The 56,440-nt window shown below is 74.3% G+C and carries 49 protein-coding genes and 1 pseudogene (2 of these 50 only partly in view); 29 read left to right on the top strand and 21 right to left on the bottom strand.

The window, feature by feature from the left end:
* The 6 genes from trpC to lgt form a co-directional block, all read left to right on the top strand.
* Positions 1-375 carry the end of an indole-3-glycerol phosphate synthase TrpC gene (gene trpC / locus E2B92_RS06270; RefSeq protein ID WP_126888674.1) on the top strand. It extends 435 nt beyond the left edge of the window, so only the last 375 of its 810 coding nucleotides appear in the window; its start codon lies off the left edge, out of view; it ends in the stop codon at positions 373-375.
* A 201-nt stretch (positions 376-576) separates the two neighbouring features.
* Positions 577-774: a tryptophan biosynthesis modulator TrpM gene (gene trpM, locus E2B92_RS32900; RefSeq protein WP_185923748.1), complete on the top strand. Its 198-nt coding sequence runs from the start codon at positions 577-579 to the stop codon at positions 772-774.
* 225 nt (positions 775-999) lie between these two features.
* Positions 1,000-2,313 (top strand): tryptophan synthase subunit beta, encoded by a 1,314-nt coding sequence (gene trpB, locus E2B92_RS06260; protein ID WP_126888672.1) that lies wholly within the window; start codon positions 1,000-1,002, stop codon positions 2,311-2,313.
* On the top strand, positions 2,310-3,134 hold the full coding sequence (gene trpA, locus E2B92_RS06255; protein WP_126888671.1) for a tryptophan synthase subunit alpha: 825 nt from the start codon (positions 2,310-2,312) through the stop codon (positions 3,132-3,134). Before trpB ends, trpA begins: the two co-directional genes overlap by 4 nt.
* Before the next feature lie 63 nt (positions 3,135-3,197).
* On the top strand, positions 3,198-4,049 hold the full coding sequence (locus E2B92_RS06250; RefSeq protein WP_126888670.1) for a DsbA family protein: 852 nt from the start codon (positions 3,198-3,200) through the stop codon (positions 4,047-4,049).
* 87 nt (positions 4,050-4,136) lie between these two features.
* Entirely contained in the window at positions 4,137-5,120 is a 984-nt protein-coding gene (gene lgt / locus E2B92_RS06245) for a prolipoprotein diacylglyceryl transferase (RefSeq protein ID WP_235023711.1), read from the top strand.
* Between the two features lie 58 nt (positions 5,121-5,178).
* Here the strand turns inward: lgt and E2B92_RS06235 are convergent, their stop codons facing one another.
* The 7 genes and pseudogenes from E2B92_RS06235 to E2B92_RS06205 all read right to left on the bottom strand — a co-directional run bounded on the left by E2B92_RS06235 (position 5,179) and on the right by E2B92_RS06205 (position 13,155).
* Positions 5,179-6,000, bottom strand: a complete 822-nt coding sequence (locus tag E2B92_RS06235; protein ID WP_126888669.1) for an HpcH/HpaI aldolase/citrate lyase family protein — start codon at positions 5,998-6,000, stop codon at positions 5,179-5,181.
* Positions 5,997-7,190 carry a CaiB/BaiF CoA transferase family protein gene (locus E2B92_RS06230; RefSeq protein ID WP_126888668.1) on the bottom strand — a complete coding sequence of 398 codons (1,194 nt, stop codon included), beginning with the start codon at positions 7,188-7,190 and terminating at the stop codon, positions 5,997-5,999. Before E2B92_RS06230 ends, E2B92_RS06235 begins: the two co-directional genes overlap by 4 nt.
* Positions 7,187-8,071: a ribokinase gene (gene rbsK / locus E2B92_RS06225; RefSeq protein ID WP_126888667.1), complete on the bottom strand. Its 885-nt coding sequence runs from the start codon at positions 8,069-8,071 to the stop codon at positions 7,187-7,189. Before rbsK ends, E2B92_RS06230 begins: the two co-directional genes overlap by 4 nt.
* Positions 8,068-9,517 (bottom strand): annotated as a pseudogene (locus E2B92_RS06220) (ADP-ribosylglycohydrolase family protein). Before E2B92_RS06220 ends, rbsK begins: the two are co-directional and overlap by 4 nt.
* Positions 9,514-10,680 carry an ADP-ribosylglycohydrolase family protein gene (locus E2B92_RS06215; protein WP_126889560.1) on the bottom strand — a complete coding sequence of 389 codons (1,167 nt, stop codon included), beginning with the start codon at positions 10,678-10,680 and terminating at the stop codon, positions 9,514-9,516. The pseudogene E2B92_RS06220 and the gene E2B92_RS06215 overlap by 4 nt, the downstream one beginning before the upstream one ends.
* Positions 10,616-12,124, bottom strand: a complete 1,509-nt coding sequence (locus E2B92_RS06210) for an ADP-ribosylglycohydrolase family protein (protein ID WP_235023710.1) — start codon at positions 12,122-12,124, stop codon at positions 10,616-10,618. The genes E2B92_RS06215 and E2B92_RS06210 overlap by 65 nt, the downstream gene beginning before the upstream one ends.
* On the bottom strand, positions 12,124-13,155 hold the full coding sequence (locus E2B92_RS06205) for an ADP-ribosylglycohydrolase family protein (RefSeq protein WP_126888075.1): 1,032 nt from the start codon (positions 13,153-13,155) through the stop codon (positions 12,124-12,126). Before E2B92_RS06205 ends, E2B92_RS06210 begins: the two co-directional genes overlap by 1 nt.
* Before the next feature lie 423 nt (positions 13,156-13,578).
* Here E2B92_RS06205 and E2B92_RS06200 point away from each other — a divergent pair, with 423 nt between their 5' ends.
* From E2B92_RS06200 to E2B92_RS06175, 6 genes are all read left to right on the top strand, one after another.
* The gene (locus E2B92_RS06200; RefSeq protein WP_126888074.1) at positions 13,579-14,307 is read left to right on the top strand and encodes a VIT1/CCC1 transporter family protein; all 729 of its coding nucleotides are present in this window, start codon (positions 13,579-13,581) and stop codon (positions 14,305-14,307) included.
* 536 nt (positions 14,308-14,843) lie between these two features.
* Positions 14,844-19,406 carry a glutamate synthase large subunit gene (gene gltB, locus E2B92_RS06195; RefSeq protein ID WP_126888073.1) on the top strand — a complete coding sequence of 1,521 codons (4,563 nt, stop codon included), beginning with the start codon at positions 14,844-14,846 and terminating at the stop codon, positions 19,404-19,406.
* Positions 19,399-20,859 (top strand): glutamate synthase subunit beta, encoded by a 1,461-nt coding sequence (locus E2B92_RS06190; RefSeq protein WP_126888072.1) that lies wholly within the window; start codon positions 19,399-19,401, stop codon positions 20,857-20,859. Before gltB ends, E2B92_RS06190 begins: the two co-directional genes overlap by 8 nt.
* A 509-nt stretch (positions 20,860-21,368) precedes the next feature.
* The gene (locus E2B92_RS06185) at positions 21,369-22,334 is read left to right on the top strand and encodes a hypothetical protein (RefSeq protein WP_126888071.1); all 966 of its coding nucleotides are present in this window, start codon (positions 21,369-21,371) and stop codon (positions 22,332-22,334) included.
* A gap of 10 nt (positions 22,335-22,344) precedes the next feature.
* A complete protein-coding gene (locus tag E2B92_RS06180; RefSeq protein WP_126888070.1) occupies positions 22,345-22,989 on the top strand; it encodes a hypothetical protein in 645 nt (214 codons plus the stop codon).
* Positions 22,970-23,821 (top strand): inositol monophosphatase family protein, encoded by an 852-nt coding sequence (locus tag E2B92_RS06175; protein ID WP_126888069.1) that lies wholly within the window; start codon positions 22,970-22,972, stop codon positions 23,819-23,821. Before E2B92_RS06180 ends, E2B92_RS06175 begins: the two co-directional genes overlap by 20 nt.
* 3 nt (positions 23,822-23,824) lie before the next feature.
* Here E2B92_RS06175 and E2B92_RS06170 read toward each other — a convergent pair whose 3' ends face one another.
* Positions 23,825-25,039, bottom strand: a complete 1,215-nt coding sequence (locus tag E2B92_RS06170) for an SLC13 family permease (RefSeq protein WP_126888068.1) — start codon at positions 25,037-25,039, stop codon at positions 23,825-23,827.
* 47 nt (positions 25,040-25,086) lie between these two features.
* Here E2B92_RS06170 and E2B92_RS06165 point away from each other — a divergent pair, with 47 nt between their 5' ends.
* From E2B92_RS06165 to E2B92_RS06155, 3 genes are all read left to right on the top strand, one after another.
* A complete protein-coding gene (locus E2B92_RS06165; RefSeq protein WP_133087420.1) occupies positions 25,087-30,915 on the top strand; it encodes a TIR domain-containing protein in 5,829 nt (1,942 codons plus the stop codon).
* Positions 30,916-30,935: 20 nt separating this feature from the next.
* On the top strand, positions 30,936-31,652 hold the full coding sequence (locus E2B92_RS06160) for a vWA domain-containing protein (RefSeq protein ID WP_126887195.1): 717 nt from the start codon (positions 30,936-30,938) through the stop codon (positions 31,650-31,652).
* Positions 31,653-31,757: 105 nt separating this feature from the next.
* On the top strand, positions 31,758-32,198 hold the full coding sequence (locus E2B92_RS06155; protein ID WP_126887194.1) for a hypothetical protein: 441 nt from the start codon (positions 31,758-31,760) through the stop codon (positions 32,196-32,198).
* A 33-nt stretch (positions 32,199-32,231) separates the two neighbouring features.
* Here E2B92_RS06155 and E2B92_RS06150 read toward each other — a convergent pair whose 3' ends face one another.
* Positions 32,232-33,791, bottom strand: coding sequence for a serine/threonine-protein kinase (locus E2B92_RS06150; protein ID WP_126887193.1), 1,560 nt, complete (start codon positions 33,789-33,791; stop codon positions 32,232-32,234).
* Between the two features lie 19 nt (positions 33,792-33,810).
* Positions 33,811-34,572, bottom strand: coding sequence for a serine/threonine protein kinase (locus E2B92_RS06145; protein WP_399432025.1), 762 nt, complete (start codon positions 34,570-34,572; stop codon positions 33,811-33,813).
* A 147-nt stretch (positions 34,573-34,719) separates the two neighbouring features.
* Between E2B92_RS06145 and E2B92_RS06140 the strand changes: the two genes are divergently transcribed.
* The gene (locus E2B92_RS06140) at positions 34,720-35,622 is read left to right on the top strand and encodes a hypothetical protein (RefSeq protein WP_126887192.1); all 903 of its coding nucleotides are present in this window, start codon (positions 34,720-34,722) and stop codon (positions 35,620-35,622) included.
* 79 nt (positions 35,623-35,701) lie between these two features.
* The gene (locus tag E2B92_RS06135; protein WP_126887191.1) at positions 35,702-36,181 is read left to right on the top strand and encodes a hypothetical protein; all 480 of its coding nucleotides are present in this window, start codon (positions 35,702-35,704) and stop codon (positions 36,179-36,181) included.
* Between the two features lie 65 nt (positions 36,182-36,246).
* On the opposite strand, the gene E2B92_RS06130 is transcribed toward E2B92_RS06135, so the two are convergent.
* Both E2B92_RS06130 and E2B92_RS06125 read right to left on the bottom strand, forming a co-directional pair.
* Positions 36,247-37,212: an acyl-CoA dehydrogenase family protein gene (locus tag E2B92_RS06130; RefSeq protein ID WP_126887190.1), complete on the bottom strand. Its 966-nt coding sequence runs from the start codon at positions 37,210-37,212 to the stop codon at positions 36,247-36,249.
* On the bottom strand, positions 37,212-38,324 hold the full coding sequence (locus E2B92_RS06125) for an acyl-CoA dehydrogenase family protein (RefSeq protein WP_126887189.1): 1,113 nt from the start codon (positions 38,322-38,324) through the stop codon (positions 37,212-37,214). The genes E2B92_RS06130 and E2B92_RS06125 overlap by 1 nt, the downstream gene beginning before the upstream one ends.
* Before the next feature lie 45 nt (positions 38,325-38,369).
* On the opposite strand from E2B92_RS06125, the gene E2B92_RS06120 reads away from it, so the two are divergent.
* The 5 genes from E2B92_RS06120 to E2B92_RS06100 all read left to right on the top strand — a co-directional run bounded on the left by E2B92_RS06120 (position 38,370) and on the right by E2B92_RS06100 (position 43,077).
* Entirely contained in the window at positions 38,370-39,152 is a 783-nt protein-coding gene (locus tag E2B92_RS06120; RefSeq protein WP_126887188.1) for an SDR family oxidoreductase, read from the top strand.
* A gap of 15 nt (positions 39,153-39,167) precedes the next feature.
* The gene (locus E2B92_RS06115) at positions 39,168-39,800 is read left to right on the top strand and encodes a TetR/AcrR family transcriptional regulator (RefSeq protein ID WP_312846076.1); all 633 of its coding nucleotides are present in this window, start codon (positions 39,168-39,170) and stop codon (positions 39,798-39,800) included.
* Between the two features lie 10 nt (positions 39,801-39,810).
* Positions 39,811-40,968 (top strand): acetyl-CoA C-acetyltransferase, encoded by a 1,158-nt coding sequence (locus E2B92_RS06110; RefSeq protein ID WP_126887187.1) that lies wholly within the window; start codon positions 39,811-39,813, stop codon positions 40,966-40,968.
* A gap of 176 nt (positions 40,969-41,144) precedes the next feature.
* A complete protein-coding gene (locus E2B92_RS06105) occupies positions 41,145-41,348 on the top strand; it encodes a cold-shock protein (protein WP_005318814.1) in 204 nt (67 codons plus the stop codon).
* Positions 41,349-41,463: 115 nt separating this feature from the next.
* A complete protein-coding gene (locus E2B92_RS06100) occupies positions 41,464-43,077 on the top strand; it encodes a DEAD/DEAH box helicase (RefSeq protein WP_126887186.1) in 1,614 nt (537 codons plus the stop codon).
* Positions 43,078-43,090: 13 nt separating this feature from the next.
* On the opposite strand, the gene E2B92_RS06095 is transcribed toward E2B92_RS06100, so the two are convergent.
* Genes E2B92_RS06095 through E2B92_RS06075 form a run of 5 tightly spaced genes read right to left on the bottom strand, consistent with a single transcriptional unit; the run spans position 43,091 to position 47,349 of the window.
* Entirely contained in the window at positions 43,091-43,966 is an 876-nt protein-coding gene (locus E2B92_RS06095; RefSeq protein WP_126887185.1) for a tyrosine-protein phosphatase, read from the bottom strand.
* Positions 43,963-45,024 carry an NAD(P)H-dependent flavin oxidoreductase gene (locus E2B92_RS06090; RefSeq protein WP_126887184.1) on the bottom strand — a complete coding sequence of 354 codons (1,062 nt, stop codon included), beginning with the start codon at positions 45,022-45,024 and terminating at the stop codon, positions 43,963-43,965. The genes E2B92_RS06095 and E2B92_RS06090 overlap by 4 nt, the downstream gene beginning before the upstream one ends.
* Complete coding sequence (locus E2B92_RS06085) at positions 45,021-45,749, bottom strand: CoA-transferase subunit beta (RefSeq protein ID WP_126887183.1); 729 nt, start codon at positions 45,747-45,749, stop codon at positions 45,021-45,023. Before E2B92_RS06085 ends, E2B92_RS06090 begins: the two co-directional genes overlap by 4 nt.
* Positions 45,746-46,597 (bottom strand): CoA transferase subunit A, encoded by an 852-nt coding sequence (locus E2B92_RS06080; protein WP_126887182.1) that lies wholly within the window; start codon positions 46,595-46,597, stop codon positions 45,746-45,748. Before E2B92_RS06080 ends, E2B92_RS06085 begins: the two co-directional genes overlap by 4 nt.
* The gene (locus tag E2B92_RS06075) at positions 46,594-47,349 is read right to left on the bottom strand and encodes an enoyl-CoA hydratase family protein (protein WP_133087419.1); all 756 of its coding nucleotides are present in this window, start codon (positions 47,347-47,349) and stop codon (positions 46,594-46,596) included. The genes E2B92_RS06080 and E2B92_RS06075 overlap by 4 nt, the downstream gene beginning before the upstream one ends.
* A 66-nt stretch (positions 47,350-47,415) precedes the next feature.
* Here E2B92_RS06075 and E2B92_RS06070 point away from each other — a divergent pair, with 66 nt between their 5' ends.
* Together E2B92_RS06070 and E2B92_RS06065 are read left to right on the top strand one after the other, a co-directional pair.
* Positions 47,416-48,279 (top strand): SDR family oxidoreductase, encoded by an 864-nt coding sequence (locus tag E2B92_RS06070; protein ID WP_133087418.1) that lies wholly within the window; start codon positions 47,416-47,418, stop codon positions 48,277-48,279.
* The gene (locus E2B92_RS06065; protein ID WP_126889528.1) at positions 48,276-49,196 is read left to right on the top strand and encodes an SDR family oxidoreductase; all 921 of its coding nucleotides are present in this window, start codon (positions 48,276-48,278) and stop codon (positions 49,194-49,196) included. Before E2B92_RS06070 ends, E2B92_RS06065 begins: the two co-directional genes overlap by 4 nt.
* On the opposite strand, the gene E2B92_RS06060 is transcribed toward E2B92_RS06065, so the two are convergent.
* On the bottom strand, positions 49,193-50,458 hold the full coding sequence (locus E2B92_RS06060) for an alpha/beta hydrolase (protein ID WP_133087417.1): 1,266 nt from the start codon (positions 50,456-50,458) through the stop codon (positions 49,193-49,195). The genes E2B92_RS06065 and E2B92_RS06060 overlap by 4 nt on opposite strands.
* Before the next feature lie 120 nt (positions 50,459-50,578).
* Between E2B92_RS06060 and E2B92_RS06055 the strand changes: the two genes are divergently transcribed.
* From E2B92_RS06055 to E2B92_RS06045, 3 genes are all read left to right on the top strand, one after another.
* A complete protein-coding gene (locus E2B92_RS06055; protein ID WP_126889233.1) occupies positions 50,579-51,571 on the top strand; it encodes a helix-turn-helix domain-containing protein in 993 nt (330 codons plus the stop codon).
* Between the two features lie 170 nt (positions 51,572-51,741).
* Positions 51,742-52,128 (top strand): ribonuclease domain-containing protein, encoded by a 387-nt coding sequence (locus E2B92_RS06050; RefSeq protein WP_126889232.1) that lies wholly within the window; start codon positions 51,742-51,744, stop codon positions 52,126-52,128.
* The gene (locus tag E2B92_RS06045) at positions 52,122-52,403 is read left to right on the top strand and encodes a barstar family protein (protein ID WP_126889234.1); all 282 of its coding nucleotides are present in this window, start codon (positions 52,122-52,124) and stop codon (positions 52,401-52,403) included. The genes E2B92_RS06050 and E2B92_RS06045 overlap by 7 nt, the downstream gene beginning before the upstream one ends.
* A gap of 35 nt (positions 52,404-52,438) precedes the next feature.
* On the opposite strand, the gene E2B92_RS06040 is transcribed toward E2B92_RS06045, so the two are convergent.
* Positions 52,439-53,911: an ankyrin repeat domain-containing protein gene (locus E2B92_RS06040; RefSeq protein WP_126889231.1), complete on the bottom strand. Its 1,473-nt coding sequence runs from the start codon at positions 53,909-53,911 to the stop codon at positions 52,439-52,441.
* 113 nt (positions 53,912-54,024) lie between these two features.
* On the opposite strand from E2B92_RS06040, the gene E2B92_RS33310 reads away from it, so the two are divergent.
* Positions 54,025-54,126, top strand: coding sequence for a YfbM family protein (locus E2B92_RS33310; RefSeq protein ID WP_221889203.1), 102 nt, complete (start codon positions 54,025-54,027; stop codon positions 54,124-54,126).
* Between the two features lie 29 nt (positions 54,127-54,155).
* Here E2B92_RS33310 and E2B92_RS06035 read toward each other — a convergent pair whose 3' ends face one another.
* Complete coding sequence (locus E2B92_RS06035; RefSeq protein WP_126889230.1) at positions 54,156-55,076, bottom strand: hypothetical protein; 921 nt, start codon at positions 55,074-55,076, stop codon at positions 54,156-54,158.
* A gap of 232 nt (positions 55,077-55,308) precedes the next feature.
* On the opposite strand from E2B92_RS06035, the gene E2B92_RS06030 reads away from it, so the two are divergent.
* Positions 55,309-56,082, top strand: a complete 774-nt coding sequence (locus tag E2B92_RS06030; protein WP_126889229.1) for a serine protease — start codon at positions 55,309-55,311, stop codon at positions 56,080-56,082.
* Positions 56,083-56,127: 45 nt separating this feature from the next.
* On the opposite strand, the gene E2B92_RS06025 is transcribed toward E2B92_RS06030, so the two are convergent.
* Positions 56,128-56,440, bottom strand: partial view of a glycoside hydrolase family 35 protein gene (locus tag E2B92_RS06025; protein WP_133087416.1) — the final stretch only. The gene runs 1,442 nt beyond the window's last position; 313 of the gene's 1,755 nt are visible here — the last part of the coding sequence; its start codon lies beyond the right edge, outside the window; its stop codon occupies positions 56,128-56,130.

Below are 56,440 nucleotides of genomic sequence, written 5' to 3'. Positions count from 1 at the left end.
CCCGCCCTGGAGTCGCTGATCGAGCGGGCCGAGTCCATCGGCCTCACCCCGCTGGTCGAGGTGCACGACGAGGAAGAGGTCGAGCGGGCCGTCGACGCGGGCGCCCGCGTCATCGGCGTCAACGCGCGCAACCTCAAGACCCTCAAGGTGGACCGCTCCACCTTCGAGCGGGTCGGCCCCGAGATCCCCTCCGGCATCGTGAAGATCGCCGAGTCCGGCATCCGCGGCCCGCACGACCTGATCGCCTACGCCAACGCGGGCGCCGACGCGGTACTCGTCGGCGAGTCCCTGGTCACCGGCCGCGACCCCAAGTCGGCGGTGGCCGACCTGGTCGCCGCCGGCGCCCACCCGGCCCTCCGGCACGGACGGGGCTGAGCCCTACCCATGACCGCCGCCCGCACCGTCGCCGCCACGACGCCGCACCGGACGCCCCCGCGCCCGGCGCGGACGTCCGGCGTGGACGTGTGCACGGGCGCCGGCCCGGCGGACGGCTTCACGCGCGCGTACCAGGGCCCCGGTGCCGCCCTCGGCATCCCGGCCCCGAACCGGCCCGGCACGGGCTCCACGCGCGCGTACCTGGCCGCTCCGGCCACGGACACCCTGGCGTCCCGCGACCCGTACGCCCGGCTGGCCCGGGGCTGCCGCCCGCGCGGCTGCCGCGCCCCGGCGCGCCGCGTGCACGGGCGCCGCGTCCGCTACGTCATCGGCGACGAACCCGGCCAGGTCAACGGCATGCGATGGCGCGCGCGCACCGCGCGCCTCCGCCACCGCTGACCACCAGCCTCCCGTCCCGCTCCCCGCGGACCACGTCACGGACCGCTCCCCGCGGCCCGCACCGTGCGGTACCGCACCCCTGCGGACCGCACCTCGCGGCCCCGCGACACGCGGGCGGGACGACGGGCCGGCAGCGGTCGTCCGGTGGCGCCGGCGCACACCGTGACCACCGTCAAGCCGAGACATTCCGGGGGCGGACGCCGCCCCCGTAGAGGAGCATGTCGCATGCCCAGCGAGTTCTTCATTCCCGACCCCGAGGGCCAGGTCCCGACCACCGAGGGCTACTTCGGTGCCTACGGCGGCAAGTTCATCCCCGAGGCGCTCGTCGCCGCGGTCGACGAGGTGGCCGTCGAGTACGAGAAGGCCAAGAACGACCCCGCGTTCGCGGCCGAGCTCGACGACCTGCTGGTCAACTACACCGGCCGCCCGAGTTCCCTCACCGAGGTGCCCCGGTTCGCCCGGCACGCGGGCGGTGCCCGTGTCTTCCTCAAGCGCGAGGACCTCAACCACACCGGCTCGCACAAGATCAACAATGTGCTGGGCCAGGCCCTGCTGACCAAGCGGATGGGCAAGACCCGGGTCATCGCCGAGACCGGCGCCGGACAGCACGGCGTCGCCACCGCCACCGCCTGCGCCCTGTTCGGCCTCGAATGCACCATCTACATGGGCGAGATCGACACTCAGCGCCAGGCCCTGAACGTGGCCCGGATGCGGATGCTCGGCGCCGAGGTCATCCCGGTCAAGTCCGGCAGCCGCACCCTCAAGGACGCCATCAACGAGGCGTTCCGCGACTGGGTGGCCAACGTCGACCGCACGCACTACCTCTTCGGCACCGTCGCCGGACCCCACCCCTTCCCGGCCATGGTCCGCGACTTCCACCGCGTCATCGGGGTCGAGGCCCGCCGCCAGATCCTGGAGCGGGCCGGCCGCCTGCCCGACGCGGTCGTCGCGTGCGTCGGCGGCGGCTCCAACGCCATCGGCCTCTTCCACGCGTTCATCCCCGACACCGGCGTCCGTCTGGTCGGCTGCGAGCCCGCCGGGCACGGCGTCGAGACCGGCGAGCACGCGGCCACGCTCACCGTCGGCGAGCCCGGCATCCTGCACGGCTCCCGCTCCTACGTCCTCCAGGACGACGAGGGCCAGATCACCGAGCCGTACTCGATCTCCGCCGGCCTCGACTACCCGGGCATCGGCCCGGAGCACGCGTACCTCAAGGACAGCGGCCGCGGCGAGTACCGCGCGGTCACCGACGACGCGGCCATGCAGGCCCTGCGCCTGCTGTCGCGCACCGAGGGCATCATCCCGGCCATCGAGTCGGCGCACGCGCTGGCCGGCGCCCTGGAGCTCGGCCAGGAGCTCGGCGAGGACGGCCTCGTCGTGGTCAACCTGTCCGGGCGCGGCGACAAGGACATGGACACCGCCGCACGGTACTTCGGCCTGTACGACACCGACGCCGCCCCGGTCGAGGCCGACGCCTCCGCCGACGACGGCGCCGCCGAGATCCAGACGGACACCGAGATCCAGGGGGGCACCAAGTGAGCGGAAACATCCACCTCCTGTCCGACACCCTGGAGCGGACCAGGGCCGAGGGCCGGGCCGCGCTGATCGCGTACCTCCCGGCCGGCTTCCCGACCGTCGACGGCGGGATCGAGGCCGTCAAGGCCGCCTTCGACGGCGGCGCCGACATCGTCGAGGTCGGCCTGCCGCACAGCGACCCGGTGCTGGACGGCCCGGTCATCCAGACCGCCGACGACATCGCGCTGCGCGGCGGCGTCAAGATCGCCGACGTGATGCGCACGGTCCGCGAGGCGCACCGGGCCACCGGCAAGCCGGTCCTGGTCATGACGTACTGGAACCCCATCGACCGGTACGGCGTCGAGCGCTTCACCGCCGAGCTGGCGGAGGCCGGCGGCGCCGGGTGCATCCTGCCCGACCTGCCGGTCCAGGAGTCCGCCGTATGGCGGGAGCACGCCGAGAAGCACGGTCTGGCGACCGTCTTCGTCGTCGCGCCCAGCAGCAAGGACGAGCGGCTGGCCACCATCACGCGCGCGGGGAGCGGCTTCGTGTACGCCGCGTCCCTGATGGGCGTCACCGGCACCCGTGAGTCGGTCGGCGAACAGGCCGCCGACCTGGTGCGGCGCACCCGCGCCACCTCCGAGCTGCCCGTCTGCGTCGGCCTCGGCGTCTCCAACGCCGAGCAGGCCGCCGAGGTCGCCTCCTTCGCCGACGGGGTCATCGTCGGCTCCGCCTTCGTCAAGCGGATGCTCGACGCCGACGACCACGCGGCCGGCGTCGCCGCCGTACGGGAACTGGCGGGCGAACTGGCACGCGGAGTGCGTCGCTCCGCAAAGGTTTCTTAGCTCGTACGGGTGGATCTGGACCGGGGAGGCGCGCGGGCGCCTCCCCGGTTCGTTGCTGTGGGCGTGAGCGACAAGAACAGTGCAGGGAAGCGGAGCGCCCGAGAACGGCTCCAGGAGGAACGCGAGCGGCAGAAGGCCCGCGACAAGCGCAGGCGCACGCTGATCGTCGCGGCCGCCGTCGTCGGCGTGCTCGGGCTGGCCACGGTCGTCGGCCTCATCGCCGCCAACACCGGCGACAAGAGCGACAGCTCCGGTTCCGGGCCCGTCGCCGCCCCGACCGGTGCCACCGGCGAGGACGAACTCGCCATCCCGGCCGGTGCCACCGACGCCCCGTCGACGCTCACCATCTGGGAAGACTTCCGCTGCCCGGCCTGCGCCCAGTTCGAGAACGCCGTCCGGGACACGATCCACGAGCTGACCGACTCCGGACAGATCAAGGTCGAGTACCACCTCGCCACGATCATCGACGGCAACATGGGCGGCAGCGGCTCGCTCAACGCGGCGAACGCCGCGGCGTGCGCCCAGGACGCCGGCAAGTTCGTGGCGTACCACGACGTCCTCTACCAGAACCAGCCGCCGGAGCCGGACGACGCCTTCGCCAAGGACGCCAAGCTCTTCGAGCTGGCCGCGAAGGTGCCCGGCCTGGACACTTCCGCCTTCCGCTCCTGCGTCTCGGAGGGCACGCACGACGGCTGGGTGAACAAGTCCAACGAGGCCTTCCGCTCCGGCGACTTCCGGGGCACGCCCACCGTGCTGCTCAACGGAGAGTCGATCTTCCCGACCAAGGGCAAGGAGCAGATCTCCATCGAGAACCTGAAGAAGTGGGTCGCCGAGGCGAACAAGGGCAAGAAGCCGGGCTCGGCCTTCCCCTCCCCGCCCGCCTCCCCGGCTCCCGCGAGCCCCACCGGGAGCTGAGCCGGCACGGTTGCCCCGCGCTGTTATGCACTCTTTGCCGGGCGGGTTGCCCCGTCTCCCGCCCGGCAGGGTAGCGTCGGTCCTGCCATGGACCTTGCCTACATTCCCAGCCCGTCGACCGGTGTGTTCTACCTCGGACCGGTCCCGCTGCGCGGCTATGCCTTCTGCATCATCATCGGTGTCTTCGTCGCCGTCTGGTACGGCAACAAGCGCTGGCTCGCCCGGGGCGGCAAAGCCGGCACCGTGGCCGACATCGCCGTCTGGGCGGTGCCCTTCGGCCTCGTCGGTGGCCGGCTCTACCACGTCGTCACCGACTACCAGTTGTACTTCGGCGAGGGTGAGAACTGGGTCGACGCCCTCAAGATCTGGGAGGGCGGCCTCGGCATCTGGGGCGCGATCGCGCTCGGCGCGGTCGGCGCCTGGATCGGCTGCCGCCGCCGGGGCATCCCGCTTCCCGCGTACGCGGACGCCATCGCGCCCGGCATCGCCTTCGCCCAGGCGATCGGCCGCTGGGGCAACTGGTTCAACCAGGAGCTGTACGGCAGGCCGACCGACCTGCCGTGGGCGCTGAGGATCAGCGAGGGCGCCAACCGCGAGGCCGGGCTCTACCACCCGACCTTCCTGTACGAGTCGCTCTGGTGCGTCGGTGTGGCCCTCCTGGTCATCTGGGCGGACCGGCGCTTCACGCTGGGCCACGGCCGGGCGTTCGCCCTGTACGTCGCCGCGTACTGCGCGGGGCGCGGCTGGATCGAGTACATGCGCGTCGACGAGGCGCACCACATCCTGGGCCTCCGGCTGAACGTGTGGACCGCGATCCTGGTCTTCCTGCTGGCCGTGGTGTACATGGTCGTCTCGTCGCGGCTGCGCCCGGGGCGTGAGGAGATCGTGGAGCCGGCGGTGCTCGCGGACGCGGCCAAGGCGGACGCGGCCAAGGCGGCCGGGCGGAAGGCGGACGCGGGGACGACGGACGCGGGGACGACGGACCTGCGGAAGGCGGACGCGCGCACGACCGACGCGGCGGACGCGGGCCGGGCGGCCGGCGCGAAACCGGAGTCGGCCGAGAAGAGCTGATCCGTTCATGGTGCGAGGCGGCCGCCGGGACCAAGGGGTCCCGGCGGCCGCCTCGCTTTCATCCGCGGTGTGCCCGGAGGAGGGACAGGGTGCGGCGGGCGGCCGCGACGACCGCCGCGTCGACGAACCGGCCGTCCGGCAGGGCCAGCGCCCCGGGGTCGCCGGCGGCCGCCTTGACGATCTCCTCCGCCGCCGCGGCCTCCTCGGCGGTCGGCAGGTACACCCGCTCGATGACCGGCAACTGGCGGGGGTGGATCGCCGCACGGCCCAGGAACCCCAGCGCACGGCCGTGGGCGCAGGTGGCGGCGAGGCCCTCGAGGTCGCGGATGTCGGGATGGACGGACTGCGCGGGCGGGGGGAGATCCGCGGCGCGGGCGGCCACCACGACCCGGCCGCGGGAGAAGTCGAGGCCGCTGTCGTCCCGTACGCCCAGGTCGGCGCGGAGGTCCGCCTCGCCGATGGCGATGCCGCGGACGGCCGGGTGGGCGGTGGCGATGGCGTGGGCCTGCTCGATGGCCAGGGCGGATTCCAGCAGCGCGTGCAGCGGGACGCCGGGGGCGAGGGCCGCGATCCGGCGGATGTCAGTGCCGTGTGTCACCTTGGGAACACGCAGAGCAGCGAGGCCGGGCAGGGGGGCCAGGGCTGTGATGGCCGTGGTGTCGTGCGCGCTGGGGAGGCGGACGTGGATCGGTACGGGGTGGGGCGAGGAGAGCAGGTCGGTGGTGGCGTCGAGGGCGTACGCCTTGCGGTCCGGGGGCACCGCGTCCTCCAGGTCGACGATCACCACGTCGGCGCCGGACGCGAGGGCCTTGGCGACGACCTCGGGGCGGTCGCCGGGGGCGTACAGCAGGGTGAGCGGGATGGAGGGATCGGAGGTCACAGCGCGCCCTCGGACCTCAGGGCGGTGATCTCGGCGCCGGTCAGCCCCAGCTCGCCGAGGACGGCGTCGGTGTCGGCGCCGTGGGGGCGTCCCGTCCAGCGGATGGCACCGGGCGTCTCGGAGAGGCGGAACAGGACGTTCTGCATACGGACGGCTCCGAGCTCGGGGTCCGGCACCTCGGTGACGGTGTCCAGTGCCTGGTACTGGGGGTCGGCCATGACGTCCCGGATGTCGTAGATCGGGGCGATCGCGGCTTCGGCCTTCTCGAACGCCGCCATGGCCTCGTCCCGGGTGTGCCGGGCGATCCAGCCGCCGACCGCCTCGTCGAGGACGTCCGCGTGCTGGGCGCGGGTGGTGCCCTCGGCGAACCAGGGCTCGGAGATCAGGTCGGGGCGGCCGACCAGGCGCATCACGCGTTCCGCGATGGACTGCGCGGAGGTCGACACGGCCACCCACGCGCCGTCGGCGGTGCGGTAGGTGTTGCGGGGAGCGTTGTTGCGGGAGCGGTTGCCGGTACGGGGCTGGACGTAGCCGAGCTGGTCGTACCAGAGCGGATGGGGGCCGAGGACGGTGAGGATCGGTTCGATGATCGCCATGTCGACGACCTGGCCGCGGCCGGTGGCGGCGCGGGCGTGGAGGGCGGTCATCACGGCGTAGGCCGTGGCCAGGGCCGCGATGGAGTCGGCGAGACCGAAGGGAGGGAGCGTGGGCGGGCCGTCGGGTTCGCCGGTGATGGCCGCGAAGCCGCTCATGGCCTCGGCGAGCGTGCCGAAGCCGGCACGCCGGGCGTAGGGGCCGTACTGGCCGAAGCCGGTGACGCGGGCCAGCACCAGCCGCTCGTTGGCCTCGGAGAGCTGCGGCCAGCCGAGGCCCCACTTCTCCAGGGTGCCGGGCCGGAAGTTCTCGACCACCACGTCGGCGGTGGCGGCGAGGCGGAGCAGGGTGTCGCGGCCGCCCGGGGTCGACAGGTCGAGGGTGATGGTGCGCTTGTTGCGGCCGAGCAGCTTCCACCAGAGGCCGACACCGTTCTTGGCGGGGCCGTGACCGCGTGACGGGTCGGGCTTGCGGGGGTGCTCGATTTTGATGACGTCGGCGCCGAAGTCACCCAGCATGGTCGCCGCCAGGGGGCCGGCGAACAGGGTGGCGAGGTCGAGGACGCGCAGTCCGTGGAGGGGAGGTGAGGTGGTCATACGGCGTCGATCTCCGTGCGGTACGGCATCGAGGACGTGGCGCCGGGGCGCTGGACGGACAGTGCGGCGGCCGAGGACGCCCAGGTGAGGGCCTCGGGCACGGGCCTGCCCTCGCCGAGCGCGACGGCCAGCGCGCCGACGAAGGTGTCGCCCGCGGCGGTGGTGTCGACGGCTCGCACCCGGGGCGCGGGGACGGTGACGGGGTCGGCGCCGCGGGCGGCGTAGAGGCTGCCGGCCGCGCCCAGGGTGATGACCACCTCGGGGACGTGCCGGAGCAGTTCCCCGGCGGCGGCGCGCGGCTCGGCGAGCCCGGTGAGGACCGCGGCCTCGTGCTCGTTGGGCACCAGCAGGTCGGTCGCGGCCAGTAGTTCGGGGGGCAGGGGCTGCGCCGGGGCGGGGGTGAGGATCGTCCGGACGCCGTGGCGGCGGGCCGCTTCGGCGCCCGCGGTGACGGCGGAGAGGGGGAGTTCGAGCTGGAGCAGCAGCGCGTAGGCGGTGGCGATGAGTGTCTCGTCGCCGGGGGAGAGGGAGGTGACGGTGCCATTGGCGCCGGGGATGACGACGATCGCGTTGCCGCCCTCGTCGTCGACGACGATGTGGGCGGTGCCGGAGGGGCCGTCGGCGGTGCGGAGGAGATCGGTGTCGATCCCGGCGCCGGCGAGACCGGCCCGGAGCCGGGTGCCGAACTCGTCGGAGCCGACGGCGCCGATCATCGACACCTCCGCCCCGGCGCGGGCCGCGGCGACGGCCTGGTTGGCGCCCTTGCCTCCGGGGATCGTCCGGAACTCGCGTCCCGTGACGGTCTCACCGAGCTTGGGGGCGCGGCTGACGTAGGCGACGAGGTCCATGTTGGTGCTGCCCAGCACCACGATATGGGTCATGGGCGGTGTGCCTCCTGGTGGGAGAGGGCGTACGTGAGTCCGGCCAGTGTGTCGAAGCCGATGCCGTCGAAGGGGTGGACGGAGGTGGCGAGGCGGTTCTTCAGCGGGGAGGTCCAGCGGTCGGGGATGCGGTCCGGGTGGCCGGCGAGGAGCCCGGCGACCGAGCCGGCGGTGGCGCCGTTGGAGTCGGTGTCCCAGCCGCCGGAGACGGCACGGCAGATGGAGAGGGTGAAGTCGCCGTCGGCGTGGGTGAGCGCGGCGGCGAGGAGGGCGGTGTTGGGGACGGCGTGCACCCAGTGGTAGGTGCCGTAGGCGGCGTGCAGCCGGTCGGCGACGGTGTCGAAGTCGGTGTGGGCGTGGGCGGTCGCGATGCCGAAACGCACGCCGCGGGCCAGCCGTGAGTCGGGAGGGACGACCGTCAGCCCGGCGGCCAGCGACTGGTGGACGTCGGCGGTGCCGGACGCGGCGGTCGCGATGACGGCCGCGGTGAACATCGCGCCGTAGACGCCGTTCGCCGTGTGGGTGAGGGTGGCGTCCCGGTGCGCCTGCTCGGCGGCGGCGGCCGGGTCGCCGGGATGGGTCCAGCCGTGGACGTCCGCCCGGATCTGGGCGCCGATCCACTCACGGAACGGGTTGCGGTGGCCGGCGGTGAGCGGTGGTTCGAGGCCGGAGAGGAGGTTGCGATAGGCGACGCGTTCGGCGGTGAAGGTGCGGCCGGCGGGGAGTTCGTCCAGCCAGAGGCGGGCGACGTCGGCGGTGGTGAACCCGGGGCCGTACCGCTGGAGGAGCAGGAGGTTCAGCAGGGGGTAGTTGAGGTCGTCGTCCTCGGGCATGCCGTCGATGTTCTCGGCCAGTGAGGTGGCGGCCGAGCGGCGGTTCCAGGGGTGCGCCGCCGCCAGCGCGGGCGGTACGCCCCGGGCGGTGAACCAGGAGGTGAGCGGCCAGTTCCCGGTGGCCCGGGCGAGCGCCCGGATGGCCGGCAGCGGCAGCTTCTCGACGGGCTTGCCGAGCAGGCACCCGGCGGCCCGCCCCAGCCACGCGGCATGCAACCGCGCGGCCTGCCCCGGCACGGCGGCCACGGCCTCGGGCGGGTGCCCCGACGGGTGCCCTGACGCGGGCTGGGACGGGCGGGCGGGGGGGGGGGGGGGGGGGGGGGGGGGCGGGCGGGGGGGGGGGGGGGGGGGGGGGGGGGGGGGGGGGGGTCGGTTGGGCGGAGGACAGGGGCGTGGGGAGGGCGGCCAGTTCGTCCAGGAGGTGCTCCGCGAGGGCGCGGAGGTGCGGGGGCGCGGGGTCCGGGGAGGCGCCGGCCGCCGTGGGGGCCGGGGCGCCGCCCGCGGCGCGCCAGCGGGCGGCGACGGCCGAGGCGTCGCGGCCGTCCTCCACGGCCTGGCGCAGTTCGTGGCCGATGAGGTCCTCGGGCTGGACCCAGGTCAGGCGCACGTTCACCGGGGCACCCCGAGGGCGGGCGAGAGGGCGACGAACGCCCGCTCATGGGCGCGGCGGCGGGCGGTGTCGCGCATGAAGACCTCGTGGGCGACCTCGGCCAGCACCGCCGCCGGGGCGTGCAGGTCCAGGCGGCTGGCCTCGGCGACCTGCTTCGCCCAGTCGGCGGGGACGGCCGCCTCCCCGTGCAGGGCGCCCGCGAGTGCCCCCGCCATGGTGGCGGTCGAGTCGCAGTCCCGGCCGTAGTTGACGGCGCCCAGCACCGTACGGCGGTAGTCGCCCTCGCCGACCAGCAGCATGCCCAGCGCGATCGGGAGTTCCTCGATGGCGTGGAGCCGGGACGGGCGGCGCGCCCCCAGGGAGGGGGAGCGGTAGTCGGGGCCGACCGTGTCGAAGGGGGCGACCGCGTCCCGGAGGGGACGGAGGGCGGACTCGAAGTCGGTGTGCCGTACCGCGACACCGGCCACCGCCTCGATCGCCGACCGGGTGCCGTCCTTGGCGAGCGCGAGCGCCGCGTCCACCACGGAGGCGGGTGTCGCACCAGGGAGGCAGGCCGCGGCGACCGCCGCCGCGAACACCCCCGCGGCCTCGCGCCCGTAGGAGGACTGGTGGGCCCCGGCGACGTCCAGGGCCTCGGCGTACGCGGCGGACGGGTTCGCCGCGTTGACCAGGCCGACCGGCGCCATGTACATCGCGGCACCGCAGTTGACGATGTTTCCGGTGCCCGCCTCGCGCGGGTCGACGTGGCCGTAGTGAAGGCGGGTCACCAGCCACTTCTCGGCCAGGAAGATCCGCTGGAGGGGGAGGGCCTCGGCCTCGAGCTCCGGAATCCAGCGGGGGGTGGAGATCAGGTCGGGTACGAGGTGCTCGGCGACGGCGTAGGCGTCGAGGTGGTCGCGGACCTCGTCGTACACCCGGATCAGGGCGTGGGTCATGAGGGTGTCGTCGGTGACGTGCCCGTCCCCCTTGTGGTACGGGGCGATGGGCCGGGCGGTGCGCCACTCGTCGCCGTTCCAGGGGCCGACGATGCCGGTGACGCGGCCGCCGTGGCGTTCGGCGATCCGGTCGGGGGCGTAGCCCTCGACCGCACCGCCGAGCGCGTCACCGACGGCTGCTCCGACGAGGCTCCCGGTGATCCGGTCCTCGAGTGTGGGTTTCGGCGTCATGCCGGAATTGTCCACCCGGGGCGGCGAGTTCCGTGTCTGCGAGCCGCTCGGCGAGTTCCACGAGGTCGGTGCCCGCGAGACGGGGCAGCGCGCACCCGGCGAGCGTGCGGCAGGCGTCCCGCCAGGTGGCGGGCACGCCGGTGCCGCCGCTGAGCGCCCCGGTCAGCGCCCCGGCGAGGGCGGGCGCCGAGTCCGCCACCCGGGACAGGCAGGCTGCGGCCGGTACCGCCTCGGTGACCCGGCCCCGGGCGGCGGTGGCGAGCGCGAGGGCGACCGGGACGGTCTCGGCGGCGGCGATGCCGTAGCTGTAGACGTGGTCGACGATCTGGTGCTCCAGGAGCGGGACGAGCTCGAAGGCACTGTCGGCGGCCCGGGCGAGCCGGGTGGCGTGCCGGGCGTTGCGGCCGATCTCGGTGGCGGGCGGGAGCTGGCCGAGCGCGGCGTCCACGGCGTCGTCGACCGGCGCCCCGCCGAGGGCGGCGGCCACGGCGGCGGCCATGGCGCGGGCACCGTGCACGCCGTCGCCGTCCTGGGTGTAGCGGGCGTCGAACTCGGCGAGTTCGGCGGCGGAGCGCGGGTCGCCGGCGTGGGCCACGGCCAGGACGGCGGCGCGTACGCAGGCCGCGTCGTCGAAGTAGTGCGGGTTGTCGTGGCCGGTGGCGGGCGGGCGCAGCCCGGTGGCGAGGTTGCCGAGGCCGGCGCGTACGGAGATCCGGGCGCGGAGGGGGAGGACGGCGGACTCGACCTCGGGGGCGCGGTCGGCGGCGGCGGCGATCTCGGCGGCGAGGGAGTTCCAGGCGAGGTCGACGGCGGCGCACAGGCGGCGGGCGGCGGGGAGGGAGTGGAACAGCCCGCCGGCGGCGGTGAGCAGCGTCTCGGCGGTGAAGGCCGCCCACTCGGCGTCGTCGGAGGGCCCGAGGCGGAGGGGCTCGGGAGGCTGGTTGAGGGCGATGGGCACGGGGAGGGTGGTGGTCGCGTTCTGCTCGGCGAACGTGTCCAGTTCGCGGGTGAGGCGGCGCGTCCACTCGGGCATCCGCGCGGCACGGTGCCGGGCGGCGGGCCAGCCGGCCGCGTCACCGGCGGCCAGCCCGAGGAGGAGCCCCTCGACGCGCCTCGGCCCGCCACGGCCGCCGCGCCGTGGGCGGACCTCCCGTGCGCCGGTGCCCCGTGGGGCGGTGCCCTCCGGGGCGGTGCGCCGTGGGCCGGCCGCGTCGCCCGTGACCGCGTCCCCGGGGCCCCGCGCCCCGACGAGGGCCTCGGGCGCCGGGACGCCGGGTGGGGTGGGGGCGGTCGGGGCTGCCGGGGCTGCCGGGCCGGTCGTGGGTGGCGGGGCGGTGGGGGTGGCGGAGGCTGGGCCGGCCGCCGGGGCTGCGGGGGCCCAGGGGGCGGCGGATGCTGTCGGCGCGACCGGGGCGGCCGCGGCGGTGGGGGGTGTGGGACGCATCAGGGGGTCTCCGTATCGTCGTACGGGGTGAGCAGCTCCGCGATGTCCAGCACGTGGTAGCCGCGCATCGAGGGCAGGCAGCTCCCGCGTACGGGACCGATGGCGGCCGCCCAGTCCGGAGGGATGGCCGTCGCGCCGGACATCGCGCCGGCCAGGGCGCCCGCGACCGCGGCGGTCGTGTCGGCGTCCCGCCCCATGTTGACGGCCGTGAGCACCGACGTGACGAAGTCGCCGCGAGCCGCGGCGAACGCCCCGAAGGCGAGCCCGACCGCCTCCGGGGCCAGGTCCGTCCACGGATAGCCGCCGATGACCACCGCCGACCGGACCGACCGTTCCCGCACGAGCGGGTCCGGCTGGACGCGCTGGGCCGCGACCACCGCGCGGCGCATCGAGCGGGCCGTCCAGGAGTCCATGGGCACCACCGACAGGGCGGCCGCGATGACCGACGCGGGCCCGGCGCCCGACATCGCGGCCGCCACGCCCGCCGCGACCGCCTGGCCCCCGTAGATGCCCTCGCCGTCGTGGCTCACCGTGCCGTCGATGGCCACCAGCCGCGCCGCCTCGGCGGGGCGCCCCGCCGCGAAGACCCCGAAGGGGGCCGCGCGCATGGCCAGCCCGTCGCTCCAGGCGTGCCGGTGCTGGGCCGAGATGGGGGCGGCCAGGCCGCGCCTCAGGTTCTCCAGGGTGCCGCGTTCGCTGAAGCCGGCGCCCCGGAACGGCCCCTCGTCGAGGTCGGCGATCCAGCGGTGCCACGCCTTCTCGACATGTGAGACGGTCAGGGCGGAGCCGTGCCGGGCCAGCAGGAGCCCGGAGAAGATCGCGTACTCGGTGTCGTCCGTGCCGGCCGGGTCGTCGCTGACGAACCCCTCGATGCGCCCCCAGCGGCGGCGGATCTCGGAGGGGCGCATGTTCTCGGCGGGGGCCCCGAGCGCGTCGCCGACGGCGAGTCCCAGCAGCGCTCCCCGCGCACGGTCGAGCAGCACACCGCCGTCGGGGGCGAGGGGGGCGGGATCGCATGCCGTCGACTCCATCGCGTGGCCCTTCCGTGCGCACCGACCCGTTCACCGGTCCGGTCACCGGTCCGGTCACCGACCCGGTCACCGGTCCAGTCACCGACCCGGTCACCGGTCCAGTCACCGGTCCAGTCACCGGTCCGGTCACCGGTCCAGTCACCGACCCGGTCACCGGTCCGTTCTCCGACCCGTTCACCGGTCCGGTCACGGACCCGGCGGTCCGGTCACCGGTCCATTCCTGGATCTGTGCCACGCCGACGTGGCGGCGTGTCCGCGCGAGGGCAGCTTCACCCGGGTGCCCCAGCACCCAGGCACCCCTTACTAAGTAAAGCCTGCCTTGCTGGCGCGCCCCTTACATCGCGCGTAGTTTCGAAGGTGTTGGGGGGAGCGGGAGTACAGCACCCGCCCCGCTGCTGTACGCACGCATTCAAGGGGAGAACCGTGTCCATCATCGAGACCGAGGCGACGCTTCACGAGGCGCACCGCGACAACCACACGCACCGTGACGTGAACGGCGGCTGGCTCCGCCCGGCGGTCTTCGGCGCGATGGACGGTCTCGTGTCCAACCTCGCCCTCATGACCGGCGTGGCCGGTGGCGCGGTGTCCCAGCAGACCATCGTGATCACGGGTCTGGCCGGGCTCGCGGCCGGAGCGTTCTCCATGGCCGCCGGCGAGTACACCTCCGTGGCCTCGCAGCGTGAGCTGGTCCAGGCGGAACTGGACGTGGAGCGCCACCAGTTGCGCAAGCACCCGGTGGACGAGATGGAGGAGCTGGCCGCGCTGTACGTGGCGCGGGGCGTCGAGCCGGCGCTGGCCCGCGAGGTCGCCATGCAGCTTTCGAGGGACCCGGAGCAGGCGCTGGAGATCCACGCCCGCGAGGAGCTCGGGATCGACCCGGACGACCTGCCCTCGCCGGTGGTGGCCGCCGTCTCGTCCTTCGGGTCGTTCGCGCTCGGCGCGCTGCTGCCGGTGCTGCCGTACCTCCTGGGTGCCACGGCACTGTGGCCCGCCGTACTGCTCGCGCTCGCCGGCCTGTTCGCGTGCGGCGCCCTGGTGGCCCGGGTGACCGCCCGTACCTGGTGGTACAGCGGACTGCGCCAGCTCGCGCTGGGCGGGGCGGCCGCCGCCCTCACCTACGGGCTCGGCGCCCTGTTCGGCGCGGCACTCTGACGCCCTGTACCCGGCGCGGCACTCCGGTGCCCACGGTCCGGCGCGGCACTCCGGCGTCCCTTACCCGGCGCCGCGCCCGACCTCCCGCGCCTGCTGAGGCGAAGCCCCCTCGGCAGGCGGCCGAGGGGGCTTCGCCGTACCGTTGCCGTACGGTGGTCAGCCGGGTCACCGTGGAGACACCAGCCGCCATGACAGTCGTTGTGACGAACCTCCAATAGCCCGATCCGCCTCCGCGGTGAGACACTATGCAACGCGGCACATAAGTAGCCGTAACACGGCGGTTTCGATTCCCTCATCCCAGGGCATGAGCCGTTAGCGCTGCGGGCAACGAAGCCCGCGCTCCCCCTGAACCCGCCCGATGTCGATCTCTCGACGGGCTGGTGACCGACTTCCACCGCCACGAGCGGTGTCCGCATGCTGGAATGAGCTTTCCGCTTTTCGAGAAGCACTCCATCATGTAACCTGCACGAAATTTCGCGGAGGGCCAACGTCGTCCCTCTGGCACTGCATATGCCACGACGACGACGGGAGAGCCGATGCGTTCCGACGCCTGGTCGCCCATGGACGGTCGCCCCGCCCCGCAGGGTATGTACGACCCCCGCAACGAGCACGACGCCTGTGGTGTCGGTTTCGTCGCCACCCTCACCGGTGTCGCCAGCCACGCGCTGGTGGAGCAGGCGCTGACCGTTCTGCGCAACCTGGAGCACCGGGGCGCCACCGGCTCCGAGCCCGACTCCGGCGACGGCGCGGGAATCCTCCTCCAGGTCCCGGACGCGTTCCTCCGCGAGGTCACCGACTTCGCGCTCCCGGCAGCCGGTGAGTACGCCGTCGGTATCGCCTTCCTCCCCGCAGACGGCTCCGCACAGGCCGTCTCGCGGATCGAGACGATCGCCGCCGAGGAGAACCTGACCGTCCTCGGCTGGCGCGAGGTCCCCGTCGCCCCCGAGCTGCTCGGCGCCACCGCCCGCTCCACCATGCCGGCCTTCCGCCAGCTCTTCGTGAGCGACGGCGGTACGAGCACCGGCATCGCGCTGGACCGCAAGGCGTTCGTGCTGCGCAAGCGCGCCGAGCGCGAGGCCGGGGTCTACTTCCCCTCGCTCTCCGCCCGCACCATCGTCTACAAGGGCATGCTCACCACCGGTCAGCTCGAGCCCTTCTTCCCGGACCTGTCGGACCGCCGCTGCGCCACCGCCGTCGCGCTCGTCCACTCCCGGTTCTCCACCAACACCTTCCCGAGCTGGCCGCTGGCCCACCCGTACCGCTTCGTCGCCCACAACGGCGAGATCAACACGGTCAAGGGCAACCGCAACTGGATGCGGGCCCGGGAGTCGCAGCTCGTCTCCGACCTCTTCGGCGCCGAGAAGCTGGACCGGATCTTCCCGGTCTGCACCCCGGACGCCTCCGACTCGGCCTCCTTCGACGAGGTGCTGGAGCTGCTCCACCTCGGTGGCCGTTCGCTGCCGCACAGCGTCCTGATGATGGTCCCGGAGGCGTGGGAGAACCACGACTCCATGGACCCGGCCCGGCGCGCCTTCTACCAGTACCACTCCACGATGATGGAGCCCTGGGACGGCCCCGCCTGTGTCACCTTCACCGACGGCACCCAGGTCGGCGCGGTTCTCGACCGCAACGGTCTGCGCCCCGGCCGCTACTGGGTCACCGACGACGGCCTCGTCGTGCTGTCCTCCGAGGTCGGCGTCCTCGACATCGACCCCGCCAGGGTCGTCCGCAAGGGCCGCCTCCAGCCCGGCAAGATGTTCCTCGTCGACACCGCCGAGCGCCGCATCATCGAGGACGACGAGATCAAGGCCGCCCTCGCCGCCGAGCACCCGTACCAGGAGTGGCTGGAGAGCGGGATCATCGAGCTCGAGGACCTCCCCGAGCGCGAGCACATCGTCCACACCCACGCCTCGGTCACCCGCCGCCAGCAGACCTTCGGCTACACCGAGGAGGAGCTGCGCGTCCTCCTCGCGCCGATGGCCCGCACCGGCGCCGAGCCGATCGGCTCGATGGGCACGGACTCGCCGATCGCCGCGCTCTCCGAGCGCCCGCGGCTGCTGTTCGACTACTTCACCCAGTTGTTCGCGCAGGTCACCAACCCGCCGCTGGACGCCATCCGCGAGGAGCTCGTCACCTCGCTGTATTCCTCGCTCGGCCCGCAGGGCAACCTGCTGGAGCCGACCGCCGCGTCCTGCCGCAGCGTCACCCTGCCGTTCCCGGTGATCGACAACGACGAGCTGGCCAAGCTCATCCACATCAACGCCGACGGCGACATGCCCGGCATGACGGCCACCACGCTCTCCGGCCTCTACCGGGTCTCCGGCGGCGGCGAGGCCCTGGCCGCCCGCATCGAGGAGATCTGCGCCGAGGCCGACGCCGCCATCGAGGGCGGCGCGCGCCTGATCGTGCTCTCCGACCGGCACTCCGACGCCGAGCACGCGCCGATCCCGTCGCTGCTGCTCACCTCCGCCGTCCACCACCACCTCATCCGTACCAAGCAGCGCACCCAGGTGGGCCTGCTGGTCGAGGCCGGTGACGTCCGCGAGGTCCACCACGTCGCGCTGCTGATCGGCTACGGCGCCGCCGCCGTCAACCCGTACCTCGCCATGGAGTCCGTCGAGGACCTGGTCCGCGCCGGCACCTTCGTCGAGGGCCTGGAGCCCGAGCAGGCCATCCGCAACCTGATCCACGCCCTCGGCAAGGGCGTCCTGAAGGTCATGTCCAAGATGGGCATCTCGACCGTCGCCTCCTACCGCGGCGCCCAGGTCTTCGAGGCCGTCGGCCTGGACGAGGCCTTCGTCGAGAAGTACTTCAACGGCACCGCCACCAAGATCGGCGGCGCCGGCCTGGACGTCGTCGCCAAGGAGGTCGCGGCCCGCCACGCCAAGGCGTACCCCGCCTCCGGCGTCCCCTCCGCGCACCGCGCGCTGGAGATCGGCGGCGAGTACCAGTGGCGCCGCGAGGGCGAGCCGCACCTGTTCGACCCCGAGACGGTCTTCCGCCTCCAGCACGCCACGCGCTCCGGCCGCTACGAGATCTTCAAGAAGTACACGGACCGGGTGAACGAGCAGTCCGAGCGCCTGATGACGCTGCGCGGCCTGTTCGGCTTCAGGTCCGGCCGCGCCCCGATCTCCATCGACGAGGTCGAGCCGGCGAGCGAGATCGTCAAGCGGTTCTCCACCGGCGCCATGTCGTATGGCTCCATCTCCCAGGAGGCGCACGAGACCCTCGCCATCGCCATGAACCAGCTCGGCGGCAAGTCGAACACCGGTGAGGGCGGCGAGGACCCGGAGCGCCTGTACGACCCGGCACGGCGTTCGTCGATCAAGCAGGTCGCCTCCGGCCGCTTCGGCGTCACCTCCGAGTACCTGGTCAACGCCGACGACATCCAGATCAAGATGGCCCAGGGCGCCAAGCCCGGCGAGGGCGGCCAGCTCCCCGGCCACAAGGTCTACCCGTGGGTCGCCAAGACCCGGCACTCCACCCCGGGTGTCGGCCTGATCTCCCCGCCGCCGCACCACGACATCTACTCCATCGAGGACCTGGCCCAGCTCATCCACGACCTCAAGAACGCCAACCCGGCCGCCCGCATCCACGTGAAGCTGGTGTCCGAGGTCGGTGTCGGGACCGTGGCCGCCGGTGTGTCCAAGGCCCACGCGGACGTCGTGCTCATCTCCGGCCACGACGGCGGTACGGGCGCCTCGCCGCTCACGTCGCTGAAGCACGCGGGCGGCCCCTGGGAGCTCGGCCTCGCCGAGACCCAGCAGACCCTGCTGCTCAACGGGCTGCGGGACCGGATCGTCGTGCAGACCGACGGCCAGCTCAAGACCGGCCGCGATGTCGTGATCGCCGCGCTGCTCGGCGCCGAGGAGTTCGGTTTCGCCACCGCGCCGCTCGTCGTCTCCGGCTGCGTCATGATGCGCGTCTGCCACCTGGACACCTGCCCGGTCGGCATCGCCACCCAGAACCCGGTGCTGCGCGACCGGTTCTCCGGCAAGGCCGAGTACGTCGTCAACTTCTTCCGCTTCATCGCGGAGGAGGTGCGCGAGCTCCTCGCCGAGCTGGGCTTCCGTACGCTCCAGGAGGCCGTCGGCCACGCCGAGCTGCTCGACACCACCCGCGCCGTGGACCACTGGAAGGCGCAGGGCCTGGACCTGGAGCCGCTGTTCTACGTGCCCGAGCTGCCCGAGGGCGCGGTGCGCCACCAGTTGATCGAGCAGGACCACGGCCTGGAGAAGGCGCTGGACAACCAGCTCATCGAGCTGGCCGCCGAGGCGCTCGGCGCGTCCTCCGCCGAGGAGGCCCAGCCGGTCCGCGCCCAGGTCGCGATCCGCAACATCAACCGGACGGTCGGCACCATGCTCGGCCACGAGGTGACGAAGAAGTTCGGTGGCGCGGGCCTGCCCGACGACACCATCGACATCACCTTCACCGGCTCGGCCGGCCAGTCCTTCGGCGCCTTCGTGCCGCGCGGCATCACGCTGCGCCTGGAGGGCGACGCCAACGACTACGTCGGCAAGGGCCTGTCCGGCGGCCGTGTGATCGTCCGCCCCGACCGGGGCGCCGACCACCTGGCCGAGTACTCCACCATCGCGGGCAACACCATCGCCTACGGCGCGACCGGCGGCGAGATCTTCCTGCGCGGCCGCACCGGCGAGCGGTTCTGCGTCCGCAACTCCGGCGCGCTGGTCGTCTCCGAGGGCGTGGGCGACCACGGCTGCGAGTACATGACCGGCGGCCACGCGGTGGTGCTCGGCGAGACGGGCCGCAACTTCGCGGCCGGCATGTCGGGCGGTGTCGCGTACGTCATCGACCTCGACCGGGACAACGTCAACTCCGGCAACCTGGGCGCGATCGAGGCCCCGGACGAGACGGACAAGGCGTGGCTGCACGACGTCGTGCGCCGCCACCACGAGGAGACGGGCTCGACCGTAGCCGAGAAGCTCCTTGCCGACTGGTCCACCGCCGTGGAGCGGTTCAGCAAGATCATCCCGACCACGTACAAGGCCGTGCTCGCCGCCAAGGACGCCGCTGAGCTCGCCGGTCTCTCCGAGCGGGAGACCACCGAGAAGATGATGGAGGCGGCGACCAATGGCTGACCCCAAGGGCTTCCTGACCACCGGGCGCGAGGTCGCCAAGACCCGTCCCGTGGCCGAGCGCGTCAAGGACTGGAACGAGGTCTACGTCCCCGGCTCCCTGCTGCCGATCATCAGCAAGCAGGCCGGCCGGTGCATGGACTGCGGCATCCCGTTCTGCCACAACGGCTGCCCGCTCGGAAACCTCATCCCCGAGTGGAACGACTACGCCTACCGCGAGGACTGGCAGGCCGCCTCCGAGCGGCTGCACGCCACCAACAACTTCCCGGAGTTCACCGGGCGGCTGTGCCCCGCGCCCTGCGAGGCGGCGTGCGTGCTGGGCATCAACCAGCCCGCCGTCACCATCAAGAACGTCGAGGTCTCGATCATCGACAAGGCGTGGGACTCCGGTGACGTCACGCCGCAGCCCCCGGAGCGGCTGTCCGGCAAGACCGTCGCCGTCATCGGCTCCGGTCCGGCGGGCCTGGCCGCCGCCCAGCAGCTCACCCGCGCCGGCCACACGGTCGCCGTGTACGAGCGGGCCGACCGCATCGGCGGTCTGCTGCGCTACGGCATCCCCGAGTTCAAGATGGAGAAGGTGCACATCAACCGGCGCATCGAGCAGATGCGCGCGGAGGGCACCAAGTTCCGCACCGAGATCGAGATCGGCGTCGACATCGACGCCGCGAAGCTGCGCAGGCGGTACGACGCGGTCGTCATCGCCGCCGGTGCCACCGTCTCGCGCGACCTGCCGGTCCCGGGCCGGGAGCTCAAGGGCATCCACTTCGCGATGGAGTACCTCCCGCTCGCCAACAAGGTGCAGGAGGGCGACTTCGTGGCGCCCCCCATCACCGCCGAGGGCAAGCACGTGGTCGTCATCGGCGGCGGCGACACCGGCGCGGACTGCGTGGGCACCGCCCACCGCCAGGGCGCGGCCTCCGTCACCCAGCTCGAGATCATGCCGCGGCCGGGCGAGGAGCGGAACGCGAACCAGCCGTGGCCGACCTTCCCCATGCTCTACAAGGTCACCTCGGCCCACGAGGAGGGCGGCGAGCGGGTCTACTCCGTCTCCACCACCCACTTCGAGGGCGACGAGGACGGCAACGTCCAGTTCCTCCACCTCGTCGAGGTCGAGTTCAAGGACGGCAAGCTGGAGCAGAAGCCGGGCACCGAGCGGAAGATCCCGGCCCAGCTCGTCACCCTCGCCATGGGCTTCACCGGCACCGACCAGTCCAACGGCCTGGTCCAGCAGTTCGGCCTGGAGCTCGACGAGCGCGGCAACATCGCCCGCGACGCCGACTTCGCGACCAACGTCGACGGCGTCTTCGTCGCCGGTGACGCGGGCCGCGGCCAGTCCCTGATCGTCTGGGCCATCGCCGAGGGCCGCTCCGCGGCGCGCGGCGTGGACCGCTACCTGACCGGCGCCAGCGAGCTCCCGGCCCCGATCCGCCCCACGGACCGTGCCCTGACCGTCTGACGTCCCACCGGCCGGGCGCCCCGCACGACGCGGTGCGGGGCGCCCTCCACCGGGCGCGCCGCACCGTCGCGCGTCCGGCCCCCGGCCGGCCGGAAACACCCCGGCCGCCGCACGCGGCCCCGGTGCCCGGGCACGTACCAGCCGCCGCCCACGGGCACGAGCCGCCGCACGCGGCCGGTGCGCGAGCGCGGCGCCGTACGCGGTAGAGTCTGGGGTCCGGGCCGAAGCCGGGCCCGCCCCCGCCGTCCTGACCAGGGCGCCCCCGCACGACGTGGTGCGCGACGCCCCCGGGCCGGTGACGGCCCCCACAGGCATCACCGCCCCTCCCGCAGAGCGGGCCGGGCACCCCTCATACGTCCCGTACAACGGCGTGCGGAACACAGCAGCGCCTGCCGTGTCCCCGACCGGACCTTCGGCAGGCGCTGCGCCCTGTGTGCGCCACGTGCGCCCTGTCGGCGGGCGGCCCGCTTCTCCTACGATCGGTTACCGACCGGGGGAGGGGATGCTCCATGGCGTTGCCGGAGCGAACGGCGCGGGCGAACCGGGTGGAGCGGGCGGTCGCCTTCTGCCTGCGCAACTTCGAAGTGGTCTTCGCGGCCGGGATCGGCCTGACCGTCGGCTTCCTGGACATCTTCGGCGAGGAGCTGATCAAGTCCGACTTCGCCTCCGGCGCCACCCTCGTCGTCCTCGGCGCGCTCGCCGTCGGCTCCCTGTCCGAGCGCGTCCGCCGCCCGCACGCCATCCAGGAGGCGATGGCGGGCACCCGCCGCGCCATCGAGGACCTCACCATGGTCCGCTCCCTGGCCGGGAACGAGGTCCGCGAAGCGCTGCGCGAGGCCCGCCAGGGCACGAACCTCTGGTACTTCAAGGGCGGCACCGGCACCTACCTCCGGGCCGTCACCCTCCCGCAGTGCGTCCGCGCCGCCAAGGAGCAGCGCTCCCAGCTCAACGTCAAGATCGAGATACTGAACCCCGCGGACGAGCAGGCGTGCGCCGCCTACGCGCAGTTCCGCCGCATGTTCTCCGGCAGCCGCCCGCACAGCGGCGACGTGTGGACCGCCGGCCGGGCCCGCAAGGAGTCGTACGCCACCGTCCTCGCCGCCTGCTGGTTCCGCATGCAGCTCACCACCCTCGACATCAGCGTCCACCTGTCGTCCACCGTGCCGACGCTCCGCTTCGACCTGTCCGACTCCAGCCTGATCATCACCCAGGACGACCCCTCCCGGGTGAACCTGGAGGTCAGACGTGGTCAGCCGCTGTACGACTACTACCTGACGGAGCTTCACCAGAGCCGTGAGCAGGCCACCGCCGTCGAGCTGCGCAACGCCACCCTGCTCAGCCTGTCCCCGACCGTCGACGAGGTGCGCGCCCTGTTCGACGCGCTCGCGCTGCCCCTGCCCCGCACCTTCACCGACGCCGACGTCGGCGAGGTCATCGCCAAGGCCCTGCACGCAGAGGACCCCTACGGGAGGTGAACCGCCCGCCATGCCCGCCATGGACGCCCGGGACGACGACCCCATGCGCAGCCACGTGGACACCTTCGTACCCGTGCTCGAGGAGATCGCCTCGGGGAAGCGGGACCTGCCCGCCGTCCGGCACCCGCTCGGCTTCCTGTGCCTGCCGCTGGTCAGGCAGGGAGCCGACGGCGTGTGCGTCCACCTCTTCGGCGGCGGCCCGCCCACCGCCGAGGTGCCGCCGCTGCACGCCCACAGTTGGGAGCTGCGCAGCCACGTCCTGTACGGCGAGGTCGGCAACGTACGCGTCCGGGTACGCGACGACACCAGCACGCCCACGCACCGTGTCTTCGAGGTGCGCAGCCGGTCCGACGGCGTGGACGAGATACGGCCCACGGCACGGCTGGTGCGCGGCGAACCGGGGCCCGTGCACCACAGCCCGGCGGGGGAGACGTACGCGCTGGACGCCGGCGAGTTCCACACCACGGTGGTGACACCGGGCCGCGCGGCCGCCACCCTCGTCCTGGGACGGTCCCTGCCCGGCGGACGGGACCTGTCCCTCGGCCCGCTCGACGGGCCGCCGCGCCGCACCACCCGCCGGCTGTACGGGACCGAGGCGACCATGCGGGCCGTGCGCACGGCCCTGGGGAGGATCCATGCCGAACGCCGCGCCTGACACCGGCCGCCGCCCGCCGTTCGCCGCCGAACGGAGGGTGGCCGTCGCCGCCGCCGAGGCCACCGGACGGCTGCTGCGCGGCCACTTCGCCGACGCCAGAGCCGTACGGACCAAGGGCACGCACGGCGACGTGGTCACCGACCTCGACCTGGCCGCCGAGGAACTGATCCTCGCCCGGCTGCGGCGCCACTTCCCGAACGACCGCATCCTGTCCGAGGAGGCCGGGCTGCTCGACACGGGCAGCGGCCGCACCTGGCTGGTCGACCCGCTGGACGGCAGCAACAACGTGGCGATCGGGCTGCCCGCCTACGTCGTCGGCATCGGACTGTGCGTCGGGGACACCCCCGTCGTCGGTGTCGTCCACGAACCCGTCACCGGCCGCACCTGGCACGCCGTCAGCGGCCAGGGCGCCCACGACGACGACGGCGCCCCACTGCGCGGCCCGGGCGGCACCCTGCCCGGCCCGGGACCCGTGCTCGCCTGGACGCAGGGCCACGCGGTGGGGCGCGGCGACCCCGTGGCGACCGCGCTGCGCGGCGCCCTGGAGCGGCGCTGCCGGCGCGTCCTGCAACTGTGGGCGCCCCTGCTGGGCTGGAGCCTGCTGGCGCGCGGCACCATCGACGGCTTCGTCGGCTACCGCGCCGAGGGCGTCGACCTGCCGCCCGGGGCGCTGCTCGCCGCCGAGGCGGGCGCGGAGCTGCGCACCCTGGGCGGGGCGCCGTTCCGTCCGGGCTTCAGCGGCCCGGACGACGGCCGCAGCTTCGTCGCCGCCCGGTCGGAGACCCTCACCTACGTACTGGAGGAGGTCGCCGCGGCCCTGCGCGGGAGCTGAGCGTCACGACGTCGCGGCCAGCGCCACCGTCGCCGCCAGCGTGCCCGACGCGGCCAGCACCAGACTGGTGCCCATGAACCGGCCCAGCGCGATGCGCGTGCCGTGCCAGCGGCACCGCTCGAACCACAGCAGCGTCGCCAGCGACGCCCACGGGGTCACCAGCGGGCCCACGTTGACCCCGATCAGCAGGCCCAGCAACTGCTCCTGGTGGCCCAGCGGCACCACCGCCTCACCCGCCACGTACGCCGGGAGGTTGTTGAGCGCGTTGGAGAACCCCGCCCCCACCGCCGCCGTGCGCAGCACCCCCAGCGCGCCCTCCTGGGCGCCGATCGCCGACGCCAGTATCCGGTCCATGCCCAGCGCGCCGACGGTCTCCACCACCAGGAACATCCCCGGCACCAGCACCAGCAGCCGCCACGGCACCAGCGACCACCGCAGCTCCTCCCGGCGGCGCCGCGCGAACGCCACGACCACCACCAGCGCCGCCGTCGCCGACGCCGCCCACAGCGGCACCAGGTCGGCCAGCAGCACCAGCAGGAACCCGCCGCACGCCAGCGCGCACACCCGCAGCAGCACCGGGTCCGCCGGACGCGGCGGCTCCGGCGGGAGGTAACGGTCCTCACCGCGCCGGCCCCGCCGCCAGTAGAAGACCCACAGGCACGCCATCGTCGCCACGATCGCCGCCACCTGCGGCGGCCACATCACCGCCGCCATCTGCGACGGCGACAGCGCCACCCGGTCGGCGGCCAGCAGGTTCGTCAGGTTCGACACCGGCAGCAGCAGGCTCGCCGTGTTCGCCAGCCACACCGTCGTCATCGCCAGCGGCACCGCCGCGATGCCCACCCGGGCCGCCAGCGCCAGCATCACCGGCGTCAACAGCACGGCCGTCGTGTCCAGATTGAGGGTGATCGTGGTGACCGACGCGAACACCACGCACAGCCCGAACAGCAGCGCGTAACTGCCCTTCCCCGCCCGCGCCACCCACGTGGCGACCACGTCGAAGACCTCGGCCTTCCCCGTCAGCTCCGCCAGCACGATCACCGTCGCCAGGAACACCAGCAGCGGCCCGATCCTGGCCAGCACGTCCGACGCCGGACCGGACGGCAGCAGCCCCGTGGCGACCGCGAGCAGCCCCAGCGCGAGGAGCCCGCCGGCCAGCCAGTCCAGCGGATGCAGGCGTCCGCTCACACGTCCGAGGAGAGTCACGGGCACGAGCATAGGTTTTCCTCCGGACACCGCACCCCGCCCCGTCCTAATGTGGACACATGCTGAGGGGCGACGAAGCAGGGCGGCGCGCGACCGAGTTGGACTTCTTCATCAGCTATTCACCCGCCGACGAGGCCTGGGCGTCCTGGATCGCCTGGACCCTCGAAGAGGCCGGATACCGCACCGTGGTGCAGGCCTGGGACTTCGTCCCGGGCAGCAACTTCATCGACTTCATGGACCGTGGCGTCAGCGAGTCGGCCGCCGTCATCGCCGTCCTCTCCCGCCACTACGAGCGCTCCACCTACGGGCGCATGGAGTGGACCGCCGCTCTCCGCGCCGACCCGGAGACACCCGAACGGCGTCTGCTCACCGTCCGTGTGGACGACATCCCCGTCGAAGGGCTGCTCGCCACCATCACCTACGTCGACCTCGTCGGCGTCCACGACGTCGCCGCCGCCCGCTCCCTCCTCCTCGCCCGCGTCGAACAGGCCCTCGACGGCCACGCCCGCCCCGCCCGCCGCCCCGGCTACCCCGGCGACGCGGCCACCGCCCGCACCACCGGACAGCCCGTCGCCCCCGAGACCCGCCTGCCCGCCCAGCGGTGGATCGGCGGCCCCGGCTGGGCCGGCCGCAGACGCCCCCAGAAGGCACCCCGCTACCCCCAGGGCCCGCACAGCGCCGCCGCCCAGGACGCCGTCACCGTCCTCCACCTCGCCGGACCCGACTTCGGGCGCGGCCGCGAACCGGAGGCGCTGCGCCGCGAGATGCGCGGCGACCTCATCGTGCTGCGCGACAGCGGCGCACCCGCCCCCGACCTTCTCGTCGTCACCGGCGACCTCACCGCCTCCGGCAGCCCCCGCGAATGCGACCAGGCCCTCGCCTTCCTCACCTCCGTGCGCTCCCTGCTCGACCTGCCCCCGCAGCGCGTCGCCGTCGTCCCCGGCGCCCAGGACGTCAACCAGTCGGCGTGCCGCGCCTACTTCCACACGTGCGAGGCCGACGAGGTCGCCCCCCAGCCCCCGTACTGGCCCAAGTGGCGCCACTACACCCGGCTGTTCCGCAGCTTCTACCACGGTCTCGACACCGTCTTCGACAGCGACCAGCCCTGGACGCTGTTCCCCGTGCCCGAACTGAACACCGTCGTCGCCGGGTTCAACTCCTCCATCGCCCACAGCCACCGCCTGGAGGACCAGTACGGCCACGTGGGCCGCGACCAGGCCGCCTGGTTCGCCGAGGCGCTGCGCACCTACGAGGAGGAGGGCTGGCTCCGGATCGGTGCCCTGCGCCACCCCCTCACCCCCGGCACCCGCCCCGGCGACGCCGACGGCGGGCCCGGCGCCCTCGACGACAGCGCCACCCTCACCGAGCTCGCCGGACCCCGCCTCCACCTGGTCCTGCACGGCCCCACCGGAGGCCCCCGCACCACCGGCACGGTCCCCAGCCACACCCGGCTGCCCGGCACCGGCGCCGACCCCGCCGCCGGCCTGCCCCTCCTCGGCGCCGCCGCCCCCGCCCGCTTCCAGCTCCTGCGCATCGCCGCCGACGGCATCACCCGCTGGTACGACCGGGGCCGCACCGGGCCCGAGACCTTCCCCGGCACCTGGCCCCGCGCCCGCCGGATCTTCCCCGCCGCCGACGTCCCCGCACCCAGCGCCGACCCCGAACCCGTCCACGAGCACACCCCGTTCGACGAACCCCCCGACTCGCTCACCGAACGCGTCAAAGAGGTGTGCCTCGCCCGCCGCGACGGCGTACGGCTGCGCGACATCCCCCGCCGCACCCCCGGCGACATGGCCCAGCTCATGGTCACCTGGCGGGAGGAGGGCGTCGTGCGCCAGCTCCGGATCGCCGTCCACCCCGGCACCCCCACCGACGACCAGCTCGACCGCTTCGTGGCCCAGCTCCACGCCACCGGCCCCGGCGTCGAGGCCGAACTGGTCCACGACGGACCCGCCCCCGGCCAGGCCTTACGCGACCGGGCCGTCCGCCACGGCATCCGCGTCCGCAGCTTCCTCGAATTCCAGGGCCTGCTCGACCTGCGCGGCTACGTCACCGCCCAGACCGGCCGCCTCCTCGCCAGCGACAGCTACGCCCCCGTCCGGTACCTCCCCCAGCGCTACCGGGACGCCGACCGCCAGGGCGGCGACACCGGCGCCGAACACGACAACCTCGTCGAGGACCTGCTGGAACTCCTGGAGGCCGACCACGGCCGGTTCGTCCTCCTCCTCGGCGACTTCGGCCACGGCAAGACCTTCGCGCTGCGCGAGCTCGCCCGCCGCATCCCCGAGGAACTCCCGCACCTCACCCCGCTGCTCATCCCGCTCAACACCCTCGACCGCGCCCACAGCCTCGAAGGGCTCGTCGCCGCCCACCTCGCCGGCAACGACGTCGACACCATCGACCTGCGCGCCCTGCGCTACATGCTCGCCCAGGGCCGCGTCGTCCTCCTCTTCGACGGCTTCGACGAACTCGTCAACCGCGTCAGCTACGACCGCGCCGCCGACCACCTCCAGGTCCTCCTCGACGCCGCCGTCGACAACGCCAAGATCGTCGTCTCCAGCCGCACCCAGCACTTCAAGTCCCACGAACAGGTCCTCACCGCCCTCGGTGAACGCGTCGGCCTGCTCCCGCAGCGCCGCATCCTGTCCGTCCAGGGCTTCACCCCCGACCAGATCCGCGCCTACCTCGCCAAGACCTACGGCGACGAGGAGGCCGCCGACCGCCGCTACCAACTGCTGCGGAACATCCCCGACCTGCTCGCCCTGTGCCGCAACCCCCGGCTGCTGTCCTTCGTCGCCCAGCTCGCCACCGACCGGCTGCGCGCCGTCGCCGGAGCCGGCCGCGCCCTCAGCCCCGCCCGCCTCTACGAGGACATCTTCACCTCCTGGCTCCAGTTCGAGGCCGACCGAGGCCGCAAGGGACCCGGCTCCCCACCCGGCCTCACCCTCACCGAACTGTGGGCCGCCGTCACCGCCCTCGCCCAGCGCCTCTGGGAGTCCGGGCGCACCGCCCTGCGCCCGGACGAACTCACCGACGCCGTCGCCGACACCCTCAGCCGCCTCACCGACACCACCCGCTCCGCCCTCGAACTCGGCCACGCCGTCGGCGCCGGCAGCCTCCTCGTCCGCACCGACGACGGCCTGTTCCACTTCATCCACGGTTCCGTCGGAGAATGGCTGATCGCCCGGGAGGCCGCCCGACGCCTCGGCAACGGCGACGACCGGCTCCTCCACGCCCGCCCCCTCAGCCGCCTCGCCGTCGAGTTCCTCTGCGACCTCGCCGACCACGAGCGGTGCGTCCGGTGGGTGCGGGCGACCCTCGGCGGCAGCGCCGACGCGGGGGAGACCGCCCGCGCCAACGCCGTCCGCATCGGCGACCGGCTCCGCGTCCCCGCCCACGCCGACCTGCGCGGCGCCCGCCTCGCCGGCGAGGACCTCTCCCACCGGGACTTCTCCGGCGTCGACCTCACCGGCGCCGACCTCACCGACACCCGCCTCGTCGGCGCCAACCTCCAGCAGGCCGACCTCACCGACGCCCGCCTCACCGGCGCCCGCCTCGACCGGGCCGACCTGCGCGGCGCGAACCTCACCGGCGCCGACCTCCGCCGCGCCCGCCTCACCCGCACCGACCTGCGCGACACCCGCCTCACCGGCAGCCGCTGGCACCGCGCCGCCCTCATCGACCCCGTCGCCGACGACACCACCCGCGCCGCACCCGAACTGCGCACCGCCGCCCTCGCCCCCGGCATGCCCGTCGACGCGGGGTTCCGCCCCTCCTCCGTCGGCGTCCCCTACGGCTACGGCATGCGCACCGGCCGGCTGCCCGAACCCATCGCGTACAGCCCCGACGGAGAACTGCTCCTCGTCGGCAGCGAGGACGGCGGCGTCCTCGTGTGCGACACCGAGGGCGGCCGCGCGCTGCGCACCCTCCAGGGCCACGAGGGACGCGTGTACGCCGTGAAGCACGCCCCCGGCGTCATCGCCAGCGGCGGCTCCGACGGCGTCGTACGCCTCTGGGACCCCGTCTCCGGAGAGTGCCGCCACCGCCTGCGCGTCCACCCCGACGGGGTGTGGCCGGTCACCCTGAGCGCCGACGGCACCCTGGTCGCCACCGGTGACGCCGAAGGACTCGTCACCGTCTGGGACGTGGCCACCGGAGAGCCCGTGCACCGGCTGCCCGGCCACCTCGCGCCCGTCTACACCGCCGTCTTCAGCCCCGACGGGAACACCCTCGTCACCGGTGACGCCGCCGCCGACGTACGGATGTGGTCGCTGGCGACCGGCCGCTGCGAACGCGACCTGCCCGGCCACGGAGGCGCCGTCTACCGCGTGCGGTACAGCCCCGACGCCACGCTGATCGCCACCGGCGACCGTGCCGGGAACGTCCGCGTCTGGCAGGCCGCCGAGGGCCGGCTGCGGCAGGAGTTCACCGGCCACACCGGACGCGTCTACACCCTGGACTTCCACCCCGGGGGCCGGCTGCTGGTCAGCGGCTGCACCGACGGGCAGGTCCGGCTGTGGGACCCCGTCGTCGGCACCCCGCTCGGCAGCCTCGAACGCTGCCCGGGCGCGCTGTACCAGGTCCTGTTCAGCGCCGACGGCAAGCTGCTGGCCGGCTGCGACAGCGACGGCACCGTCCGGCTGTGGACCGTCACCAGCACACCCCGCCAGGGCCACGTCGTCACCCTCCACGCCCGGCGCCCCACCCCGCACCGGGGCTCCGCCTGGGCCTGCGCCTTCCACCCGAGCGAGCCCCAGCTTCTCACCGTCGGCAACGACGGCGGCGCCCAGATCTGGGACACCGCCACCGGCCAGGGCAAGCGCATCCTGCGCGGCCACGGCCGGCGCGTCACCGGCGTCTCGTTCAGCTCCGACGGCACCCGCCTCGCCTCCTGCGGCAGCGACGGAGCCGTACGCCTCTGGGACACCCGCACCGGCGCCCGTGCCGGCGAGGAGCTCACCGGACGCGGCGACCGCCTCGTCTCGGCCGCCTTCAGCCCCGTCCGGCCGGTCATCGGCACCGCCAGCAACGACGGCGGCATCCACCTGTGGAACCAGGACGGCGAGTTCCTGCGCGAACTGGACGCCGAGACCGAGCACATCTGGGCCCAGGCGTTCAACCACGCGGGCGACCTGCTGGCCACCGCCAACGACGACGACACCGTCCGCCTGTGGATCCGTACCACCGGCGCCCGCATCGCCACCCTCGACCGGCACCGGGGCCGGGTGCGGTCCATCGCGTTCCGCGCCGACTCCGATGTACTGGCGACCGGCTGCGACGACGGCTTCGTACGCCTCTGGGAGGCTCGTGAGGGCCGGCTGATCGCCGAACTGCCCGGACACCAGGACCGCGTGTACGGCGTCGCCTTCGGCCCCGGCGACGCCTGGCTCGCCAGCACCTCCTGGGACGGCACCGCCATCATCTGGCACGACGGTGAGCCCCGGCGCCGCCTCCGGGCCGGCGGCGGCAAGCTGTGGACCGTCGCCGCCCACCCCTCGCGCCCGGTCCTCGCCGCCGCCGGCGACAGCCGCACGGTCGTCCTGTGGAACGCCGACACCGGCGCCCGGCTCGCCGAGCTCGCCGGCCACACCGGCCGCGTCCTGTCGGTCGCGTTCAGCCCCGACGGCACGGCCCTGGCCAGCGGCGCCGAGGACGGCACCGTACGCCTGTGGAACCTGCCGCCCGACGGCGGCGCCCCGTCGCCGCGCGCCACCCTCATCGGCGTACCGGGCGGCTGGGCCGCGCTCACACCGGCCGGGGGCTACAAGTACGAGGGGGACGTGGCGGGCGAGTTCTGGCACGTGGTGGGCATGTACCGGTTCCAGCCGGGGGAGTTGGACGAGTACCTGCCGGGCGTGCGCCGGCTCCCGCTCGGGGAGGAGCTGTGACGGTCGCCTATCGTCGTCCTATGCCGATCAGCCTCCACAAGGTGGAGGAGACCGCGCCCGCCCTGGTCTCCCTCTACAAGAGCGCGGGCGCCTCGCTGCGCAAGCACGGGCTGAGCGGCGAGCGCGCCGCGGTCTACCTGGTCGTCGACTACTCGGGGTCGATGAAGCCGTACTACAAGGACGGCAGCGTCCAGGCCCTCGCCGACCGGGTCCTCGGCCTGTCGGCCCACCTCGACGACGACGGGCGCGTTCCGGTGCTGTTCTTCTCCACGGACATCGACGCCGAGACCGAGATCGCCCTCGCGGACCACCAGGGCCGGATCGAGCGGATCGTGGCGAACCTCGGCCACATGGGCAGGACGAACTACCACCTGGCGATGGACGCCGTCATCGACCACTACCTCGACAGCGGTGCCACCGCCCCGGCCCTGGTCGTCTTCCAGACGGACGGCGGACCGAGCAGCAGGCCCGCCGCCGAGCGCTACCTGTGCAAGGCGGCCGGACTGCCGCTGTTCTGGCAGTTCATCGGCTTCGGCGATCCGGACAGCCGCCAGTTCGACTTCCTGCGCAAGCTCGACGAACTGGCCGTCCCCCGGAAGCGGTGCGTCGACAACGCGGGCTTCTTCCACGCGGGCTCCGACCCGCGCCGCGTCCCGGACGCCGAGCTGTACGACCGGCTGGTCGCCGAGTTCCCCGCCTGGCTCGCCGCCGCCCGCGCCCAGGGCATCGTCCGGTGAGGACGGCTGCGCCGGCCGTGTGATTGTCCCCGGCCCCTCGTGACCGGGCGCGACCGGCGGGTAGGGCTGCACCTCGGGGCCGGCCACCGGACAGGAGACATACACATGCGCCGTGCCAGTTTCGTCGTCGCCGCCACGACCGCGCTCACACTGGGGTCCGCCGGGCAGGGCTGGGCGACCACCTCCAGTGGCGACATCACCGCAAGTTGGGGAGACCGCACCCGGATCGAGGTGACCTGGGTCGACCGGAACTCCTTCCACAAGGGAACGCTCACCGTCGCCGACCAGACGTGCGACGACAAGTCCGTCTACGCCACGCTCACCGTCCGTACGGGATCGGGCGCCACCCTCTCGCTGGGCGACCGCCACAACACCGGCGGCTGCGGCACCTCCGCCGGCTTCCGCGACATCCGCGCCTCGGACCCCAGCGGCATCAGGAGCCTGACGATGACCCTCTGCCGCCGCTCGGCCGGCGCCACCGACCACTGCGAGACCCGGTACCTCTCCGCCAACCCGTACTTCGGGTTCCCCGGCTCCCTGTCCTGACATCCGTCAGGGCCGCACCGGTCAGCCCCCGTGTCAGCGTGTGTACTCCCGCAGGTGGCGGAGCACCTCCTCCACATGGGGGCGGGTGCGCTCCGGTACGCCACGCGCCTCGATGACCGTCCTGTCGCTGGTGCGGTAACCGGCGGCCATCAGGGCGGGCAGGTCGTCGCGCAGCCCGCTGGCCTTGTACCGCTGGTCGAGCCAGCACACGAACACCGCCATGGTCGCGATGGCGTCGGGAGGTGACATGTGGTCCTTGTCGCCGTCACCGTCGCCGTCCACGGCCCACGCCCGGAAGACCGACGGCGTCCACATGGCGATGCCGTACTCGCCCGCCTCCGGCCGGGCGGCCTTCGGGTCGAAGTCGCTCTCGGCCTTGAGCATGGCGGCGAGGAACGCCGGGGTGACCTCGGCGTCCGAACAGCGCTTGGCGGCGTCGGTGATGACCGGGCGCAGGGCGGCCGGCACGTCCGAGCCGGCCGGGATGGCCCCGGGCGTCCCCGAGGCGGCCCTCGTCCCGGGCACGGTCCTCGCGGGCGGCCCCGGTGCCGGGGCGGCGCCGCCGGGCCTCCCGTCGGGCAGCAGCGCCACCGCGGCGGCCGTGACGGCGGCGACCCCGAGGCCGGCCCCCAGCAGCAGCGCCGCCCGCCGCAGGCGCGGACGGGTGCGCGCGCCCCGGTGGAGCTCCGCCACGCGCCGGGCCAGTTCCTCGGCGCCGAGCGCCGCCCGTGCCGCGTGGCCGGGGGCGAGGCACGCGGCGATCAGCTCCCGCCACGGGGGCGGCAGCGAGTCGTCGAGGCGCAGCTTCGCCGATCCGCCCGCGTAGGACTGCGCGGCCAGGGCGCGGGCCCGCGCGGTGCCGCCCGGGAAGGGGTGCAGCCCGCCGGTCAGCACCTGGTGGGCGAGGATGCCGAAGGCCCAGATGTCGGCCGTCCGCCGCACGGCGGTGCCGTGGATGCCGGTCCGCTCGGACCACCACTCGGGCGGTACGTGGTCGAGGGAGCCCATGGGCGGGATGTACGCGTGGGTGCCGTCGAGCTCCACGGTGAGCCCGAAGTCGGCGACCCGGACGGCGTCGTCCGGGCCGAGCAGGATGTTCGCCGGCTTCAGGTCCGCGTGCACCCAGCCACGGGCGTGCATGTGGGCGAGCCCGGCGGCGACCCCGGCGAGGACGCGCTCCGCTCCCGGCACGGGGGTGCCCGGCTCACCGGCCGCGATGAGGTCGTGCAGGCTGCCCTCCGCCCGGTCCATGACCAGCGCGGTCGCACCGTCCAGCCCGGGCCGTTCCGGGTCGCGCAGGGTGACCACGGTGTGGGTGCGCACGAGGTTGGGATGCTTGGCCTCGCTGCTGAACCGCACCTCCTGCCGGATCAGTTCCTCCATGGACGCCCGCTGCCCGGGGGTGAGCAGGTCGGTGCGGAGCAGCTTCACGGCGACCCGGTCCGCGCCCGTGGCCGGTTCGGCGCCGGGCGCCCGCTCGGCGGCGTAGACGGTGCCCCAGCTTCCGGAGCCGAGCAGGGACGTCAGGGCCCAGTCCCCGATCCGGTAGCCCTCGGGCAGGTCGGGGCCGGGCGCGTTGCGGTGCGGGTCCATCGGCGACGGGCCTTTCGGGTCAGCGTCTGACGGGAGGGGGCAGGAGGCGCAGGTGCTCCTCGCGGACGAGGTCGAAGCGGAGCGCCAGGGCCACGAGCCGGCTCCGCCTGGCGCCGCCCGCGGCGGGCTCGTCGGGGTCCTCCCGCAGCCGCAGCTTCGTGGTGGCGAGGTAGTCGATGTGGTAGTTGACGGCCGACCGGGTCAGGCCCGCGCAGGACGGCAGGGGCCGCAGCCGCTCCACGACCTCGCCGACGCCCGGGACGGCCGCGTCCGACGGGGAGCGCAGCCTCGGCTCGCACAGGGCGAGCAGCACCAGGAAGTACTTGGACGTGGGGTCGAGGGAGAAGGGCGTGGCGGTCGGTTCGCCGGCCGCCGGGTCGCCGCCCGGTTCCCGGTACACGTGCTGCGGCGCGAACACCTTGAACTCCACCGAGCCCTCGGCCGCCGGCAGGATCACCCGCGACAGTTCGAACGGCACGGGCGCGCCGATCCGGCCGGGCGCGACCTTGATGTGCTCGCCGGCGCCCTCCATGTTCTCGACGACGTAGGTGGCGGCCGCGCTGTGGTTGGACAGCAGCCAGTAGTCCTCGGTGGCGGTGATGCGCCCGGCGTGCCGGGAGACGCCGGGGTCGTCGAGCGGGACGGCTAGCGGGGCCCCGGGCGTGCCCCGGCCGAAGTCCGCGCTCTGACCGGGGCTCATGTGCAGCAGGCGTGGCCTGGGCGGCGGCTCGTCCGAGTGCCGGGGTGCCGGTTCGGGGAGCTGGACAGTCACGGTCGTCACGAGGGCATGACAATAGCGACTGCCCGCCCGCGGACGCACCACCTCCGGCCATGGCGCCCCTGACATCCGTCAGGACCGGCGCGCCGCCCCCGCCCCTAGTGTCGGACCCGTAGGAGAGAGGTACCGAGGCAACGGGGGAGCATCGGTATGAAGCGGACACGTGCCCGGGTCGCCGCGGCGGTGCTGGCCACCGTCATGGCGGCCCTGGTGACGGGGTGCGGCAGCGGTACGCCGGACGCGCCGGAGGCCGCCGCCCCACCGGCGAAGGGCGGCACCCGGCCGCTCACCGAGGCGGAGCAGCTCCGCGTCACGGACGCCCAGCAGCGGCTGATCAGCACCTGCATGGCCCGCCAGGGCTTCACGTACCACGAGGCCGAGCGGCTGAGCCCGGAGGAGAGCCGCACGTCCGGCTATGTGTCGGACGACGTCGACTGGGCCCGCGCGCACGGCTACGGCAGCCGTATCGCGGCGAAACACGAGCGGGCCAAGCGCGCCAACCCCAACGTCGCCTACCGCCAAGGCCTTCCGGCCGAGCGCCGCACGGCCTACGACAAGGCCCTGGACGAAGGGGCGGGCGCACCCGAGCTGACGGCCGAGCTGCCCACCGGCGGCACGGTCCGCAAACGGGTCGGCGGCTGTGTGGCGGAGTCGGAGAGGCGGCTGTACGGGGACCCCGGGGCCTGGTTCCGGGCGGAGAAGACCGTCATGAGCCTCCAGCCGCTGTACGTCCCGAAGGTCATGGCCGACCCGCGTTTCACCGCCGCCCTCGCCCAGTGGGCGCGGTGCATGGACCGCGCCGGCCACCCGTACCGCGACCCCGCCGACGCCCGCCGGGCCGCCCGCACGCTCGCCTTCGCGGCCGAGCGGGAGCTCGCCGTCGCCGACGCGACCTGCGCGCGCGACACCCGGCTGAAAGTCGTCGGCAAGGAGCTGGAGACGCGGTACGTGAACGAGCTTCGCGGCCGGTACGGCGAGGAGCTCGACACCTACGCCCGGCTGCGGCTCCGGGCGCTCGGCCACGCCGCGACGGTCGTCCCGCCCCGCACCTGAGCACATCCCCACCCGCAGCGTCCACGGCCGTCGCCGTGGTCCGGCACGCCTCCGACGAGGCCGACAGAAGGAGTGAACGATGCGCACGTTGGGCAGAGCCCTCGCAGCCCTGGGCCTGGCGGCCCTCGGCGTCGCCGTCCCCACCTCCGCCCAGGCGGAGCCGGTGGACTACTGCGCCGCCGAGTGGAACTCGCACGGCCGGGACGGAATGGTCCGCGCCTGGAACAACGTCAACTGCACGGGCACCCTGCTCGGGGCGACCCCCGGCGACGACTACGCCTGGGGCGACAGCTCCGGCGCGTTCTCGGGCACGGAGTACAGCCAGCCCCAGTCCGTGATGAACAGCGGCTACGTCGGCAACCTCGACGTCGTCGCCTTCTACCGCACCAGCGGCTACCGCCACGAGTACGGCTACGTCTGTCTCTCACCGTACGAGCTGTACGCCGACAACCTGTACGACAACTACTACACCAACAACGGTGGCCGGGTGTTCAACAACATCGGCTCCCACCGCTGGGTGAACGCCTCCGGCTGCGCCGCGGGAAGCTGGCTCACCTGACCGTCCCCGCTCCGCACCGACGGCCCGCCGGTCACCGCCCGGCGGGCCGTCCGCGCGCCCCCGCGTCACCCCGCCAGGACCCGCGCCCGGCACCACGCGGGCGTGCCCCACGCGTCCCGCAGCGGGCGGGCCTTGCGCAGCCAGAGCGCCAGGTCCAGCTCCTCGGTGTAGCCGACCGCGCCGTGCAACTGGAGCGCGGCGCGGGCGGCCCCGTACGCCGCCTCCCCGGCGGCCACCTTGGCGGCCGCCACATCGGCGGGACGCAGCGACACCGCCGCCCCGTACAGCAGCGGCCGGGCGAACTCCAGCGCCAGCAGCGTGTCCGCCAGCCGGTGCTTCACCGCCTGGAACGAGCCGATCGCCGCCCCGAACTGGGTGCGCCGCTTCACGTACTCCACCGTCCGGTCCAGCAGCGCGTACCCCACACCCAGCGCCTGCGCGGCCGTGGCCAGGGCCGCCCACCCCGCCGCGTACCGCACCGCCCCGGCCACGTGCGGTCCCGCCGCGAGCACCTCCCCGCCGGGCGCGGGCCGCGCCAGGCGCCGCGCCGGATCGGCACTCACCCGCACCGGACCGTGCCCGGGCGCCGCCCGCAGCTCGTCCCCGGCCGCCACCAGCACCAGGTCGGCGGTGCCGGCGTCCAGGGCGTACCCGGATCCCACCGCCCAGGTCGCCGACAGCCCGCCCGCCGCGATGCCCGGCAGCACCTCGGCGGCCCGGCCGCCCCCCAGTCGCTCCAGCAGCACCGCCACCGCGACCGTCTCCACCACCGGCCCGGGCACCGCGTGCCGCCCCAGCTCCACGAACGCCAGGGCCAGCTCCAGCGGCAGCACGCCCAGCCCGCCCTCGTGCGCCTCCGGAACCGCCAGCGCGAACACCCCGGCGCCGGCCAGCCGCGCCCACAGCGCACGCCCCGGGCCCGGGTCCCCGGCCGCCCACGCCCGGACCGCCGCCGGGGTGTCCGACGCGGTCAGCATCGCGTCCAGCGACCGCGTGAAGTCGCGGTGCTGGTCGGTCAGGTGAGGGCGCATCAGCGGCGGCCCTTCGGCAGGCCGAGCAGCCGCTCGGCGATGATGTCCCGCTGGATCTCGTTCGTCCCGGCGTAGACCGGCCCGGCGAGCGCGAAGGTGTACCCCTCCGACCAGGGGCCGTCCACCTCGCCCTCCGGGCCCAGCAGGTCGAGCGCCGTCTCGTGCAGGGCGATGTCGTACTCGGACCAGAAGACCTTGCTGAGACTGGACCGCGCGCCCGGCGCCGGACCGGCCGCGGCCAGCTCCGTGAACAACCGGTACGCCCGTGCCCCGATCACCGCGTCCGCCACCCGGTCCCGCAGGCCGGCGTCCCGCCCGCGCTCCCGCCACAGCCGTTCCAGTTGGCCGGCGGCCGCCAGGAAGCGGCCCGGGGAGCGCAGCATCAGGCCCCGCTCGTTGCCGGTCGCCGCCATCGCGATCCGCCAGCCGTCGCCGGGCGCGCCGATCACGTCCTCGTCCGGGACGAACACCCCGTCCAGGAACAGCTCGGCGAACGCCGGCTTCCCGTCCAGCCGCCCGATGGGCCGCACCGTCACCCCCGGCGCGCGCAGCCCGAACATCAGGTACGTCAGGCCCTGGTGCGGCCTGGCCGCCTCCGGGTCCGTACGGAAGATCCCGAACGCCCGGTCGGCGAACGCGGCCCGCGACGACCACGTCTTGTGGCCGTGCAGCAGCCAGCCGCCGTCCGTGCGCACCGCCCGCGAGCGCAGCGAGGCCAGGTCCGACCCGGCCTCGGGCTCGGACCACGCCTGCGCCCAGACCGTGCGGCCGCTCGCCATGGACGGCAGGACCCGCGCGCACTGCTCCGGCGTGCCGTGGTCGAGGAGGGTCGGGGCGAGCAGGCCGATGCCGTTCTGGGAGACCCGGCCGGGCGCGCCCGCCGCCCAGTACTCCTCCTCGAAGGCCAGCCAGTGGAACAGGTCCACGCCCCGCCCGCCGTACCGCTCCGGCCAGTTGACCACCGCCCAGCCTCCCGCGTGCAGCCGCTCCTCCCACGTCCGGTGCGCCGCGAAGCCCTCCTCCGTCTCCAGGGACGGCAGCGGCTCGGGCGGGACGTGGGCGGCCAGCCAGGCGCGGGCCTCGCTCCGGAACGCCCGCACGGACTCCTCCATGGCGCCACCTTCCCTAACAAGCGTTTGGCAGGTTAGCGTACGGCCATGAACAGCGTCGAGTACGTGTCCGGACACGGCCTCCTCGCGGGGCGCACCGCCGTCATCACCGCCGCCGCCGGGGCCGGCATCGGCGGCGCCACCGCCCGCCGCTTCCTGGAGGAGGGCGCCCGGGTCCTCATCAGTGACGCCCACACCCGCCGCCTGAAGGAGACCGAACGCACCCTCGCCGAGGAGTTCGGCGCGCGGGCCGTCGCCGCCCAGCCCTGCGACGTCACCGAGGAGGCGCAGGTCCAGGCCCTGTTCGCGGAGGCGGCACGGCTCCACGGCCGCCTCGACGTGATCGTCAACAACGCCGGCCTCGGCGGCACCGCGCACCTCGCCGACATGACCGACGAGCAGTGGAACCGCGTCCTGGACGTCACCCTGAACGGCACCTTCCGGTGCACCAGGGCCGCGCTCAGGCACCTGCGGGACCACGGCGACGGCGGCGTGATCGTCAACAACGCCTCCGTCGTCGGCTGGCGCGCCCAGGAAGGGCAGGCCCACTACGCCGCCGCCAAGGCGGGCGTCATGGCGCTCACCCGCTGCGCGGCGATCGAGGCCGCCGCGTACGGCGTGCGGGTCAACGCCGTCGCCCCGAGCCTGGCGATGCACCCGCACCTGGTGAGGGTCACCTCCGCCGCCCTGCTCCAGGAGCTGACCGCCCGCGAGGCGTTCGGGCGCCACGCCGAGCCGTGGGAGGTCGCCAACGTCATCGTCTTCCTGGCCAGCGGCTACTCCTCGTACATGACCGGCGAGACCGTGTCCGTCAGCAGCCAGCACCCCTAGGCCCACAATGTCCCCGTGCCGAACAACGTGCCGAAGCCGAACCAGAAGAAGTCCCAGGTGACCACCCCCGCCCCCGAGCGGCGCGCCGAACTGCTCGCCACGGCGGCGGAGGTGTTCGCCGCCCACGGGTACAACGCCACCACCGTGCGGAGGATCGCCGACGAGGCCGGCATGCTCGCCGGCAGCCTCTACTACCACTTCGACTCCAAGGAATCGATGGTCGACGAGATCCTCTCGGGTTTCCTCGACGAGCTGTGGACGGGCTACGACGCCGTCCTCGCCGCCGGGCTCGGGCCGCGCGAGACCATCGAGGCGCTCGTCACCGCGTCCTTCCGAGGGATCGACCGCCACCGCGCCGCCGTGGCCATCTACCAGAAGGAGTGGCGCCACCTCGCCACCCAGCCGCGCTTCCAGTACCTCTCCGACTCCCAGGCCAGATTCGAGAAGGCATGGCTCGGGACGCTGGAGCGCGGCGTCGCCGACCGGGTCTTCCGCGCCGACCTGGACGTCCGGCTCACCTACCGGTTCGTGCGGGACACCGTCTGGGTGGCGGCGTCCTGGTACCGGCCGGGTGGCCTGCACAGCCCGGAGGAGATCGCCCGCCAGTACCTGTCGATGGTGCTGGACGGGATCGCCGTACGAACGTAGAGGAGATGTGATGGGCGAGGCCTACATCGTCGAAGCGGTACGCACCCCGGTCGGCCGGCGAGGAGGGGGCCTCGGCGCCGCCCACCCCGCCGACCTCGGCGCCCACGTCCTCAAGGCCCTGGTCGAGCGCTCGGGCGTCGACCCGGCCGCCGTCGACGACGTCGTCCTCGGCTGCCTGGACACGGTCGGCCCCCAGGCCGGCGACATCGCCCGCACGGCATGGCTGGCGGCCGGACTGCCCGAGGAGGTGCCGGGCGTCACCGTCGACCGGCAGTGCGGCTCCTCCCAGCAGGCCGTGCACTTCGCCGCCCAGGCCGTCATGTCCGGCACCCAGGACCTCGTCGTGGCGGGCGGCACGCAGAACATGACGATGATCCCCATCGCGTACGCGTCCCGGCAGGCCACCCTCCCGCTGGGCCTGGACCAGGGGCCCTTCGCCGGCTCCGAGGGCTGGCGCGCCCGGTACGGCGACGCGCCGGTCAACCAGTTCGCCGGGGCGGAGACGATCGCGCGGCAGTGGGGCATCACCCGGGACGCCCAGGAGGAGTACGCGCTGCGCTCGCACCGGCGTGCGGTCCGCGCCGCCGACGAGGGGCGCTTCACCCGCGAGACGGTGGCGTACGGGGCGGTCACGGCGGACGAGGGCCCGCGCCGCGACACGAGCCTGCAGAAGATGGCCGGGCTGCGGCCGGTCCTGGAGGGCGGCACCATCACCGCCGCGTGCTCCTCCCAGGTCTCCGACGGGGCGGCGGCCATGCTGCTGGCGAGCGAGCGGGCCGTCGCCGCGCACGGCCTGACGCCCCGGGCCCGCGTCCACCACCTGTCGGTGCGCGGCGAGGACCCCATCCGCATGCTGACGGCGCCCATCCCGGCGACCGCGCACGCCCTGAAGAGGGCCGGCATGACCATCGGCGACATCGACCTCGTCGAGATCAACGAGGCGTTCGCCCCGGTCGTCCTCGCCTGGCTCGCCGAGACCGGGGCCGACCCCGGCCGGGTGAACGTCAACGGCGGCGCCATAGCCCTCGGCCACCCCCTGGGCGCGACGGGCGTCCGGCTGATGACCACGCTCCTGCACGAACTGGAGCGCACCGGCGGCCGGTTCGGCCTCCAGACCATGTGCGAGGGCGGCGGCCAGGCGAACGTGACGATCATCGAGCGGCTCTAGCGGATCTCCAGCGTGCCTGGTTGCGATCGGCCCGCCGGGGTGGTGTGCTACGGTTGTCCACGTTGCAGTTTTGGTACCCATGAACTTTATGTGCGCCTGACGGGAATGTTCCTCAGGCGCATTATTGTTTTACCGGCTTTCTCCGGATGGGGCCCCGACACCATCAGGAGAAAATTATGGCCACCGGTACCGTGAAGTGGTTCAACTCGGAAAAGGGCTTCGGCTTCATCGAGCAGGACGGCGGCGGCGCCGACGTCTTCGCCCACTACTCCAACATCGCCACCTCGGGCTTCCGTGAGCTCCAGGAAGGCCAGAAGGTGACCTTCGACGTCACGCAGGGCCAGAAGGGCCCGCAGGCGGAGAACATCCTCCCCGCCTGATCACCGGACACGCAGCACCGGTATCTCGCAGCCGGGGCCCGCACCATGCAGTCGCAGGTGCGGGTCCCGGCTTGTGCTGTGCTCAGGCCCTGCTGAGGCCAAGGAAGGCAAATGTATGACGACGACTCGACCCGAACGCCCCGCCCGTAAGCGCCCCGCCCGCTCTGGGAACGTGAACGCGCCGCGCCCCGCGAACGGCAAGGGCGCCGGAAACGGCAGAGCGGCCGGCAACGGCAAGGCCGCCGCCCGTGGCGCGAGCCGCGGCACCGTCGCGCCCCCGCGCGAGTTCACCCTGCCGGAAACCGCCACGCCCGCGCTGCCCCCGGCCGCGGCCTTCGACGACCTCGACATGCCGGCCGCCCTCCTGGCCACGCTCACCGCCCAGGGCGTCACCGAGCCGTTCCCCATCCAGGCCGCCACCCTGCCGAACTCCCTCGCGGGCCGCGACATCCTCGGCCGCGGCCGCACCGGCTCCGGCAAGACCCTCGCCTTCGGCCTCGCCCTGCTCGCCCGCACCGCCGGCCGCCGCGCCGAGCCGAAGGCCCCGCTCGGCATGGTCCTCGTCCCCACCCGCGAGCTCGCCCAGCAGGTGACCGACGCCCTCACCCCGTACGCCACCGCCCTGCGGCTGCGGATCGCCACCGTCGTCGGCGGCATGTCGATCGGCCGGCAGGCCGGCACCCTGCGGCGCGGCGCGGAGATCCTGGTCGCCACCCCCGGCCGCCTCAAGGACCTCATCGAGCGCGGCGACTGCCGCATCGACGAGGTGTCGGTCACCGTCCTGGACGAGGCCGACCAGATGGCCGACATGGGCTTCCTGCCGCAGGTCACCGCCCTGCTGAAGCAGGTCGAGCCGGACGGGCAGCGCATGCTGTTCTCCGCCACCCTGGACCAGAACATCGACCGGCTGGTGCGGATGTTCCTCACCGACCCCGTCGTCCACTCGGTCGACCCGTCGGCGGGCGCGGTCTCCACCATGGAGCACCACGTCCTGTACGTCGCCGACGAGACCGACAAGAAGGCCGTCACCGCCCGCATCGCGGCCCGCGACGGCCGGGTGATCCTCTTCCTGGACACCAAGCGCTCCGTGGACCGGCTGGTCAAGCGGCTGCTGGCCAGCGGTGTGCGCGCTGCGGGCCTGCACGGCGGCCGCTCCCAGCCGCAGCGCAACCGGACCCTGGACCAGTTCAAGAACGGCCAGGTCACCGCCCTCGTCGCCACCAATGTGGCGGCCCGCGGCATCCACGTCGACGACCTCGACCTGGTCGTCAACGTCGACCCGCCCACCGACCACAAGGACTACCTGCACCGGGGCGGCCGCACCGCCCGCGCGGGCGAGTCCGGCAGCGTCGTCACGCTCGTCCTGCCCGAGCAGAAGCGCGACATGACGCGCCTGATGTCCCACGCGGGCATCACCCCGCGCGCCGCCCGTGTGAAGTCCTCCGACGAGGAGCTGGCCCGGCTCACCGGTGCCCGCGAGCCGTCCGGCATACCGGTCACCATCGAGGTCCCGCAGCCGGCCCAGCCCGCCGCGCAGGCCTCCGGCAAGCCCGGACGGCGCCGCCGCCCCCGCCGCAGCGGCCAGGGCACCGGCACCGCAGCGGCACCGGCGACCGGTGCGGGTACCCAGCCGGGCGCCCCGCGCCGCCGGCGCGCCACCACCGGCGGCGGTGCCGCGACGGGCACGGGCCGCCCGGCCGGGCGCGGCGGACGCCGCACCTCCGGCTGACCGGCCCCGGCCCTCAGCCGACGAGCTGGGCCCGGAGCGCCGCGAGCGTGCGGTGATCCAGGCCCAGCCCGGCGGTCAGGTACCGGTACAGGCCGCCGTACGCCTCGGACACCGCCGCCCGCGCCGCGTCCAGGTACTCCTGGCGCACCTCCTGCAACGGGATGAGCAGGTCCGGGTTCCGCATCAGCCCCGCCTGCCGCAGGTACGCCCGAAGCCGGGCGTCGTACGCGGCGCGGTACGTGTTCGACGCCAGGTAGTCCGCCAGGGCCGCGCTCGCCGGCACGCCGAGCGCCGTCAGCAGCAGCCAGCTCGTCCAGCCGGTCCGGTCCTTGCCGGCCGTGCAGTGGTACAGCAGCGGTGCCCGGCCGGCGGAGGCGACGTCCCGCAGCGTCGCGCCGAACGCCGCCCGGTTGGCGGAGCCGGTGACGAACGTGCGGTACACCTCCCGCATGAACGCCGCCGCCCTGCCGCCGCCCAGCATCTCCTCCTGCCGCACCGGGTCGGCCGAGCCGATGGCGGTGCGCAGTCGCGCGTACAGGCCGTTGTCGGTGACCGGCCGGGAGACGGGCGTGAGGCCCCCGGGGAGCCGGTCGGCCCCGTCGTACTGGACCTCCAGCGGGATGCGGAAGTCGATGACCTCCGCCAGGCGGAGGCCGGAGACGGTCACCAGGTCGGCGTCGGTGAGCCGGTGCAGCGCGTCGCCCCGGTGGACGAGGCCGGGGCGGACCGTTTCGCCGTCGTACGTGCGGTGACCGCCCAGGTCGCGGACGTTGACCGCGCCCTGGAGCGGGATGTGGCGGCCGGCGGTGTTCGCGCCCGCCGTACCGGTCGTCGCGACGAACGCCGCCGCCGTCGCCGTGGTGAGGAGGGTGCGTCGGGTCAGGGTCATGGCCCGCTTCCTTCGGGTGAGGGGAGTGCGCGGAGCACGTGACGCGCCTCGGACATGACGCGCCGGACGAGGTCCTCGCAGCTCGGAAGGTCCTCGATCACCCCCGCGACCTGCCCCGACGCCATCACACCGAGGTCGGTGCGGCCCTCGACCATGGACGCCCGCAGCAGTACGGGCGTGTTCGCGGCGAGCAGCACCTGGCTCCACGTCAGGTCCCTGCCGCGCTTCATGGCCCGCCCGTCCCGGAGCATCCGTGCCCATGACAGGCCGGACAGCTTCCGCAACCGGGCGGCCCTCCTCACCGCCTCCGCCGACGCCCGTACGCGGCCCTCCCGTTCGAGGGAGGTGACGAGGCCGGTACGGAGCATGCGGTGCGGCAGACCGTCGACGGCGGTCGTCACCGTGACGTCCGTGACCGTCGCCGCCAGGTAGGCGGCCTTCACCGGGCCCGGGACGGGCGAGTCGGAGGTCAGCAGGAACCGGGTGCCCATGGCGATGCCCGCCGCCCCGTACGCCAGCGCCGCCACCAGCCCCCGCCCGTCGTGGAACCCGCCCGCCGCGACGACCGGGATGCCGACCGCGTCCACGACCTGCGGCACCAGCACGGACGTCGCCACCGCGCCGGTGTGCCCGCCGCCCTCGGCGCCCTGCACGACCACCGCGTCCGCGCCCCACGCCTCGACCTTCTCGGCGTGGCGGCGGGCGCCGACGGAGGGGATCACCACCACGCCGGCGTCCTTCAGCTCGGCGATCAGCTCCCGCGACGGCGCCAGGGCGAACGAGGCGACCCGTACGCCCTCCTCGATGATGATCCGCACCCGTTCCCGGGCATCGGACGCGTCCGCCCGCAGATTGACGCCGAACGGCGCGTCCGTACGGGACTTGACCGTGAGAACGGCGGCCCGCAGCTCCTCCACGGTCATCGTGGCGGAGGCCAGGATGCCGAGCGCGCCCGCGCGGGCCGTGGCGGTGACCAGGCGCGGACCGGCCACCCACCCCATGCCGGTCTGGACGATCGGGTACCGCACGCCCGTCAGCTCGGTGAGCGCCGTCCTCATCGCGCCGCCCCGGCCTCGCGCTCCCGCGTGCCCCCGGGGTCGAGGACCTCGCGGATGAGCGCGAGCTCCGCGCCGGTCGGCTCGCGGGTGTGCGGGACGTCGCCGGTGACCGCCAGGGGGAAGCCGGTCGCCGCCCGGACCTCCTCGACGCTCACCCCCGGGTGGAGGGAGACCAGCCGCATCGAGCGGTCGGGCGTGGCGAAGTCGAAGACCCCGAGGTCGCTGACCACGCGCGGGATGCGGTGGTACGCGGCCCCCACGGCCCCCGCCCGGTCGTACCCGACCCCGCAGACCATGTCGACACGCTCGACGAAGACGCGGCGCGAGTGCCGGGGCACCCAGTAACTGGTCGCGTTGTTCAGGGTGTTGACGGGCGCGCCGCGCACCCCGAGGAGCTGGCGGGCGGGCCGTGCCCAGTCGCCGATGCAGGAGATGTTCTGGTTGCCGTACCGGTCGAGCTGGCTCGCGCCCATCATCACGTGCCGCCTGCCGCCGGCGACCAGGGCGAGGTGGTGGCGGTACGGCAGCCAGCCCTCGACGGTGCCGTCGGGCCGGACGAGCATCGCCTCGCCGTCGGTGAGCAGCAGGTCGGGGGAGAAGGTGAGCCGGGCGAGCCTCGCGCCGAGCGAGGGGATCGGGCCCATGGGGGCGGCGAGGACCTCGCCGTCGCCGCGCCACGCCTCGGCGCACGCCACCACGCAGTACTCGGCCCGGGAGGGGCTCATCGCCGTCCCTCCCGCCACGCCGCGACGGCCGCCTGGTAGGCGCGTTCGCTGCCGCCCGACAGGAAACGGCCGGCGAACTCGTCCCAGGGCGTGCTCGCGTACAGCCTCAGGAACGCCTCGTCGCGCCCGTGGTCGGGGGCGCAGGAGGTGAAGTGGGCGCCGTTCGGTGTCTCGACGACCCCGGTGACGTACGGGCGCCGGACCAGCAGCGTCTGCGGGGCGGCGCCCTTGGTCAGCTCGGCGGTGGTGACGAGCCGCTCGCACGACACGTACGCGCTGTCGGCGGCCTCGCAGAACAGGTCGTCGAAGTACGGGTCCGGGCCCAGGTACTGGCCGTTGCCGAGCCGGTCGGCGCGGTTGACGTGGACCAGGGCGGCGTCCATGCGCAGCGCGGGCACCGCGACGAGCTCCTCGCCGTCCTCGTAGGGTGACCGCACGGTGCGCAGCCCGGGATTGACCCGCATGACGTCGGAGCCGAGGCCCGCGCGGACGGGGAGGAAGGGCAGCCGGTGGGCGGCCGCCTCCAGGCCCCGCGCGACCATGGCCTCGTCGTACTCCGTCAGCGCGAGGGCGCCGCGCTCGCGGGCCGCCCGGAAGTGGGGCTCCAGGGGGACCGAGTCCAGGGTGACGAAGGCGGTGACGAGCCTGCGGACGCGGCCGGCGGCGGCGAGGAGGCCGACGTCGGGGCCGCCGTACGACACCACCGTCAGATCGGTGATCTCCGACCGGAGCAGTGCTCTCACCAGGGCCATGGGCTTGCGGCGCGAGCCCCAGCCGCCGATGCCGATCGTCATGCCGCTGCGCAGGCGCGCGACCACCTCGTCGGGTGTCATCGTCTTGTCGGTCACGTCCTCGTCCCCTCCTCGCCGAAGGTGCCGCGTACGCGGTCGGCGGTCCCGCTCAGGCTCGCCTCGAAGGTGAAGCCCTGCTCGAAGCGGTAGCTGCGGCGCACGTCGACGGGGTCGATGCCATTGATGGCGGCCTTCGCCAGCCGCAGCAGCCCGCCGTCCTTGCGGGCGATCTCGCGCGCCAGCTCCAGGGCCGCGTCCCGCAGGCCGGCGGCCGGCACGACCCGCCACACCGACCCGTGGGCGTGCAGCTCGGCGGCGGTGGCGGTGCGCGAGGTGTAGTACAGCGCCCGCATCAGGTGCTGGGGGACCAGCCGGGCCAGATGGGTGGCGGCGCCCAGGGCGCCCCGGTCCAGCTCCGGCAGCCCGAAGGTGGCGTCCTCGGAGGCCACGATCGCGTCCGCGTTGCCGACGAGCCCGATGCCGCCGCCCAGGCAGAACCCCTGCACCGCCGCGACGACGGGGACCTCGCACTCGTACACCGCCGAGAACGCCTCCGCGCAGCCCCGGTTGGCCCCGATCAGCGCCCTGCGGTCGGGGGTGTCCCGCTGCAACTCCCGGATGTCCACCCCCGCGTTGAACCCCCGGCCCGCCGCGGCCAGGACGACGCACCGCGTGTCCGGATCGCGCCCGGCGGCGCGCACGGCGTCGGCGAGCTCGTACCAGCCCCGTACGGGCAGGGCGTTGACGGGCGGGAAGTCGGCCTCGACGAGCGTGACGCCCTTGGCGGGGCGCGTGGTGGAGACACCCATGAGCGGATCAGCTACCTTTCCACCAAACATTTGTTAGGCGCTGTTGAGGGAGGAAGGTAGCAGCGGATGGAACCAGGCGGGAGGCCCACGGAAGCACCGAGCCACGACACCGGGCAGCCGGAGGGGCGGACGGGGGGCCCGCCGGGGCGGACGGGGGCCGGGAGCCTCGAGGGGCGGGTCGTCGTCGTCACCGGGGGCACGCGCGGCGTCGGCGCCGGCATCGCCCGGGCGTTCCTCGCGGCCGGGGCGCACGTCGTGGTCTGCGCGCGCCGCCCGCCGCCCGAGCCGGTCGAGGCGGCCGGCCGCCGGGCCGGGTTCCACCCCCTGGACGTACGCGAACCGGCCGCCGTCCAGGCCCTCTTCGCCGGCGTGACGGAGGACCACGGGCACCTGGACGTGCTCGTGAACAACGCCGGCGGCACGCCGTACCGCCCTCTGGCCGACGGCACCGCCGAGCACCACGCGCGCGTGGTGGGCCTGAACCTGCTCGCCCCGCTGACCGTCTCGCTCGCCGCGTACGAGCACCTGCGCGCCGCCCGGGGCTCCGTCCTCATGATCGGCAGCGTGAGCGGCACACGGCCCTCGCCCGGCACGGCGGCGTACGGCGCGGCCAAGGCGGGCCTGGAGAACCTGGCGCGCTCGATGGCCGTGGAGTGGGCGCCGGAGGTACGGGTGAACACCCTGGTCCTCGGCATGGTCCGCACCGAGCAGGCCCACCTGCACTACGGCGACGACACCGGCGTCGCGGCCGTCGCCGGCACCGTCCCGCTGGGGCGGCTCGCCGAACCGTCGGACGTCGGCGACGCGGCGGTCTTCCTCGCCTCCGACCGCGCCGCCTACCTCACCGGGGCGTCGCTGCTGGTCCACGGCGGCGGGGAACGCCCCGCCTTCCTGGACGCCGCAACCGTCAACAAGGAGGTTTCCCCATGACCGCACCGGCAGGCATCTGCGCGGGCCGCGTCGTCGCCGTCACGGGCGCCGGCCGGGGCCTCGGCCGCGCCCACGCCCTGGCCTTCGCCGCCGAGGGCGCCCGCGTCGTCGTCAACGACCTGGGCGTCGGCCCGGACGGCACCCCGGCGGCCGACGGCCCCGCCCGGCGGGTGGTGGACGAGATCCGGGCCGCCGGCGGCCGGGCCGTCGCCCACGGCGGCGACGTGGCCACCACCGAGGGCGCCGCCTCGCTCGTCACCACCGCCCTCGACGCCTTCGGGCGGCTGGACACCCTCGTCAACAACGCGGGCTTCCTGCGCGACCGGATGCTCGTCAACCTCGACGAGGACGACTGGGACGCCGTCGTACGCGTCCACCTCAAGGGCCACTTCCTGCCCCTGAGGCACGCCGCCGCCCACTGGCGCTCCGAGGCCAAGGCGGGCCGCACGCCCACCGCCCGGGTCGTCAACACCAGCTCCGGCGCCGGAATGCTGGGCAGCGTCGGCCAGGGCAACTACGCCGCCGCGAAGGCCGGCGTCCTCGCCCTCACCCTCGTCGCGGCCGCCGAACTCGCCCGCTACGGCGTCCAGGTCAACGCCCTCGCCCCGGCCGCCCGCACCCGCATGACGGAACGCACCTTCGCCGCCGCCATGGCCGCCCCCCGCGACGGCGGGTTCGACGCCATGGCACCCGAGAACGTCTCCCCGCTCGTCGTCTGGCTCGGCTCCCCGGCCAGCGAGGGCGTCACCGGCCGGGTCTTCGAGGCGGAGGGCGGCCGCATCACCGTCATGAACGGCTGGCGCCCCGGCCCCACCGCGGACCACGCGGCCCGCCGCACCCCCACCGAAGCCGGCGCCACCGCCCGCGCCCTCCTCTCCGCCGCCCCACCACCGCTCCCGGTGTACGGCGCCTCCTAGACGCCCCGCACCGGCAGGTGGCGGCCGAAGAAGGAGACCACCCGCCGCCGTACCGCGCGCACCGCCGCCGCGGGGCCGACCGCCCCCACCAGGCCGATCCGCTCCGTGGCGGTCATCAGCCCGGCGGCCTGCAACTGCGGCGCCATCGCGGCATAGTCGGTGAACACCGCGTGCGCGGCGCGATCGAGCCGCCCCCGGCGGACGCACCCGCCCGAGCGGGCCGCCACGGCCGACCAGGACGGCTCCAGGGCGTGCCGGCCGGTGAAGCCGTCCGTCCCCAGGAGGAGCAGTGGCCGCCCCACCCCGTACCGGGCGACCGGGAACAGCTCCCCCGCCCCGCCGGGCTCCAGTGGCGGATGGTCCAGAAAGCCCTCCATGTCGATCGCGGCGGCGATGCGCCGGTCCTCGTACAGCGCCTGGGCCGCGGCGGTACCGCCCGCCGAATGGCCGTAGACGCCGACCCGGCGCAGGTCCAGCGCACGCCCGAGGCCCTCCGGCAGCGGCCGGCCGGCCGCGTCGGCGGCGCACCCCGCCGCCAGGAGCGCCAGCCGGTCCAGGACGAAACGGATGTCCGCGACCCGGGCCTCGATCATGGTGCGGAAGATCCCGGGACCGGTCCGGGGGTCCCCCGTGAAGACGGTCGGGCGCACCACCCGGTCGCGGTACGCCGTCGTACCGGGGAACTCCACCTCGCTGGCGTCCCCCGGGTGGTCGATCGTCACCACCACGCAGCCGCGGCTCGCCAGCTCCTCGGCCGTGCACGTGCCCAGGGTGCGCGCGTCGCCGCCCCCGGGGCTGTAGAGCACCACCGGGCAGCGCACGGCCCGGGCGGGCGCGCCCACGTGCGCGTGGGTCATGGTGGCGGCCCAGGCCACCCCCGCGTCCGGCAGTTCCTGATGGAAGGCGAACGGGACGAACTCCGCGAACGCCCGCGCGGCGCCCGTGGTCATCTGCGGAGCGCGCGGGCGGCCCCGTACCGTACGGGCCGGATAGAGGACGGTGACCATCACCTCCCGGACGGGAACCGCGGCGTCCCACGGATCACGCCGGGCACGGTCGACCAGGTACAGCGTGGTGATCCCCGTCCGGTACGGGCCGGTCGGCGCGGGAAGCTCCAGGGTGACGTCCCGCCCGCCCCGCGGCCGCCCCCGCGCGCCCGCCCGGGCCCACGCGGGTGCGGCACCGGCTCCGGACAGCAGGAACGAGGCACCCAGCAGGGCGGACTTGGCGACCGTCCGCCGGTCGGTTGCGGCATGCGACATGGCTCTCTCCTCGGGTGTGACGTGCTGCGAGCAGTAGCCGCATGCTGGCGCGCCGAGGCGCCCCCGGGTGATCGTTGAGGCCCAGACCGAAACGATGGCGCGCCACCGCCGGGGAGAGCAGTGATCCGTATCCACCTCACCGCCGCGGACGTGGCGCACGTGCGGTTCTCCGTCCGCCCCGCCCCGCTGCAGGAGCTCAACGCGGCCTTCATGACGATGTTCCGCCCCGACGGCGACCTGCTGTCCGGGCACTGGCGGCAACGGCTGCTGCACTCCCTTCCGGCCACCGTGCGACCGCTGGGCGACCTGGTCCCCGCGACCGACGCCCCCCGCTTCCTCGACGTGTTCAGCGGCACGCTGGAGGAGGGGCTGGACACCGTCCGGGCGTCACGTCCCTCACTGGTCCGCTCCGAACTGGAACGCGTGTACGCCCGCCATCCCGCCCCGCCCCCGCCGTGGGTGAGGGACCTGCACCGCGGCGACGCCCACGCCTGGCGCGTGCTGCGCCGCGCTCAGCACGCCGCGTTCGAGGCCGTCCTGCGGCCGGTGTGGCCGCGTGTGCAGGACCTGCACCAGGCGGAGTTCACCCGCCACGCGCTGGCCGTGGCCGAGCACGGCGTCGCCGCCGCACTCGGCGACCTGGTACCCGGCAGCCGCCTGCACGACGGCGTCTGGGAGCTGCCGGGGGCGGGGGAGCGGGACATCGAGCCCGGCGGCCGCGGACTGTTGCTCGTGCCGACCTTCCACTGGACCGGCCACCCCCTCGTCGCCGACCCGCCCGGTCACCCGCCGGCCGTGACCTGCCCGGCCGGTCCGGGCGTGCCGCTCACGCCGTCCGGGGACACCGGCACCGAGGAGGCGCTCGCCGGAGTCCTCGGCCGCACCCGGCTCGACGTCCTGCTCCTCCTCGTGGACGAGCACACCACCAGCGGCCTGGCACGGCGGCTGCGAGTCAGCAACGCCACCGTCTCCGCCCACACGGCCGCGCTGCGCGGTGCCGGCCTGATCACCACGGTCCGCGCGGGGAAGTCGGTACGGCACCGGCGCACCGCCCTGGGCAGCCTGCTGGTGCGGCGCCACACCGCGAGCCGCTCCCGGCCGGCACCGCCCTGACCACCGGCCGGACACGCCGGCCGGACACGCCGGCCGGACGCGCGGCCGGACACGCCGTACGAAGGAGACGTTCACCGTCTCGCCGCGTACGTGTCCGAACCGTCAACATCCGGGGAACACCGAGGACTTGACGTTGACATGGCCACATCTACACGCGTCATCATCGGCGTATGCGAATCCCCCCACGGTTCACCCTGCTCGGCGGCGCGGCCGCGCTGCTGTCGACCCTCCTCGCCGGCCCGGCCACGGCCGCCCCCACGGCGATCACGGCGGTCGGCGAGATCTGTCACTCCGACCTGCCCGCGCAGGCGCACGACACCCTCCGCCTCATCGAGAGCGACGGCCCCTACCCCTTCCCCCAGGACGACACCGTCTTCCGCAACCGCGAAGGCATCCTGCCGAGCCGGACCACCGGGTACTACCACGAGTACACGGTCATCACCCCCGGCGCGGACACCCGCGGCGCCCGCCGCATCGTCACCGGCGAGGCCGACCGCGAGGACTACTACACCGCCGACCACTACGCCTCCTTCGACCTGGTCGACCACACCTGTTGAGCGTGTACGTCATCGAGGGCCGCCGGGTCACCGCACTGGCCGGCTTCTGGCAGGCCGTCGGCGAGGCCGTGAACGGACCCGGCGGCTACTTCGGCCGCAACCTCGACGCGTTCGCGGACTGCCTGAGCGGCGGGTTCGGCACGCCGGAGGACGGCGACTTCGTCATCGAATGGCGCGACCACCAGTTCTCGCGCCGCGCCCTCGGAGCGGCCGTCTTCGACGAGCTCGTGGACATCATGGAGGAGCGGGCGCCCGGCGCGCTCCGGCTGCGCTGACCCCGCGCCACCGCCGACCCCGCGCCACCGCCGGGTCAGCGGCGGCGCGGCAGCGTGTGCTCCAGGCGGCGCCGGACGCGTCCGTCCCGTACGTGCTCCAGGGCCGCCTCGGCGATCTCCCGGGCGGAATCGCCCGGTGCCCGGCTGCCCAGGACACGGGCCAGTGCCTCCAAGGCCCGCCCGTCCTGACGCCTCGCCAGGCCCCGGGCGGCCTCCGCCGCCGTGTCCGGGTCGGGGTCGTCCAGCCGGTCCGCCAGGGCCTCCCGCAGGGCGGGGGAGTCGTCGGGCGCCTCCGCCAGCGCCAGGGTCGCCCAGTCGCGGACCCCGGGAACCGTGTCGCGGCTCAGCCCGATCAAGGCCTCCACGCCCTCGCGGTGCCCGGCCGGCACCAGGCCGGTCAGCGCCACGGCGACCCCGCGCCGTACCCCGGCGTCGGGGTGCGCGGCGTGCCGGAGGATCTCGGGCAGCGCGGCCGGGTCGCCGTGCCGCCCGAGCGCGGCCACCACGACCGCCACCAGCTCGGCCTCCCGCGCCTCCCGGGCCACCTCCCGCAACACCGGCAACGCCCGCACCCCGCCCACCTGGGACAGGACGTCCACCCCGAGGGCCCGGCGCAACGGGTCACCGCTCGCCGTCCAGGCGACCGCCGCCCGGAACGTCTCCCCGTCGCCGCGCCGCCACAGCTCACCCACCGCCTCGGTCCAGTCGTCCTGCCCCGGGTCGCCGCAGCCCAGCGCCCGCGCGGCCAGTTCCTCGTGCCCGGCGCGGACGCCCAGCGCGGCCTCCAGGAGCGTGACGATCGCCGCGTGACCCGTCTGCTGCTCGGCACCCGCGCCGGGCACCCCGTCGCGCAGCAGCTCCACGACGACGGTCACCCCGCCGTCCTCCGGGACGCGCCGGGTGACGACCTCGTGACCCTCCGGCCCGTGCGCCCCCACCAGGTCCCGCCGCAGCACCTCCGCCACATCCGTCGCGGCCCACCGGCGGGCCTCGTCCAGCGCCTCCCGCCGGCCCGGCGCCCCCCGCTCCAGCAGCGCCCGCACCACCGAGGGCGAGCCGCGGCGGGCGGCGGCGACCAGCGGCGGTTCCCCACCGGGAGGCGGCCCGGGCAGGCCGGGGTCGGCCCCGTACTCCAGGAGGACCCCGACGGTGTCGGCGAACCCCTGCCGCACCGCCCAGGCCAGTGCGGTGAACCCGAACTCCTCCCGCTGGTCCGGCCGCGCCCCGGCGGCCAGCAGCGCCCGCACCACGTCGGTGTGCCCGCCGCACGCGGCCCCGCACAGCGGCAGGTCACCGGCGCCCCGCCCGCTGCCCCGCCCGGGGTCGGCCCCGGCGGCCAGCAGCAGCCGCACGATCCCCGCGTGGCCGCTCACCGCCGCCAGGTACAGGGCGGTGTCCCCGTCCCCGTCGGCCGCCTCGGCGGGCACGCCCGCCCGCAGCAGCCGGACCACCGTGTCCTCGTCGCCCCCGTGAACGGCTTCGAAGAAGCCCGCCGTGTCCTTGGTCATGCTCAAGACCCTCACCAGCCCGGCCCCGCCGCGCCACGTCTTTTTCCCGGCGCGTCCGGGGCCCTGCCGTGAACCCGTCGACGACACCGTGGCTGTCAGTGCCCTCGCGCAGGTTGACCAGGGAGGAACTCCTGGAACATCACCGGGGCCTCCAGGTCTTCCACGGGCGCGCGGCCTCGGCCGGCCACGCCGTCGTCAAGGCGGTGCGGGCCTGAGACGTGGCCCCGCGCCGAGCCCGAGAACCTCAGGTGTCGCATTCCAGAACGGTCCGGCACAGGCCGCACCGCGCCCGGACCCGTCCCCGTACCGGGACCCGGATGCGCTGCCGGCAGGTGGGGCAGGGGAAGGACACCCGCAGGGCGGCGTCACGGCCGCCGCCCTCGAAGGCGTACGGCAGCCCGGGCCCGGCGGACGGGTCGGAGGTGCCGGGCGCGACGGGGCCGTGGTCCTGGGCGTGCCGGCGGTCCTTGGCGTACCGGTGCCGGCCCGCCCAGCCCGCCGCGGTGAGCGGGGGCTGCCGCCCGTCGCGCAGGGCCAGTGCCCGTCCGTCGGTGTACGCGCCGTACCCCTGGGGGCTGGTGAACCACGGCGAGGGGTCCTCGCCGAACGCCAGCGCCCGCTTGGCCAGGACGTACCCGAACTCCTCCGGGGTCAGGTAGCCCAGTTTCTGGCTCGACACCCCGTCCTCCCGGTAGGCGTCCAGCAGCAGCCAGCCGGCCCCCAGGTAGGTCGTCACGGTGTCCGTGAGGATCTCGTTGTCCCGCGTACCGGGGAAGCTCAGGCCGAGCCGGTGCAGCAGCACGTGGGTGATCTCGTGGGCGAGGGCCGCCCCGATGTCGCGGCGATGCGTGCGGAACCGGTCGTTCAGTTCGATGAAGTACTCCGGGCCCGCCGCGAGTTCGACGCTCGCCGCGTGGGTCATCTCCCGGAAGCTGACGATCATCCGCGCGTCCGGCAGCCGCAACTGCTGCACGAGTGCGTGGGCGACCCGCTGGGTGCCCAGGTGGAGGTCGTCGTCGTCCGCGAAGGCCACGTCGGCGGCGGCGACGCTCACGGCGTACGCGTACAGCCCCTCCTGCGTCAGCCGCCGGTACAGGGCGGTGATGGCGGCCCGCACGGTGTCGAGGTGCGGGTATCCGTGCACGACCTCACTGCCGTTCGCCACGTCCCTACCCCCATGTGCGACGTCGCCCCCTGCCACTGATTCCACTGTACGAGCCCCGGGGGCGCTCCCCAGGTGTCGAAGAACAGTGCGATGGCCGAAAACACGGCCTTGTGAGGGCGCCGACCGCCTCCGGATAATCCTCGGCACGCCTTGACGGGCTCATGTCACTGAGCTGCCCACGGCAGGGGCCCGTCGTGCGCGCAAGGCTCAACCCCCCACGAAAGGCAGACAGTTGTCCAAGCTTCTTCGCGCCCTCAAAAGATGCGCCGCGGCCGGCGCCGTCGTCCTCGCCGCGGTCAGCCTCCAGCCCACCTCCGCCCACGCCGCACCCGCGCCCGTCGTCGGCGGGACGACCGCCGCGCAGGGCGAGTTCCCCTGGATGGTCCGGCTCTCCATGGGCTGCGGCGGCTCCCTGCTCACCCAGCAGATCGTGCTGACCGCCGCCCACTGCGTCAGCGGCTCCGGCAACAACACCAGCATCACCGCCACCGCCGGAGTCGTGGACCTCCAGAGCTCCAGCGCCATCAAGGTCCGCTCCACCAAGGTCCTCCAGGCCCCCGGCTACAACGGCCAGGGCAAGGACTGGGCACTGATCAAGCTCGCCCGGCCGATCAACCTGCCCACGCTGAACATCGCCACCAACACGGCCTACAACAGCGGCACCTTCACCGTCGCCGGGTGGGGCGCCACCCGCGAGGGCGGCCCGCAGCAGCGCTACCTCCGCAAGGCCACCGTCCCGTTCGTCTCCGACGCCACCTGCCGCGAGGCGTACGGCAACGACCTCGTCCCGGCCGAGGAGATCTGCGCCGGGCTGCCCCAGGGCGGCGTCGACACCTGCCAGGGCGACTCCGGCGGCCCGATGTTCCGCCGCGACAACGCCGGCGCGTGGATACAGGTCGGCATCGTGAGCTGGGGCCAGGGGTGCGCACGGCCCGACTACCCCGGGGTGTACACCGAGGTGTCCACCTTCGCCTCCGCCATCAAGTCGGCGGCGGCCACCCTCTAGCGCCACCGAGGGGGGCGGGCCCGGCGGGGCCCGCCCCCCTTCGCGCTACGCCAGCCGTACGGACGCCCCGGCACCCTCCAGCTCCAGCACCCACACCTCGTTCGCCCCCTCCCGCAGCACCGGCCCCGGCACGAACAGCGACTCCTGCGGGCCCACCCCCCAGTACCGCCCCAGGCAGAACCCGTTCAGCCACACGAACCCCCGCGTCCAGCCGGGCAGTTCCAGCGCCGCGTCCCCCGCGCCGTCCACCTCCGCGACCATCCGGTACAGCCCCGGCCCCCCACCCGGCACCGGTGCGGACGGCACCGGTGTGAACGGCACCTTCGCCACCCCGCCCGCCGTGAAGGCGTCCACCCGC

It is taken from the genome of Streptomyces sp. WAC05374 (assembly GCF_004353505.1).
Lineage (GTDB): Bacteria > Actinomycetota > Actinomycetes > Streptomycetales > Streptomycetaceae > Streptomyces.
This window is presented reverse-complemented; position numbering and strand designations above follow the sequence as displayed.

What these genes read in the sequence shown, in the direction of transcription:
- E2B92_RS06130 (WP_126887190.1), bottom strand. Translation starts at nt 37,212, where the DNA reads ATGCGCCCTCACCTGACCGACCAGCACCGCGACTTCACGCGGTCGCTG.
- E2B92_RS06170 (WP_126888068.1), bottom strand. Translation starts at nt 25,039, where the DNA reads ATGCTCGTGCCCGTGACTCTCCTCGGACGTGTGAGCGGACGCCTGCAT.
- E2B92_RS06075 (WP_133087419.1), bottom strand. Translation starts at nt 47,349, where the DNA reads ATGGGTGTCTCCACCACGCGCCCCGCCAAGGGCGTCACGCTCGTCGAG.
- E2B92_RS06040 (WP_126889231.1), bottom strand. Translation starts at nt 53,911, where the DNA reads ATGACCAAGGACACGGCGGGCTTCTTCGAAGCCGTTCACGGGGGCGAC.
- E2B92_RS06085 (WP_126887183.1), bottom strand. Translation starts at nt 45,749, where the DNA reads ATGAGCCCCTCCCGGGCCGAGTACTGCGTGGTGGCGTGCGCCGAGGCG.
- E2B92_RS06155 (WP_126887194.1), top strand. Translation starts at nt 31,758, where the DNA reads ATGCGCCGTGCCAGTTTCGTCGTCGCCGCCACGACCGCGCTCACACTG.
- E2B92_RS06095 (WP_126887185.1), bottom strand. Translation starts at nt 43,966, where the DNA reads ATGACCCTGACCCGACGCACCCTCCTCACCACGGCGACGGCGGCGGCG.
- E2B92_RS06160 (WP_126887195.1), top strand. Translation starts at nt 30,936, where the DNA reads ATGCCGATCAGCCTCCACAAGGTGGAGGAGACCGCGCCCGCCCTGGTC.
- E2B92_RS06070 (WP_133087418.1), top strand. Translation starts at nt 47,416, where the DNA reads ATGGAACCAGGCGGGAGGCCCACGGAAGCACCGAGCCACGACACCGGG.
- rbsK (WP_126888667.1), bottom strand. Translation starts at nt 8,071, where the DNA reads ATGACCCATATCGTGGTGCTGGGCAGCACCAACATGGACCTCGTCGCC.
- trpB (WP_126888672.1), top strand. Translation starts at nt 1,000, where the DNA reads ATGCCCAGCGAGTTCTTCATTCCCGACCCCGAGGGCCAGGTCCCGACC.
- E2B92_RS06100 (WP_126887186.1), top strand. Translation starts at nt 41,464, where the DNA reads ATGACGACGACTCGACCCGAACGCCCCGCCCGTAAGCGCCCCGCCCGC.
- E2B92_RS06230 (WP_126888668.1), bottom strand. Translation starts at nt 7,190, where the DNA reads ATGACCACCTCACCTCCCCTCCACGGACTGCGCGTCCTCGACCTCGCC.
- E2B92_RS06050 (WP_126889232.1), top strand. Translation starts at nt 51,742, where the DNA reads ATGCGAATCCCCCCACGGTTCACCCTGCTCGGCGGCGCGGCCGCGCTG.
- lgt (WP_235023711.1), top strand. Translation starts at nt 4,137, where the DNA reads ATGGACCTTGCCTACATTCCCAGCCCGTCGACCGGTGTGTTCTACCTC.
- E2B92_RS06105 (WP_005318814.1), top strand. Translation starts at nt 41,145, where the DNA reads ATGGCCACCGGTACCGTGAAGTGGTTCAACTCGGAAAAGGGCTTCGGC.
- E2B92_RS06150 (WP_126887193.1), bottom strand. Translation starts at nt 33,791, where the DNA reads ATGGACCCGCACCGCAACGCGCCCGGCCCCGACCTGCCCGAGGGCTAC.
- E2B92_RS06175 (WP_126888069.1), top strand. Translation starts at nt 22,970, where the DNA reads ATGCCGAACGCCGCGCCTGACACCGGCCGCCGCCCGCCGTTCGCCGCC.
- E2B92_RS06205 (WP_126888075.1), bottom strand. Translation starts at nt 13,155, where the DNA reads ATGGAGTCGACGGCATGCGATCCCGCCCCCCTCGCCCCCGACGGCGGT.
- gltB (WP_126888073.1), top strand. Translation starts at nt 14,844, where the DNA reads ATGCGTTCCGACGCCTGGTCGCCCATGGACGGTCGCCCCGCCCCGCAG.
- E2B92_RS06090 (WP_126887184.1), bottom strand. Translation starts at nt 45,024, where the DNA reads ATGAGGACGGCGCTCACCGAGCTGACGGGCGTGCGGTACCCGATCGTC.
- E2B92_RS06185 (WP_126888071.1), top strand. Translation starts at nt 21,369, where the DNA reads ATGGCGTTGCCGGAGCGAACGGCGCGGGCGAACCGGGTGGAGCGGGCG.
- E2B92_RS06110 (WP_126887187.1), top strand. Translation starts at nt 39,811, where the DNA reads ATGGGCGAGGCCTACATCGTCGAAGCGGTACGCACCCCGGTCGGCCGG.
- E2B92_RS06060 (WP_133087417.1), bottom strand. Translation starts at nt 50,458, where the DNA reads ATGTCGCATGCCGCAACCGACCGGCGGACGGTCGCCAAGTCCGCCCTG.
- E2B92_RS06165 (WP_133087420.1), top strand. Translation starts at nt 25,087, where the DNA reads ATGCTGAGGGGCGACGAAGCAGGGCGGCGCGCGACCGAGTTGGACTTC.
- E2B92_RS06215 (WP_126889560.1), bottom strand. Translation starts at nt 10,680, where the DNA reads ATGACGCCGAAACCCACACTCGAGGACCGGATCACCGGGAGCCTCGTC.
- E2B92_RS06125 (WP_126887189.1), bottom strand. Translation starts at nt 38,324, where the DNA reads ATGGAGGAGTCCGTGCGGGCGTTCCGGAGCGAGGCCCGCGCCTGGCTG.
- E2B92_RS06140 (WP_126887192.1), top strand. Translation starts at nt 34,720, where the DNA reads ATGAAGCGGACACGTGCCCGGGTCGCCGCGGCGGTGCTGGCCACCGTC.
- E2B92_RS06210 (WP_235023710.1), bottom strand. Translation starts at nt 12,124, where the DNA reads ATGCGTCCCACACCCCCCACCGCCGCGGCCGCCCCGGTCGCGCCGACA.
- E2B92_RS06135 (WP_126887191.1), top strand. Translation starts at nt 35,702, where the DNA reads ATGCGCACGTTGGGCAGAGCCCTCGCAGCCCTGGGCCTGGCGGCCCTC.
- E2B92_RS06120 (WP_126887188.1), top strand. Translation starts at nt 38,370, where the DNA reads ATGAACAGCGTCGAGTACGTGTCCGGACACGGCCTCCTCGCGGGGCGC.
- E2B92_RS06065 (WP_126889528.1), top strand. Translation starts at nt 48,276, where the DNA reads ATGACCGCACCGGCAGGCATCTGCGCGGGCCGCGTCGTCGCCGTCACG.
- E2B92_RS06180 (WP_126888070.1), top strand. Translation starts at nt 22,345, where the DNA reads ATGCCCGCCATGGACGCCCGGGACGACGACCCCATGCGCAGCCACGTG.
- E2B92_RS06190 (WP_126888072.1), top strand. Translation starts at nt 19,399, where the DNA reads ATGGCTGACCCCAAGGGCTTCCTGACCACCGGGCGCGAGGTCGCCAAG.